This is a genomic window from Mesorhizobium sp. CO1-1-11 (assembly GCF_020164995.1).
In the GTDB taxonomy this organism is placed as follows: domain Bacteria; phylum Pseudomonadota; class Alphaproteobacteria; order Rhizobiales; family Rhizobiaceae; genus Mesorhizobium; species Mesorhizobium australicum.
In genome coordinates this window covers 1-53880 of sequence record NZ_JAIUHE010000031.1, presented here as the reverse complement: position 1 = coordinate 53880, position 53880 = coordinate 1, and the positions used below count along the sequence as shown (strand labels likewise).

General features: G+C 63.2%; 53 protein-coding genes. 30 read left to right on the top strand and 23 right to left on the bottom strand.

The genetic code is table 11. The features are described from left to right. Positions 1 to 774: DUF3734 domain-containing protein (locus tag LB554_RS27465; RefSeq protein ID WP_224587944.1), on the top strand; the 774-nt coding region annotated here is incomplete at its 5' end. 59 nt (positions 775 to 833) lie between these two features. Here LB554_RS27465 and LB554_RS27460 read toward each other — a convergent pair. From LB554_RS27460 to LB554_RS27450, 3 genes are all read right to left on the bottom strand, one after another. Beyond that, entirely contained in the window at positions 834 to 1856 is a 1023-nt protein-coding gene (locus LB554_RS27460) for a transporter (RefSeq protein ID WP_224587941.1), read from the bottom strand. Positions 1857 to 1945: 89 nt separating this feature from the next. Continuing rightward, positions 1946 to 3556 carry an inorganic phosphate transporter gene (locus LB554_RS27455; RefSeq protein ID WP_015315442.1) on the bottom strand — a complete coding sequence of 537 codons (1611 nt, stop codon included), beginning with the start codon at positions 3554 to 3556 and terminating at the stop codon, positions 1946 to 1948. A 105-nt stretch (positions 3557 to 3661) separates the two neighbouring features. Then, a complete protein-coding gene (locus LB554_RS27450) occupies positions 3662 to 4876 on the bottom strand; it encodes an ROK family transcriptional regulator (RefSeq protein ID WP_224526505.1) in 1215 nt (404 codons plus the stop codon). A gap of 216 nt (positions 4877 to 5092) precedes the next feature. Between LB554_RS27450 and LB554_RS27445 the strand changes: the two genes are divergently transcribed. The 6 genes from LB554_RS27445 to LB554_RS27420 all read left to right on the top strand — a co-directional run bounded on the left by LB554_RS27445 (position 5093) and on the right by LB554_RS27420 (position 11268). Next, positions 5093 to 6331, top strand: a complete 1239-nt coding sequence (locus tag LB554_RS27445) for an extracellular solute-binding protein (RefSeq protein ID WP_224587940.1) — start codon at positions 5093 to 5095, stop codon at positions 6329 to 6331. Positions 6332 to 6518: 187 nt separating this feature from the next. Beyond that, positions 6519 to 7403, top strand: a complete 885-nt coding sequence (locus LB554_RS27440; RefSeq protein ID WP_140662934.1) for a carbohydrate ABC transporter permease — start codon at positions 6519 to 6521, stop codon at positions 7401 to 7403. Then, positions 7403 to 8248 (top strand): carbohydrate ABC transporter permease, encoded by an 846-nt coding sequence (locus tag LB554_RS27435; RefSeq protein ID WP_224587938.1) that lies wholly within the window; start codon positions 7403 to 7405, stop codon positions 8246 to 8248. Before LB554_RS27440 ends, LB554_RS27435 begins: the two co-directional genes overlap by 1 nt. Then, positions 8245 to 9267, top strand: a complete 1023-nt coding sequence (locus LB554_RS27430; RefSeq protein WP_224587936.1) for an SIS domain-containing protein — start codon at positions 8245 to 8247, stop codon at positions 9265 to 9267. Before LB554_RS27435 ends, LB554_RS27430 begins: the two co-directional genes overlap by 4 nt. Continuing rightward, positions 9267 to 10205, top strand: a complete 939-nt coding sequence (locus tag LB554_RS27425; RefSeq protein ID WP_224587932.1) for a PfkB family carbohydrate kinase — start codon at positions 9267 to 9269, stop codon at positions 10203 to 10205. Before LB554_RS27430 ends, LB554_RS27425 begins: the two co-directional genes overlap by 1 nt. Then, complete coding sequence (locus LB554_RS27420) at positions 10192 to 11268, top strand: ABC transporter ATP-binding protein (RefSeq protein ID WP_224587930.1); 1077 nt, start codon at positions 10192 to 10194, stop codon at positions 11266 to 11268. Before LB554_RS27425 ends, LB554_RS27420 begins: the two co-directional genes overlap by 14 nt. A gap of 54 nt (positions 11269 to 11322) precedes the next feature. On the opposite strand, the gene LB554_RS27415 is transcribed toward LB554_RS27420, so the two are convergent. Further along, a complete protein-coding gene (locus LB554_RS27415) occupies positions 11323 to 11856 on the bottom strand; it encodes a TetR/AcrR family transcriptional regulator (protein ID WP_015315434.1) in 534 nt (177 codons plus the stop codon). Positions 11857 to 12002: 146 nt separating this feature from the next. Here LB554_RS27415 and LB554_RS27410 point away from each other — a divergent pair, with 146 nt between their 5' ends. Together LB554_RS27410 and LB554_RS27405 are read left to right on the top strand one after the other, a co-directional pair. Beyond that, on the top strand, positions 12003 to 13397 hold the full coding sequence (locus LB554_RS27410) for an efflux RND transporter periplasmic adaptor subunit (protein ID WP_224587926.1): 1395 nt from the start codon (positions 12003 to 12005) through the stop codon (positions 13395 to 13397). Continuing rightward, positions 13394 to 16477: an efflux RND transporter permease subunit gene (locus tag LB554_RS27405; RefSeq protein ID WP_015315432.1), complete on the top strand. Its 3084-nt coding sequence runs from the start codon at positions 13394 to 13396 to the stop codon at positions 16475 to 16477. Before LB554_RS27410 ends, LB554_RS27405 begins: the two co-directional genes overlap by 4 nt. A gap of 103 nt (positions 16478 to 16580) precedes the next feature. On the opposite strand, the gene LB554_RS27400 is transcribed toward LB554_RS27405, so the two are convergent. Next, a complete protein-coding gene (locus tag LB554_RS27400) occupies positions 16581 to 17036 on the bottom strand; it encodes a L,D-transpeptidase (RefSeq protein ID WP_224587925.1) in 456 nt (151 codons plus the stop codon). A gap of 175 nt (positions 17037 to 17211) precedes the next feature. Here LB554_RS27400 and LB554_RS27395 point away from each other — a divergent pair, with 175 nt between their 5' ends. Both LB554_RS27395 and LB554_RS27390 read left to right on the top strand, forming a co-directional pair. Continuing rightward, entirely contained in the window at positions 17212 to 17490 is a 279-nt protein-coding gene (locus LB554_RS27395; RefSeq protein WP_224587924.1) for a hypothetical protein, read from the top strand. Between the two features lie 255 nt (positions 17491 to 17745). Then, positions 17746 to 17913, top strand: coding sequence for a hypothetical protein (locus LB554_RS27390; protein ID WP_015315429.1), 168 nt, complete (start codon positions 17746 to 17748; stop codon positions 17911 to 17913). A gap of 73 nt (positions 17914 to 17986) precedes the next feature. On the opposite strand, the gene LB554_RS27385 is transcribed toward LB554_RS27390, so the two are convergent. Then, positions 17987 to 18688, bottom strand: coding sequence for a response regulator transcription factor (locus LB554_RS27385; protein ID WP_015315428.1), 702 nt, complete (start codon positions 18686 to 18688; stop codon positions 17987 to 17989). Between the two features lie 45 nt (positions 18689 to 18733). Between LB554_RS27385 and LB554_RS27380 the strand changes: the two genes are divergently transcribed. Both LB554_RS27380 and LB554_RS27375 read left to right on the top strand, forming a co-directional pair. Next, positions 18734 to 19507 (top strand): response regulator, encoded by a 774-nt coding sequence (locus LB554_RS27380; protein WP_181171160.1) that lies wholly within the window; start codon positions 18734 to 18736, stop codon positions 19505 to 19507. Positions 19508 to 19585: 78 nt separating this feature from the next. Continuing rightward, positions 19586 to 21673: an ATP-binding protein gene (locus LB554_RS27375; RefSeq protein ID WP_224587922.1), complete on the top strand. Its 2088-nt coding sequence runs from the start codon at positions 19586 to 19588 to the stop codon at positions 21671 to 21673. Between the two features lie 129 nt (positions 21674 to 21802). Here LB554_RS27375 and LB554_RS27370 read toward each other — a convergent pair whose 3' ends face one another. Then, on the bottom strand, positions 21803 to 22210 hold the full coding sequence (locus LB554_RS27370; RefSeq protein ID WP_224587918.1) for a hypothetical protein: 408 nt from the start codon (positions 22208 to 22210) through the stop codon (positions 21803 to 21805). A gap of 457 nt (positions 22211 to 22667) precedes the next feature. On the opposite strand from LB554_RS27370, the gene LB554_RS27365 reads away from it, so the two are divergent. Beyond that, on the top strand, positions 22668 to 23870 hold the full coding sequence (locus tag LB554_RS27365) for an aromatic ring-hydroxylating oxygenase subunit alpha (RefSeq protein WP_224587917.1): 1203 nt from the start codon (positions 22668 to 22670) through the stop codon (positions 23868 to 23870). Between the two features lie 114 nt (positions 23871 to 23984). Here LB554_RS27365 and LB554_RS27360 read toward each other — a convergent pair whose 3' ends face one another. Then, positions 23985 to 25403 carry an aminotransferase gene (locus tag LB554_RS27360; RefSeq protein WP_224587916.1) on the bottom strand — a complete coding sequence of 473 codons (1419 nt, stop codon included), beginning with the start codon at positions 25401 to 25403 and terminating at the stop codon, positions 23985 to 23987. A gap of 268 nt (positions 25404 to 25671) precedes the next feature. On the opposite strand from LB554_RS27360, the gene LB554_RS27355 reads away from it, so the two are divergent. Genes LB554_RS27355 through LB554_RS27345 form a run of 3 tightly spaced genes read left to right on the top strand, consistent with a single transcriptional unit; the run spans position 25672 to position 28533 of the window. Continuing rightward, positions 25672 to 26589 carry an ABC transporter permease gene (locus tag LB554_RS27355; RefSeq protein ID WP_224587915.1) on the top strand — a complete coding sequence of 306 codons (918 nt, stop codon included), beginning with the start codon at positions 25672 to 25674 and terminating at the stop codon, positions 26587 to 26589. Beyond that, positions 26586 to 27407, top strand: coding sequence for an ABC transporter permease (locus LB554_RS27350; protein WP_140616749.1), 822 nt, complete (start codon positions 26586 to 26588; stop codon positions 27405 to 27407). The genes LB554_RS27355 and LB554_RS27350 overlap by 4 nt, the downstream gene beginning before the upstream one ends. Before the next feature lie 52 nt (positions 27408 to 27459). Beyond that, positions 27460 to 28533: an ABC transporter ATP-binding protein gene (locus LB554_RS27345; protein ID WP_224587914.1), complete on the top strand. Its 1074-nt coding sequence runs from the start codon at positions 27460 to 27462 to the stop codon at positions 28531 to 28533. Here LB554_RS27345 and LB554_RS27340 read toward each other — a convergent pair. The 4 genes from LB554_RS27340 to betI all read right to left on the bottom strand — a co-directional run bounded on the left by LB554_RS27340 (position 28497) and on the right by betI (position 32838). Continuing rightward, positions 28497 to 29807, bottom strand: coding sequence for a flavin monoamine oxidase family protein (locus LB554_RS27340; RefSeq protein ID WP_224587912.1), 1311 nt, complete (start codon positions 29805 to 29807; stop codon positions 28497 to 28499). The genes LB554_RS27345 and LB554_RS27340 overlap by 37 nt on opposite strands. After that, on the bottom strand, positions 29804 to 30880 hold the full coding sequence (locus LB554_RS27335; protein ID WP_224587909.1) for an extracellular solute-binding protein: 1077 nt from the start codon (positions 30878 to 30880) through the stop codon (positions 29804 to 29806). Before LB554_RS27335 ends, LB554_RS27340 begins: the two co-directional genes overlap by 4 nt. Before the next feature lie 119 nt (positions 30881 to 30999). Further along, positions 31000 to 32082: an ABC transporter substrate-binding protein gene (locus LB554_RS27330; RefSeq protein ID WP_224587907.1), complete on the bottom strand. Its 1083-nt coding sequence runs from the start codon at positions 32080 to 32082 to the stop codon at positions 31000 to 31002. Positions 32083 to 32124: 42 nt separating this feature from the next. Continuing rightward, positions 32125 to 32838 carry a transcriptional regulator BetI gene (betI, locus tag LB554_RS27325; protein ID WP_140662953.1) on the bottom strand — a complete coding sequence of 238 codons (714 nt, stop codon included), beginning with the start codon at positions 32836 to 32838 and terminating at the stop codon, positions 32125 to 32127. A gap of 343 nt (positions 32839 to 33181) precedes the next feature. Between betI and LB554_RS27320 the strand changes: the two genes are divergently transcribed. Genes LB554_RS27320 through LB554_RS27305 form a run of 4 tightly spaced genes read left to right on the top strand, consistent with a single transcriptional unit; the run spans position 33182 to position 37892 of the window. Then, positions 33182 to 34801: a phytoene desaturase family protein gene (locus tag LB554_RS27320; RefSeq protein ID WP_224587905.1), complete on the top strand. Its 1620-nt coding sequence runs from the start codon at positions 33182 to 33184 to the stop codon at positions 34799 to 34801. Then, complete coding sequence (locus LB554_RS27315; RefSeq protein ID WP_224587903.1) at positions 34788 to 36353, top strand: phytoene desaturase family protein; 1566 nt, start codon at positions 34788 to 34790, stop codon at positions 36351 to 36353. The genes LB554_RS27320 and LB554_RS27315 overlap by 14 nt, the downstream gene beginning before the upstream one ends. 43 nt (positions 36354 to 36396) lie before the next feature. Beyond that, positions 36397 to 37629, top strand: coding sequence for an aminomethyltransferase family protein (locus tag LB554_RS27310; RefSeq protein ID WP_224587948.1), 1233 nt, complete (start codon positions 36397 to 36399; stop codon positions 37627 to 37629). A 2-nt stretch (positions 37630 to 37631) separates the two neighbouring features. Further along, positions 37632 to 37892 (top strand): hypothetical protein, encoded by a 261-nt coding sequence (locus LB554_RS27305; RefSeq protein WP_224587901.1) that lies wholly within the window; start codon positions 37632 to 37634, stop codon positions 37890 to 37892. Positions 37893 to 37898: 6 nt separating this feature from the next. On the opposite strand, the gene LB554_RS27300 is transcribed toward LB554_RS27305, so the two are convergent. From LB554_RS27300 to LB554_RS27285, 4 genes are all read right to left on the bottom strand, one after another. Continuing rightward, complete coding sequence (locus LB554_RS27300; RefSeq protein WP_224587899.1) at positions 37899 to 38957, bottom strand: dipeptidase; 1059 nt, start codon at positions 38955 to 38957, stop codon at positions 37899 to 37901. Between the two features lie 146 nt (positions 38958 to 39103). Continuing rightward, entirely contained in the window at positions 39104 to 39403 is a 300-nt protein-coding gene (locus LB554_RS27295) for a GNAT family N-acetyltransferase (RefSeq protein ID WP_015315410.1), read from the bottom strand. Between the two features lie 2 nt (positions 39404 to 39405). Next, positions 39406 to 40026, bottom strand: a complete 621-nt coding sequence (locus LB554_RS27290) for an alpha/beta hydrolase (protein ID WP_140822452.1) — start codon at positions 40024 to 40026, stop codon at positions 39406 to 39408. 4 nt (positions 40027 to 40030) lie between these two features. Next, complete coding sequence (locus LB554_RS27285) at positions 40031 to 40963, bottom strand: VOC family protein (protein ID WP_140712723.1); 933 nt, start codon at positions 40961 to 40963, stop codon at positions 40031 to 40033. Between the two features lie 226 nt (positions 40964 to 41189). On the opposite strand from LB554_RS27285, the gene LB554_RS27280 reads away from it, so the two are divergent. Then, the gene (locus LB554_RS27280; protein WP_224587897.1) at positions 41190 to 42749 is read left to right on the top strand and encodes an alkaline phosphatase family protein; all 1560 of its coding nucleotides are present in this window, start codon (positions 41190 to 41192) and stop codon (positions 42747 to 42749) included. Positions 42750 to 42809: 60 nt separating this feature from the next. Here LB554_RS27280 and LB554_RS27275 read toward each other — a convergent pair whose 3' ends face one another. Beyond that, positions 42810 to 44114, bottom strand: coding sequence for a PRC-barrel domain-containing protein (locus LB554_RS27275; RefSeq protein ID WP_224587895.1), 1305 nt, complete (start codon positions 44112 to 44114; stop codon positions 42810 to 42812). Positions 44115 to 44399: 285 nt separating this feature from the next. Between LB554_RS27275 and LB554_RS27270 the strand changes: the two genes are divergently transcribed. Further along, entirely contained in the window at positions 44400 to 45320 is a 921-nt protein-coding gene (locus LB554_RS27270; RefSeq protein ID WP_140616737.1) for a diacylglycerol/lipid kinase family protein, read from the top strand. 29 nt (positions 45321 to 45349) lie between these two features. On the opposite strand, the gene LB554_RS27265 is transcribed toward LB554_RS27270, so the two are convergent. Further along, positions 45350 to 45550 carry a hypothetical protein gene (locus tag LB554_RS27265; protein WP_023774118.1) on the bottom strand — a complete coding sequence of 67 codons (201 nt, stop codon included), beginning with the start codon at positions 45548 to 45550 and terminating at the stop codon, positions 45350 to 45352. A gap of 145 nt (positions 45551 to 45695) precedes the next feature. Between LB554_RS27265 and LB554_RS27260 the strand changes: the two genes are divergently transcribed. Next, the gene (locus LB554_RS27260; RefSeq protein ID WP_224587893.1) at positions 45696 to 47228 is read left to right on the top strand and encodes a sensor histidine kinase; all 1533 of its coding nucleotides are present in this window, start codon (positions 45696 to 45698) and stop codon (positions 47226 to 47228) included. 23 nt (positions 47229 to 47251) lie between these two features. On the opposite strand, the gene LB554_RS27255 is transcribed toward LB554_RS27260, so the two are convergent. The 3 genes from LB554_RS27255 to LB554_RS27245 form a co-directional block, all read right to left on the bottom strand. Further along, the gene (locus LB554_RS27255; RefSeq protein ID WP_140720109.1) at positions 47252 to 47740 is read right to left on the bottom strand and encodes a hypothetical protein; all 489 of its coding nucleotides are present in this window, start codon (positions 47738 to 47740) and stop codon (positions 47252 to 47254) included. A gap of 10 nt (positions 47741 to 47750) precedes the next feature. Continuing rightward, on the bottom strand, positions 47751 to 48077 hold the full coding sequence (locus LB554_RS27250) for a YqjD family protein (RefSeq protein WP_015315401.1): 327 nt from the start codon (positions 48075 to 48077) through the stop codon (positions 47751 to 47753). Between the two features lie 120 nt (positions 48078 to 48197). Next, positions 48198 to 48959, bottom strand: coding sequence for a Crp/Fnr family transcriptional regulator (locus tag LB554_RS27245; protein WP_140789810.1), 762 nt, complete (start codon positions 48957 to 48959; stop codon positions 48198 to 48200). Between the two features lie 72 nt (positions 48960 to 49031). Here LB554_RS27245 and LB554_RS27240 point away from each other — a divergent pair, with 72 nt between their 5' ends. Then, entirely contained in the window at positions 49032 to 49481 is a 450-nt protein-coding gene (locus LB554_RS27240; protein ID WP_140789866.1) for a response regulator, read from the top strand. Positions 49482 to 49526: 45 nt separating this feature from the next. Here LB554_RS27240 and LB554_RS27235 read toward each other — a convergent pair whose 3' ends face one another. Continuing rightward, positions 49527 to 50078, bottom strand: coding sequence for an RNA polymerase sigma factor (locus tag LB554_RS27235; RefSeq protein WP_010911883.1), 552 nt, complete (start codon positions 50076 to 50078; stop codon positions 49527 to 49529). A 4-nt stretch (positions 50079 to 50082) separates the two neighbouring features. Then, positions 50083 to 50286, bottom strand: coding sequence for a NepR family anti-sigma factor (locus LB554_RS27230; RefSeq protein WP_140616734.1), 204 nt, complete (start codon positions 50284 to 50286; stop codon positions 50083 to 50085). 216 nt (positions 50287 to 50502) lie between these two features. Here LB554_RS27230 and LB554_RS27225 point away from each other — a divergent pair, with 216 nt between their 5' ends. The 5 genes from LB554_RS27225 (at position 50503) to LB554_RS27205 (ending at position 53691) form a co-directional block, all read left to right on the top strand. Then, positions 50503 to 51297 (top strand): response regulator, encoded by a 795-nt coding sequence (locus LB554_RS27225; RefSeq protein WP_015315397.1) that lies wholly within the window; start codon positions 50503 to 50505, stop codon positions 51295 to 51297. A gap of 206 nt (positions 51298 to 51503) precedes the next feature. Further along, positions 51504 to 51668: a DUF1328 domain-containing protein gene (locus LB554_RS27220; protein WP_010911886.1), complete on the top strand. Its 165-nt coding sequence runs from the start codon at positions 51504 to 51506 to the stop codon at positions 51666 to 51668. A 187-nt stretch (positions 51669 to 51855) separates the two neighbouring features. Then, positions 51856 to 52890 (top strand): sensor histidine kinase, encoded by a 1035-nt coding sequence (locus LB554_RS27215; protein WP_224587892.1) that lies wholly within the window; start codon positions 51856 to 51858, stop codon positions 52888 to 52890. A 133-nt stretch (positions 52891 to 53023) separates the two neighbouring features. Continuing rightward, positions 53024 to 53200, top strand: a complete 177-nt coding sequence (locus tag LB554_RS27210) for a hypothetical protein (RefSeq protein ID WP_181171156.1) — start codon at positions 53024 to 53026, stop codon at positions 53198 to 53200. A 164-nt stretch (positions 53201 to 53364) separates the two neighbouring features. Beyond that, positions 53365 to 53691, top strand: a complete 327-nt coding sequence (locus LB554_RS27205; RefSeq protein ID WP_140874868.1) for a hypothetical protein — start codon at positions 53365 to 53367, stop codon at positions 53689 to 53691. Positions 53692 to 53880: the final 189 nt, after the last annotated feature.

The following is a 53880-nucleotide window of genomic DNA, read 5'->3' as shown; positions in this document are numbered from 1 at the left end:
CCGTGGTCCCTGGTGGGGGGCGCCTATGGCGCCACCAGCTTCTACGACACCGCCGAATTGAAGGACACGCTGGAGAGCCTGATCGACTTCGACGTGCTGAATGACGGCAAGAAGCGGCTGAGCGTCGGCGCGGTCAATGTCAGGACCGGTAACTTCGTCTATTTCGACACCGAAAAGGTGCGTATCGAGCCGGAGCATATCATGGCCAGCGGTGCGCTGCCGCCGGCCTTTCCTTCGATCCGCATCGAGGGCGAGTACTATTGGGATGGTGGCATCGTCTCCAACACGCCGCTGCAATACCTGCTCGACCAGGAAGAGGACCGTTCCTCGCTGGTCTTCCAGGTCGATCTGTTCAGCGCCCGCGGCGTGCTGCCGCGCGGCATGGCCGACGTGCTGTCGCGCCACAAGGACATCATGTATTCGAGCCGCACGCGGCAGAACACCGACAATTTCGAGCGCATCCATGCGCTGAAGATGAAGCTGCTCGATGCGCTGAAGCGCGTGCCGTCGGAGCAGCTAAGGGAAGGCGAGCAGGAGTTGATCGCCGACTATTCCAACGCCGGCGTCGTCAACATCGTCCACCTGATCTACCAGCATAAAGGCTATGAGGGCCACGCCAAGGACTATGAGTTTTCGGGCACCTCGATGCGCGAGCATTGGGAAATGGGCCTCGAGGACACGGAGCGCACGCTGCGTCACAAGAAGTGGCTGATGCTGCCGACCAATGCCGACGGCGTCACCATCCACGACCTGCATCGCGAAGATCCGACCTGAGCGACCCAAGAGCGGTTTTCCGCTTCCTCGGAACGCAGAGCCGCTCTGTCTATTTTGGCTCAGAACCTAAGATTGGCGCCGGCTCTCAGCAGGAGCCAGTAGAACAGGCCGGTCGCGCCCGCCGCGATCAACAGCGCCAGTTCGAATCCGCCCGGCGTTTGCGTAAGCGGCAGCCCGGCGGTGTTCATGCCGAACATGCCGACGATCAGCGAGCCCGGCAGAAGCAGCGCGCTCATCACAGCCAGCGCCTTAAGGCTGCGGTTGGATTCGTCCGCGAGCTCGGCGGCGACCTCCTCCTGCAACAGCCGTGCACGGTCGTTGACCATGACGACTTCGCGGTCGAGCCTTTCCAGCCGCATGGTAAGCCGGCGCAGGATCTCGTGCGCCCCCGCCGACAGCTTCCAGTCCGAGCGGTCCTCGTCCTGGAAAAGTGCCGCCAGCGCCGAGATCGGGCGGTGCAGGGAGACCGCCAGACGGCGAACATCTTTCAGCCGCCGCCTTTCGTCGGCAAGCCGCTCGGTCACTAGGTGATCTTCCACTTCGTCGAGCCGCTTGGTGGCGGCTGCGAGCCGCAGGCTGGTGCTGCTGCAGAACGCCAGCACGATCGCCTCGAAAAGTTCGAAGGCGGTGGCGGGCCGCAGCCCCGCGGCCAGTGCCTTGTGCACCTCCTCGACCGCTGCCAGCGAATGGCGGCGGCCGGTCACCAGCAGCCGCTCCGAGACCGCGAAGCGCAACCTGCCTATGGTCGTCGACTGACGCGCGATTTCGCTGTGCAGGTCGGCGGAAATGCCATGGACGACACCATCCTCATGCGCCAGCGCAGGGCTGTCCTCATGGCCTTCGAGGATTGCATGGGCAGAGGCCGGCAAGGCGCAGGCGTGGCTGACCCAGGAATGGGCGCGCTGATCGACGAGATCGACATGCAGCCAGACCCAGCCAGGCATCGCCAGTGCCGCGCCGATATCGCGGGGAGCAAGCGCCACCGGGGTTTTGCCTGGCAAGCGGTGATAAGCCCAGACCAGGCCAGGCGCCGGATGCTGGTCGTCGACGGCAAGCAGGGCCAGATGCGATGCGTCGTTCATGACTGCCGCCCGAAATCGTCGCGAAACTGTCGCCGGAAAACGAGACGGCGCCAATGTGGCGCCGTCGGTACTGTTGTCGCTTCGCTCGCTCAGAACACCTGGCGGAAGATGATGAACAGCACGAAGGCCAGCGTGATCGAGCACGGCAGGGTCAGCACCCAGGCGAGCAGCAGGTTGCGCACCGTCGACCATTGCAGGCCCGAGCCATTGGCCGCCATGGTTCCGGCGACGCCGGACGACAGCACATGGGTCGTCGACACCGGCAGACCCAGACGGTCGGCCATGCCGATGGTGACCATCGCCACGAGTTCGGCGGCAGCGCCCTGGCCATAGGTCAGGTGGCTCTTGCCGATCTTCTCGCCGACCGTGACGACGATGCGTTTCCAGCCGACCATGGTGCCCAGGCCAAGCGCCAGGGCCACCGCGACCTTCACCCAGATCGGGATGAACTTCGTCGCGTTGTCGACGGCCTTGTGATAGTCGGTCACCGCCTTGAGATCGGCGGCCTCCATCGGCAGCAACTGCTTCTTGTCGATCAGTTTCAGCGCCTCGCCGATCAGATAAATGTCGTTGCGGGCGTTGCTGACCAGATCGGTCGGCACGGTGTCGACCGAAGCGTAAGGCTGCAGCTCGGCCGTCGTGTTGTGGATGTAGCTCTGCAGAGCGACGGTCGTCTTGTCGCTCCAGCTCCGGGTGCGCACGGCATCCTGCACGGCAGCCTTGGCATCCTTCGCATCGGCGACGGTGACACCGGGCTTCACATATTTGCCCAGCGCGGTCTCCACGCTGACCGAGGCCGACTTGTAGGCTTCGAGATAGTTGATGTCGGGCGTGCGGTTGAGCGCGTAGGCCGTCGGCACCACGCCGATCAGGATCAGCATGATCAGGCCCATACCCTTCTGGCCGTCATTGGAGCCATGCGCGAAGCTGACGCCGGTGCAGGTGAAGATCAGCAGCGCGCGGATCCACCAGGGCGGCGGGGCATTGCCTTTCGGCGCCTCGTAGAGCGCCGGATTGCGGACGAGAAGCTTCATCGCGTAGAGCAGGATCGCCGCGGCGAAGAAGCCGATGATCGGAGACACCAGCAGGGTTACGCCGACATTGGTCGCCTGCGACCAGTCGACGCCGCTGGTGGCGCTGCCGGCAGGTGCCATGAACTGGTTGGCGAGGCCGACGCCTATGATCGAACCGACCATCGTGTGCGAGCTCGACGCCGGCAGGCCGAGGAACCAGGTGCCGAGGTTCCACAGGATGGCGGCTACGAGCAGTGCGAACACCATGGCAAAGCCGGAGGAAGAACCGACCTGCAGGATCAGCTCGACCGGCAGCAGCGACAGGATGCCGAAGGCGACCGCGCCGCTGGAAGTGAGAACCCCGAGGAAATTGAAGGCGCCCGACCACATGACGGCGAACTCCGCCGGCAGCGAGCGTGTGTAGATGACGGTCGCCACCGCATTGGCGGTGTCATGGAACCCGTTGACGAATTCGAAGCCGAGCGCGATCAGCAAGGCGATGCCGAGCAGGATCCACGGCACCGTCTTGGCCACCGCCAGGTCCTGGCTAAGCGCGTAGCCGACATAGACCACGCCGACCAGCACCAGCACACCGAAGACCGGCAGGAACCACTTCGCGCCACCCGAACTATCCAGCGGATGATCCGGCCTTGGAATGCCCGCCTCACTAGAAACTATGTCCACCATGTCCCACTCCTATTGCATTGCAGCAAAGAACTGGAAAAGACGCTATGTCCGGACGATGAACCCTGTGTGACGCCGGGAGAGGCTTGGCCTTACGCGCGGTCGCCTTCAGGCGGGACCGGAGCGTGTCTTCAGGATCGCCGAGAACAGCGGATCGAAGGCGCGGCTGATCGGCGCCGCTGCGGCTCCCAACGCAATCGACCAGGGATCGGTGGTGCCGAGCTGCAGGCGCGGCAAGGTCCGGCCTGGCCGGTCGGCGATCGACGAAAGCAGCGGATGCATGGCCTCGACGAGCCGGCGCGCCAGCGCTTCCGGCGCGCCGCTGGTCAGGATGACTGTCTGCGGGTCGAAGATGGTTTCGATGAGATGCACGCTCCAGCGCAGGTCATGGGCCGCGCCCTCGATCCAGCGCATGATCTTCACATCACCCGCCGCGGCCAGCGCGCCGATCTTTCCGTAGAGGTCCTCGTCGGCGGGATCGAGGCCAAGATGCTGGTAGAGCGAGGCGAGCGACGCGCGATGTTCGAGCGGTGTCGAGCCGGGACCGGCCGGCGACAGCAAGGCCATGCCGATTTCGCCGGCATTGCCATGGCCGCCGCTGTACAGTTCGCCGTTGAGGATCAGTCCGGCGCCAATGCCATAGCCGACATAAAGACACACTGCGTGGTCGACGCCGTGCGCGGCGCCGACGATGCGCTCGGCCGTCGCGCAGGCGGCGGCATCGTTCTGCAGGCCGACATTCAGTCCCGTGCCCTTGGCCAGCATGTCCAGCAGCGGAAACTTCTGCCAGGCCGGCATCATCCATTTGTCATCCGAATTTTTCAGGCCAAACGGTCCGGGCATGGCGACACCCAGGCCGACGAGGCGTTTTTCCGACTGCAACGAGATACCGGCCAGTTCGCGCCGGACGCCATCGATCAGGCCGAGGATCACCTCGACGCCCCTGGACGGCTCATCGAAAGGCAGGTTCGCCTCGGCCCGCGCCAGCACGCGGCCCATCAGGTCGACCGCGACCGCCCGCGTCAGGTGACGGTCGATCTGGAGGCCGATGGCGAAAGCGCCTTCAGGCACCAGCCTGTAGGGGGTCGACGGTTGCCCCCTGCCCTTGCGCACCGCATCGAGCGCAACGACCAGGCCGTCGCGTTCCAGGTCCTCGATGATGTTGGAAACCGCCTGCTTGGTAAGCTGCGTCGCCCGCGCCAGATCGGCCCGCGACAGCGCGCCGTTGAGACGCAGCGCCTCGACCATGACACGGCGGTTGTGCGCGCTCGTGCCTTCCTGGTTGGTGCCGCTCTTGGCACGAATCGGGCTGATGTCGTCCACCGGCGTTTCCCCTCTTGACACCATTAGAATATTGATCGACTAATTAAGTCAAGCGAGTTGACTTAATGTAACCGAGCACCGCAAAACAAGATGGCCAAGGCTTCCGCCTGCCGCCACTGGTCAGCCGGCACCATCAGGTCACGCGACATGGATCCGGGAAGACGACGCCAAACGTCTGGCAGCGCCGGCCCGTCAACGCTGCAATGGGAGAAGAAAATGCTTAAGACGATCACCAAGACACTGGTCGGCGTGGTTTTTGCCGGAGGACTATTCGTCCCCCACGCTTTCGCCGAGACGACGCTCAACGCGCTTTTCATGGCGCAGGCCGCCTACAGCGAGGCCGACGTGCGTGCGATGACGGACGCCTTCACCAAGGCCAATCCGGACGTCAAGGTCAATCTCGAATTCGTCCCCTATGAGGGCCTGCACGACAAGACCGTGCTCGCCCAAGGTTCGGGCGGAGGCTATGACGTCGTCCTGTTCGACGTCATCTGGCCGGCCGAATACGCCACCAACAAGGTTCTGGTCGATGTGTCTTCCAAGATCACCGACGACATGAAGAAGGGCGTGTTGCCCGGCGCCTGGACCACGGTGCAGTATGACGGCAAGTCCTATGGCATGCCGTGGATTCTCGACACCAAATACCTGTTTTACAACAAGGATATCCTGGAAAAGGCCGGCATCAAGGCCCCGCCGAAGACCTGGGAAGAACTCGGCGCACAGGCCAAGATCATCCAGGACAAGGGCCTGCTGAAGACGCCGATCGCGTGGAGCTGGTCGCAGGCGGAAGCGGCCATCTGCGACTATACCACGCTGGTCAGCGCCTATGGCGGCGACTTCCTCAAGGACGGCAAGCCGGACTTCCAGAATGGCGGCGGCCTGCTGGCCCTGAAATACATGGTCGACAGCTACAAGTCGGGTCTCACCAATCCCAATTCCAAGGAATTCCTCGAAGAGGACGTGCGCAAGGTTTTCGAAAACGGCGATGCCGCCTTCGCGCTGAACTGGACCTACATGTACAACATGGCCAACGACCCGAAGGACTCGAAGGTGGCCGGCAAGGTCGGCGTCGTGCCGGCGCCGGGCGTTGCCGGCACCAGCGAGGTGTCGGCCGTCAACGGTTCGATGGGTCTCGGCGTCACCGCGGTCTCGAAGCATCCCGACGAAGCCTGGAAGTACATCACCTTCATGACCTCGCAGGCGACGCAGAACCAGTACGCCAAGCTCTCGCTGCCGATCTGGGCCTCGTCCTATGACGACCCGGCGGTCACCAAGGGCCAGGAAGAACTGATCGCCGCCGCCAAGCTCGGCCTGGCCGCCATGTATCCGCGTCCGACCACGCCGAAATACCAGGAGCTGTCGACCGCGCTGCAGCAGGCAATCCAGGAATCGCTGCTCGGTACGTCTTCGCCGGAAGACGCCCTGAAGACCGCCGCGCAGAACAGCGGCCTCTGAGACAAGCCAGTCGTTCGATACGGGCGGCACTACAGCGTTGCGTCCCTTATGACGCGCAAAAGACGCTGTAGCACTTTCTATCTTGCGCATGATCCTTTCCGGAAATCGGCCTCCGATTTCCGGGGTCATGCACGAGTGCCGCCTGTGCTATGTCCAGATCACAGATGAGAGAAGAGAGGCTGCTCTGATGTCGAGCACCTGGATGACGACCCGCGCATGGTTTTTGATGCTGCCGTTGCTCGTGGTCATGGTCGCCGTCATCGGCTGGCCGCTGGTCGATACGGTCGGGCTCTCCTTCACCGATGCCAAGCTGGTCGGCACGGCTGGCGATTTTGTCGGCTTCGACAATTACTCCAGCATGCTGTCGAGCACCAACTTCTCGCGCACACTGATCACCACGACCCTGTTCGCGATTATTTCGGTTGCCGCCGAAATGGTGATCGGCGTCCTCGCCGCCCTGCTGCTCAATCAGGAGTTTCGTGGGCGCGCGCTCCTGCGCGCCCTGATGATCCTGCCCTGGGCATTGCCGACAGTGGTCAACGCCACGCTGTGGCGGCTGATCTACAATCCCGAATATGGCGCGCTGAATGCCGCCTTGACGCAGTTGCACCTCATCGACGCCTATCGGTCCTGGCTCGGTGAGCCGGGAACGGCGCTGGCTGCCCTCATCGTTGCGGACTGCTGGAAGAACTTTCCGCTGGTGGCGCTGATCGCGCTCGCCGCCCTCCAAGCGGTGCCGCGTGACATCACCGCCGCCTCGCTCGTCGATGGAGCGGGACCGTTCAACCGTTTTCGCTTCGTCATCCTGCCCTATCTTGCCGGCCCGCTGATGGTGGCGCTGGTGCTGCGCACCATCGAGGCCTTCAAGGTCTTCGATATCATTTGGGTGATGACACGCGGCGGTCCGGCAAACACCACGCGAACACTCTCGATCCTCGTCTACCAGGAAGCGTTCTCCTTCCAGCGCGCCGGCTCGGGCGCGTCGCTGGCGCTGATCGTCACCTTGCTCGTCACGCTGCTCGCCGTCGCCTACGCCGCCTTGGTGCGAAAGACCGCCGGGAGCGCCGCCTGATGGAGCGCAAGAGCCTCGCCTTCACCGTCTTCGTTTATGGCTGCGCGCTGCTGCTTGCCGCGATTATCCTGGCGCCTATCGCCTGGCTGTTCATCATGAGCATTTCGCCGGCCGCCGATCTTGCGGCCAAGCCGCTGCGCTGGTGGCCGCAGGCAGCCGACTTCTCCCGCTACCAGCAATTGCTGTCGACGGCCGAAAACAGCGCCGGCGCCGCCTTCACCTCGTCGCTGCGCAACAGTCTTGAGATCGCCGCCATGGCGACGCTCGCGGCACTCGCCTTGGCCATCCCCGCCGGCTGGGCGGTTTCGCGCACACCCGCGATCGGCTGGTCGCTGTCGATGGTCATCGCCACCTACATGCTGCCGCCGGTGGCGCTCGCCGTGCCGCTCTATATGGGTCTGTCGCATCTTGGCCTGCTCAACAATGTCTTCGGCCTGGCGCTGGTGTATCTCACCATACTGGCGCCCTTCACCACCTGGCTGATGAAATCCGGCTTCGATTCCATCCCGCGCGAGATCGAGGCGGCGGCGATGATCGACGGCGCCGGCCTCTTCCAGACATTGCGCATCATCACATTGCCGCTGGCCGCGCCCGTGATGGCGACATCGGCGCTATTCGCCGTGCTGCTGGCCTGGGACGAATTCTTCTACGCGCTGCTGTTTACCTCCGACCAGCGCGCCAAGACGCTCACCGTCGCCATCGCCGATTTGGCCGGCGGCCGTGTTTCCGACTACGGATTGATTGCCACGGCCGGCGTGCTGGCCGCCTTGCCGCCGGTGCTGATCGGCCTCGTCATGCAGCGGGCGCTGATCTCGGGCCTGACCAGCGGCGGTGTGAAAGGATGAACATGACTGCAGATAAAGAACGGCCGGCCGGACTGACCGCCATCGACCGCGAAATGGCGCGCCAGCACCCCGATGCGCGTGCTTCGTTCGAGAACAACGCTGCCACGGCGGCAGACGTCGCCGCTTCGATCAGGAAGAGCGGCCGCCTGCTTCTGCTTGGCATGGGCGGCTCGCACGCGGTCGGCCGTGCCGTCGAGCCGCTCTATCGTGCACTCGGCATCGATGCGCTGGCGCTGCCGCTGTCCGAGCAGCTCGGCCAGCCATTGCCGCTGGCGGACCGGACGGTGCTTGTGACTTCGCAATCCGGCGAGAGCGCCGAAGTCGTCAGATGGTTTGCGCAGGCCGGCGGCAGCTCGGACGTTTTCGGCCTGACGCTCGAAGGCGGTTCTTTTCTTGCCCGCACCGCGCCTTGCCTTGTCGGCGCCGGCGGCACGGAGCTGGCCTTCGCCGCGACCCGCAGCCTGACCGTGACCCTGGCCCTGCACCTGGCCATCCTCGCGGCTCTGGGCGAGGATCCGGCTCCTGCCCTTGCCATGCTCGATGCTCCGCAGGATTGCGATATCGCCCAAGCACTCGCCGCGATTGGCAAGGTGGATACGATCGTCACCTCCGGCCGCCGCCTGCAGGGCGTGGCCGAAGCCCTGGCGCTTGGCTTGACCGAACTGTCGCGGCTGCCCTGCTTTTCGCTCGAAGGCGGCCAGTTGCGGCACGGGCCGATGGAGATGCTTGGCCCGCAGATCGGTGTTGTCCTGTTTCGCGGCGCCGACCCGACTTCGGAGCTGGTGACCGCGATGGCACTTTCGGTGGTCGAAACCGGCGCGCCGCTGGTCATCTTCGACGCGTCCGGACAAGCGCCGGTCGCCGGGGCCGTCACCCTCTCGTTCAAACCAGCCTCGGGGATGGCCGCTATCCTCGCAACGCTGCCGGTGGCGCAGCGCCTGATGATCGCCTTCGCGGACGGTCGCGTCGACAATGCGGGCACGCCGGTGCGCACCACCAAGATCACCAGGAGCGAGTGATGCGCCCGCTGGCGGTGATCGGCAACGTCAATGTCGACCTGATCGTCGGCCCGGTCGCGCCATGGCCGAAGGCGGGAACCGAGACCGTCGTCGACCATGACGAATTGCGCGTCGGCGGCCAGGCCGGCAACACCGGGCTCGCCTGGCAAGCGCTGGGCGTCGACTTTGCGATTGCCGCCAATGTCGGTGACGACCAGTTCGGCCGCTGGCTTGGTGAGGCTTTTGGCGTCCGCGCCGCGAAATGGGCTATCCGGCCCGAAGGCACGACATTGTCGGTCGGGATGACCCACCCCGATGGCGAACGGACCTTCTTCACCACACGCGGGCACTTGCCACGCTTCGGCCTCGCCGATGTCTTGTCGGTTCTCGACGGCCCCGCACTCTCCGGTGGCTACGCCCTGCTCTGCGGCTCCTTCCTGACGGAAGACCTCACGCGCGACTACAATGCTTTTTTCGACTGGGCCGACAGCCACGGCGTTGCCGTGGCACTCGATACAGGCTGGCCGATCGATGGCTGGACCGCGGCCAATTGCGCCGCGACGAGGACATGGCTGTCGCGCTGCGCGCTGGCGCTGTTCAACGAGGTTGAGACGGTGACCCTGGCGGGGTTGCCAAGTCCGGCGGAAGCGGCGCGTGAAATCCGATCCAGCATGAGGCAAGGCGCGACCTTCGTCGTCAAGCGCGGGCCACGAGGCGCCATCGCCATCGGCCCGGACGGCACTCTCGTCGAAGCCGCCGCGCCCGACGTCAGGGTGGTCGACACGATCGGTGCCGGCGACGTCTTCAATGCCGCCTTCCTGGCCGCATTGGCACAGGAACGGCCGCTGTCCGCTTGCCTCCGCGCCGCTACGCACGTCGCCTCGCGCGCCATTTCCACCTTGCCCCGCAACTATGGCGGGCCGATGCAGTTTGAGGGTCCCATGCATGAGCGCGCTTGAAATCCGCGGCATCCGCAAGAGCTACGGCAGCGTCGAAACGCTGAAAGGCATCGACATCGCGCTGCAGAGCGGTGAATTCCTGGTGCTGCTCGGCTCGTCGGGCTGCGGAAAATCGACGCTTCTCAACATCATCGCCGGCCTTGCCGAGGCGACCAGCGGCGAGGTCCTGATCGGTGGCCGCTCGATCCTCGGCGTCCACCCCAAGAACCGAGATATCGCCATGGTCTTCCAGTCCTACGCGCTCTATCCGAACCTGACCGTGCGCCGCAACATCGGCTTCGGACTGGAGATGCGCGGCGTCGCGGCCGACGAGCGCGACAGGGCGGTGAACGAAGCGGCAAGGCTGCTGCAGATCGAGGCTCTGCTCGACCGCAAGCCGAGTCAGCTTTCCGGCGGCCAGCGCCAGCGCGTCGCCATCGGCCGGGCCCTGGTGCGCAAGCCGCAGGTCTTCTTGTTCGACGAGCCGCTGTCCAATCTCGACGCCAAACTGCGCCTGGAAATGCGCACGGAATTGAAGCGCCTGCACCAAATGCTGCGGACGACCGTCGTCTACGTCACCCATGATCAGATCGAGGCGATGACGCTGGCCAGCCGCATCGCCGTCATGCGCGACGGCCGGATCGAGCAGCTCGGCACTCCCGAGGAGATCTACAACGACCCGGCGACACTGTACGTCGCCGGCTTTGTCGGCGCGCCGTCGATGAACATGCTGCAGGCCACCGTCACCAACGGCAAGCTGGCCATTGCCGGATCCGATGTATGGATCCCCGTGCCGGCACGCTATGCGAATGCGGCGCGTGAGGGTGCACAAATGGTCGTCGGCATCAGGCCGGAAGCGCTGCGTGCGGCGACCGGAGCCGCCGCGGAGCTGTCACTGCCCGTCGAGATCGAGGTCGTCGAACTGACCGGCCCCGAGCTGGTCACCACGGCGCGGATCGGCACGCAACGGCTGACGGCCAGCCTGCCGCCGCGGGCCCAATTCGCCAAGGGCGAACAGCGCAACCTCGCCTTCGACGAGGCCGCGCTTCGCTTGTTCGATCCTTCGACGGGCAAGGCCCTGTAAGCGCCGTCGATTGAACGATCGCGGCAGCGTCGTCCTCTTCGCGCGCAGGCAAGCCTATTTGGCGATATCGAGAAGTGACGACACCAGCAGGTCCCGTTCGTCCTTTGACAGCACGTCGGAATCGAACAGGTTCATGCTGCGCAGTCCTTCGATGGCGAGATAGCAGACCAGAAGCGATTTGAGGTCCGGCGCCTCGCCCTTCAACCGCTCGAAAAGCTGCCGCTTGAATGTCTTGATCGGCATCATGAAATCGGGATCCTCGGCGATCGCCGAGAATATCCAGGATGCCGACGGCTGCTTCTCCTCGCAATCCTCGGCTGACAGCCTGATATAGACGGCGAGGGGATTTTTGCCCTTGTCGTTGCTGTTGGCGGATTCCAGCGCTTGCTCGAAATCGCGCAGATAGCCTTCGACCAAGCCTTGCATCAATTTCGCCTTGGTGGGGAAGTTGTAGAGCAGCCCGCCCTTCGACACGCCGGCGCGGTTGGCAACGGCATCGAGCGACAGGCTGCCGGGCCCGGATTCCCGGGCAACATCAGCCGCCGCGGCGAGAATCTTCTCGCGCGAGTTCGGTCGTTGGGCTCTCATGGCGCCTCCCATCGCAAGCTTAGGCCCAATTGACAAGACCGTCCAGACGGTACAGTAAGACCGCCACTATTTGAAATCGGGACCCGCAGTCGATATGTGTCCCGATGTCCGCGCTTCGCGCCGGATTTTCGACTGAGGGGACTTCCTTGTTCAAGCGCATACTCCGTGTCTTTATCGTTATTGTGGTCCTTGCCGTGCTCGTCATCGTGGTCGGCGGGATAGTCGGTTTCAACTTCCTGCGCGACAACGGCATCAAGCAGTATTTCGCCACCATGAAGCCGCCGGCGGCGACCGTGTCGACAACCATCGCCAAGCCGTCGAACTGGACACCGGGCGTCGAGGCGATCGGTACGGTGCGGGCCGTGCGCGGTGTCGACCTGACGGTCGAGACCGCCGGCATGGTCAAGGAAATCCCCTTCCATGCCAACCAGAAGGTGGCGGCCAACGCAGTGCTGCTGCAACTCGACGACGCCGTCGAGCGCGCTGATCTCGATGCGCAGAAGGCGCAGGCGGCACTCGATCAGACCACGCTGACCCGCGCCGTCGAACTGACAAGGCGTGGTGTTGGCTCCGACTCGACGCTGGACACGGCGCGCGCGGCGGCCTCCGCTTCGGCGTCCCAGGTGACCAGGCTGCAGGCCGTGCTCGACCAGAAGCAGCTTACCGCACCTTTCGCCGGCACGGTCGGCATTCCGAGGATCGACCTCGGCCAGTATCTGGCACCCGGCACCGCGGTGGTGACGCTGCAGGACCTCGACACGATGCGGGTCGACTTCTCGGTTCCCGAACAGCAGCTGCCGCTGCTCAAGATTGGCCAGACGGTCCGTCTGGGCCTTGGCGGCAGCGACGACATGCCCTTTGCCGGCGCCATTCGCGGCATCGACCCCAAGATCGACCCCTCCAGCCGGCTGGTGAACATCCGGGCGGAAGTTGCCAATCCCGAAGGCAAATTGACCCCAGGTCAGTTCGTGCAGGTGCGTGTCGAACTGCCCGAGGAGCAGAACGTGCTGTCACTGCCGCAGACGGCACTGACCACCAGCCTCTATGGCGACTACATATTCGTGGTGCAGCCGGCGAAGCCCGCCGGGGCGGCCCCGGCGCAGCCAGCCAAGCCGGACGAAAAGCCGGCGGCGGCCACCGACAAGCCTGCGGATGCCAAGCCTGCGGATGCCAAGCCCGCGGATGCCAAGGCGGCAGACGCCAAGCAGGCCGACGCAATGAAACCCGCCGCCGATGCCATGAAGCCGGCCGCCGACGCAGCCAAGCCAGCGGACAAGGCCGCTGCCGATGCCGCCAAGCCAGCAGCGGCCGATCCGGCCAAGCCGGCGGCGGAAGGCGACAAACCGGCGCTTGTGCTGTCACAGGTCTTCGTCAAGCCCGGCCGCCGCAATCAAGGCATGGTCGAGATCGTCGAAGGGCTGAAGGCCGGCGACGAGGTCGTCACCGCGGGCCAGAACCGCCTCTTCAACGGCATGACCGTCAACGTCGACAACACGATCGACCCGACCAAATCGGCGAACAAGCAGGCCGACCAGCAATGAGCTTTTCCGATCTCTTCATCCGCCGGCCCGTCCTTTCGACGGTTCTTGCCTGCATGATCCTGCTGCTCGGTTTCCAGGGCATATTCAACCTGTCGATCCGGCAGTATCCGAAGGTCGACGAGACCGCGATCACAATCACGACAGCCTATCCGGGCGCCAGCGCCGACCTGATCCAGGGCTTCATTTCCGCCCCGATCGCGCGCGCCGTCGCCTCGACCGAGAACATCGACTACGTCACCTCGTCCAGCCGTCCCTCCTCCAGCACCGTGACGGTGCAGATGAAGCTCGGTTCCAACCCAGACGTCGCGTTGACCGAAGTGCTGTCCAAGGTCCAGGGCGTGCGTGGCACTTTGCCGGACGCCTCCAAGGACCCGGTCATCGTCAAGGGTACGGGTCAGCAGTTCGCGATGATGTACATCTCGATGCAGAATCCGAACATGACCAAGGAGCAGCTGACCGAGTATATCGAGCGCGTCATCAGGCCCCGCATGTCGACGGTCGAAGGTGTTGCCGACGTGCAGATCTTCGGCGCCCAGGAATACTCGATGCGCGTCTGGATCGACCCGGTCAGGCTTGCCGCGCGCGGCGTGACGGCGGCCGAAGTGCTGGCGGCGATCAACAATTCCAACTTCCTGTCGGCGCCCGGCAACACCCAGAACGAATATGTCGTCTCGTCGATCACCGTGCGCTCGACGCTGCAGACACCGGAAGCCTTCGCCGCGCTGCCATTGCGCTCGACCGACGGCAATGTCGTGCGCCTGCGCGACGTGGCCCGCGTCGAACTGGCGGCCGCGAACACCGACACCAGGGTTTCCTTCAACGGTAAGCCCGGCACCTTCCTCGCCATCTTCCCGACCCCGGCAGCCAATCCGCTGACCACGGCGGCGGCACTCACCAAGCTCGTCCCGCAGATTCAGGAGACGCTGCCGAAGGGCATGACGATCGAAGTCGTCTACGACGCGACCGGACAGATCAGCGCCTCGATCGACGAAGTGTTCAAGACCATCGGCGAGGCGGTCGCCATCGTCGTTGTCGTCATCCTCCTCTTCCTCGGTTCGTTCCGCTCGGTGCTGATGCCGATCATCACCATCCCGCTGTCGCTGATCGGCGTCTGCTTCCTTTTGTTCGCGGTAGGCTATTCGATCAACCTTCTGTCGCTGCTGGCAATGGTGCTGGCGATCGGCCTTGTCGTCGACGACGCCATCGTGGTGGTGGAAAATATCCACCGCCACATGGAAGAGGATCACATGCCGCCCATGCAGGCGGCCTTCAGCGGCATGCGCGAGATCGCGTCGGCCATCGTCGCCATGACCATGACGCTGGCCGCCGTGTTCGCGCCGCTGGCCTTCACTGGCGGCCTGACCGGCGCCCTGTTCCGCGAATTCGCGGTGACGCTCGCCGGATCGGTGGTGCTGTCTGGCATCATTGCCATCACCATAACGCCGATGATGTCGGCGCGCCTCCTGAAGCCCGGCAATGCCGGCCGTTTCCAGCGCATCGTCGACGGCACTTTCGCGCGCGTCGAGCATGTCTACGAGCGCGCCGTCACTGGATCTCTTAACTATCGCCCGCTGACGCTGCTCATCGTGCTGGCGCTTGTCGGTGTGACTGGGTTCATGTTCACCAAGACCTCGACGGAACTGGCGCCGGAAGAGGATCAGGGCTTCCTGCTCTCGCTGGTGACGGGGCCGCGCTATGCGACCTCCGATTACACCGAGACTTACGTCAATCAGATCCTGGGCCTGGTGAAGGACATTCCCGAGACCCGGGCGCAGTTCTCGGCCGTCGCCTTCGGCGGCACGACCAACAGCGCCTTCGTCGGTTTTGCCTTCAAGGATTGGGCGGAGCGGAAGCGCAATTCGAAGGAGCTGCAGGCCGACATTACGGCTCGTATCGCCAAGGTGGCGGGTGTCCAGGCCTTCGTCTTCGCGCCGCCGACTCTGCCGGGCTCTGGCGGCGGCTTGCCGATTTCCATGGTGGTGCGCTCGACCGGCGATTCCGCTCAGGTCTACGAGGAAGCCGAGAAGATCAAGAACAAGGCGCAGGCCTCGGGCCGCTTCATCGTCGTGCAGAATTCGATGGCCTATGACGCACCGCAGGTGACGGTGACCATCGATCGCGACCGCGCCGCCGCGCTCAACCTGCCGATCGCCGATATCGGCCGGACGCTGACGCTGCTGGTCGGCGGTGCCGAAGTGGCGCAATTCGACCGCGACTCCAACTCCTATGACATCATCCCGCAGGTGCCGCAGGAATTCCGCGACAACCCTGAAAAGCTCGGCGAATACTTCGTGCGCAGCGTGACGGGAGAGATGGTGCCGTTGTCGGCCGTGGTGACGATTTCGAACAATGCGTCGCCGGCGGCGATCGAGCAGTTCAACCAGCTGAATTCGTCGACGATCTCGGCGCTGCCGCTGCCCGGCGTCACCACGGGCGACGGTTTGAAAGTGCTCGAGGACATCGCCAGGGAGAGCCTGCCCGACACTTTCTTCATCGATTATTCCGGTCAGTCCCGGCAGGAGAAGGAACAGGGCAACACGATCCTGATCGCTTTCGGCGCGGCCGTCATCGTCATCTACCTGGTGCTGGCGGCGCAGTTCGAAAGCTTCCGCGATCCGCTGATCATCATGATGGCGGTGCCACTGTCGATCTTCGGCGCGATCGTGCCGCTCAATCTGGGCCTCGGCACACTCAACATCTATACCCAGGTCGGACTGATCACGCTGATCGGCCTGATCACCAAGCACGGCATCCTGCTGGTCGAATTCGCCAACCAGCAGCGAGAACTGCATGGCATGCGGCGGCGTGACGCCATCATCGCCTCGGCCAAGGTGCGCCTGCGGCCGATCCTGATGACGACGGCGGCGATGGCGCTGGGCGTGGTGCCGCTGATCGTTTCCAGCGGCGCCGGTGCCGCGGCCCGCTATTCGATGGGCCTGGTCATCTTCACCGGCATCCTGGTCGGCACCATGTTCACACTCTTCGTCGTACCGATGTTCTATACCTTCATCGCCAGCAAGGACCTGCCGCATCTGGCGGAAAAGCCGGATCCCAAGCTGATGCCGGCGCTGCCGAGCTGAGGCACGGGGCGCAAGACACAAAAAGAGGCCGGGATTTCTCCGGCCTTTTTTTGGCGATCGCTCCAGCAACTCCGGCACATGGCCGAATGCGGCAACCTGCCTGCTACTTGACGATGACGATGCTGGTGTTGGCCGCTCCGAACGTCTCGACGAGCTGGTAGAAATCGGCGGCGTTGTCCGGGTGCAGCCGTACGCAGCCATGCGAGGCGGGCTGGCCGAGGCGCTTGATGGCATAGGTGGCGTGGACCGCGTAGCCGCCGCTGAAAAACACCGAATGTGGCATCGGCGCGTTGTCGTATTTCTTCGAATACCACATCTCATGCATGCGCGTCGGCTTGAACGAGCCGGTCGGCGTCACGTGCGCCCTGTCGCCAGTGGAAACCTTCCAGGCGAAAGTCGGCCGGCCGTCGACCGAGACTTCCATGACCTGCTGCGACAGCGAAACGCGGGCAACGATGCTGTTGGCGGCATGGGCGGCGTTGGCGCCGAACAGAAGTGCACTGCCCATGAGCGCGGCGGCGGTGATGTTGATGAACTTTGCGGAAATGGTGGTGTGCATGATGTCCCCTCTCTCTGCCGGTCCGGCCGGCTCCAATTCGATGAGGCGGCTTATCCCGGCGGCATGTTTCGGAAAGATTTCGCGAAATGCTCGTTTGTGTTTCGAATGTGTTTCCATTGGTTAACAGGGTAATCACCCTGTTTGAGTGCGCTCCATTCTGGACACGGGGCCAAGGATGAAGGACACAGGCATTCACCCTGAAACGAAAGTTCGAGTTGTCTCCTACATGAAAGAGTTTGTCTCAATCCGAAACCAATCTGCAACAAAGTGCGGTTTTGGGCGGCATGATCCGGATACCGACCGGATGCAAAAGTTGACGCAACGAAAGCAGACGGCAACGACCAAGGGAACGAAAACGAACATACGCTCCTGGCTCTCCAGGATCAGCATCACGGCGGCGGCTGTCGGCGGCGGCACCATTGCCGGCGGCCCTGTGCGCGGCTGGCAGCGATGAGTTCGAGCGAGATTTCGACCCTACGTCGCCCTGTCTGCGCCACGGTCTGGATCGTTTCCAGCCTGCGCATCGCCCAGTTGAAGGCCCTCTGGCGGGTTGGCCTTCGGCTGCTGGCATTGCGCGGCCCCTCCGGCAACTTGCTGCCGAGAGGACCGAAGGCCCGCGCCGCGACGGGGGGCTCCGTGGGCGGCGCGGGCACTTCGGGAGTTCCTGAAGCGACCCGCTACACAGTCATCTTTTTGGGGAATTCAGATCATGAAGACAAAATTCGCGGCTTCCGTGCTTTCCGCACTGCTCTATGCGCAGGGCCTGCTCGGCTTTGCCGCACTCGCCAGCGTGCTGCTCAAGGAACGCGCTCACGCAAGCGAGTTCGCCGTCGGCGGCGAAATGGCCTCGGGCCCGTCATTGCTGGTGGTGCGCTGAACCTCGCGGGCATCGGCGCGGGAAAATGGAAAGTCCGATGCTCATCCGACGAACCAGCAGGAAAACACAGCCGTCAGTCGGCGAATTGCCGTGGCGGATCGAACCTGTAGCCGGCGCCGCGTATGGTGGTGATGGTCTCGGTGTCGAGCTTGCGGCGCAGTCGCACGATGCGCGAGTCGATCGAGCGATCGAAGGCGTCGGCATTCTCGGCCGGCGCGGCTGCGATAATGTCGTCCCGCGTCAGTACCTTGCGCGGGCTCGCCAGGAACAGCCTGAGGAGCGCCACCTGGCCGGGCGAGAGCTGCTCCTGCGTACCGGAGCGATGCATGACCATCGCCGATCTCAGGTCGACGGTTGCGTTCTCCAGCACGATCAGCTCCTGGGTACCCCTGCCGCGCCGCGAAAGCAGGCCACCGACACGCGCGGCGAGTTCCCTGACATTGAGCGGACTTTCGACGACGTCGGCGGCGCCGAGCTCGAGCGCCAACACCTTGTCGAGGAGATCGGCCGGCCGGCATATCAGGATGAAATCCGGTCCATGCTCCCCACCCCCAGCTTGGCCGCCAAAACGCCTGAGCAGATCCCGCCCTTCCGCCTGGCTGAGACTGTCCCCGACAACGACAACGTCGATGCCGCCGCCCGACAGCAGCGATTCCGCCTCCCAGGGCTGCCGCGCCCGGCGCACGTCGTGGCCCCGCCGCTCGAGATGGTCGGCAAGCTCGCTCGCGACGACCTCGGCGACGGAAACAAGCGCAATGACGGCTCGTGCGGCCATGTTTTCCAACCGTTCCCTGGCAACCGGATATGAGTGCTGGACATCATGTTTATACCCAATCTACTTTCCACTGAAAGTGGGAGCGAGAGCATCGTGCGGGCAAGAATTGTCATCGTCGAGGATGAGCCCGACCTCAGGGACGCGGTCGCCGAATATCTCGGCGCCGCCGGCTATGATGTTTCGACCGCTGAAACCGCGGCCGCCGCGCGCGGCCTGATCGAGACGCAGTCCTTCCATCTGGCTATCCTCGACATCGCCATGCCGGGCGAGGATGGCTTGTCGCTTGGCCGCTGGCTGCGCTCGAAAATGCCGATCGGCATCATCTATGCGACCGCCGCCGGCACCGCGCTCGACCGCATCGTCGGACTGGAACTCGGCGCCGACGACTATATCGTCAAGCCGTATGAACTGCGCGAGGTGCTGGCCAGGGTGCGCAGCGTGCTGCGCCGTGTTCCCCAGCCGACGGAACCGCAGGACAGGAAGGCCAGCACGGATCGCCGCTCCGTCGCTTTCGGCCCCTTCCAGGCCGATCTCGACGGCAGGATGGTCACCGGCGCCAACGGCACGGTAATCGACATGGCCAAGAGCGAATTCGACGTGCTGGAGGTTTTCCTGACCCGCGCCAACCGGCTGCTGACCAGGGCTGCGATCTCCGAGGCGATCGGCTTCACCGAGGATCCGGAATCGTCGCGCGCCGTCGATATCCGCATCATGCGCCTGCGCAAGAAGATCGAGACGGACCCGGCCAACCCGAAATTCCTGCGCACGGTGCGTGGCGAAGGCTATATCTTCTCGCTGCCGGCCGGCGACGGCAACTGAGCGTCAGACCGAGGAGGTTTCCGCTCCGCAGCCGTTGCCAGCCGATCGATTGGCGTGACTCTGGACTAATGGCTGACAATGACGGGCGACACGGCAAGCACGGACATGCAGGGTTTCAGGCAGGGCGCGGCGATGGCCGCCGTGCGTGTCGTGCGCCGGCTGCGCGAGGCCGGCGACTGGCAGCGCGAAATGGACGGCATACTGGAGACGCTGTGCCACGCCATGGAGTGCCAGCGCGGCATCCTGTTCCGCCTGCGCGAATTGCCCGGCCAGGGTTTCGCCCAGTCGGTCGCTGCCTACTGGATCGATCCCGACTTCGGCGGCGAACTGGCCTCACCGACCGTCATCATGCAGTCGATCGTCAATTCGGATCCGCTGCTTGAGCGGCTGGCCGAGGATGAGCGGCAGGGCAAGATTTTCGCTGGCCATACGCGCGATCTCGAAGGATTCCTGAGGGCCGATTTCGAGAAGCAGAACATCAAGTCGTTCCTGTCGGTGTCGGTCTTCGCGCACGGCCATTTGTGGGGCACGCTGGCCGTCAATGACTGCGTCGAAGAGCGGGAATGGACCGACGAGGAGGAGGCGACGCTGCACATCGTCGCCCTCGCCATCGGCGACGCTATCGAACACTCGCCCTCGGACGCCCATGCCAGCGAAGTGATCCGCCGCACCATGCTGCAGGCCTCGCTCGACGCCATTATCGTCATCGATGAGGCCGGGTCGATCATCGAATTCAATCCGGCCGCCGAGAAGATGTTCGGCTTCCTGCGCAGCGATATCCTCGGCAAGGACCTGCTCGACACGGTCGTTCCTGAATATTACCGCAAGGGCTATGCCTCGGGCGCCGACTACATGTCCGGCCGCGGCGCCCCGATGGTCGGCCAGCGGCTCGAGACCGTGACGCAGAATGCCGCCGGCGAGGTGTTTCCGATCGAACTGACGGCGACCGAGATGCGGGTCGCCGACCGCCGCCTGATCTTTGGCTCGATCCGCGACCTGCGCGACAGGCTGCGCGCCGAGGAAGAGATCAACCGGCAGCGCGAGAAGCTGCACCAGAACGAGAAGATGGCGGCGATGGGCTCGCTGCTTGCCGGCGTCTCGCACGAACTCAACAATCCGCTGGCCGTCGTCGTGGCCCAGTCGACGCTGCTGCATGAATTCGCCTCGGATCCGCAGACCAAGGTCCGGGCCGAAAAGGTTCGTGCCGCCGCCGAGCGCTGCGGGCGCATCGTCAAAAGCTTCCTGTCGATGGTCCGCCTCCATCCGGCGGCGCAGGCCGAGACCGATCTCAACCAGGTGATCCGCGCCGCTCTCGAAGTGACCGCCTACGGCGCGCGGTCGAGCGGCATCGTCATCGATACCGATTTCGCGCCGGGTCCGCTGCTCGCCATGGCCGATGCCGACCACGTGACACAGGTGGTGGCCAATTTCCTCATCAACAGCCAGCATGCCCTGGCCGGCGTCGCCGGCGACCGCCTGATCAAGGTGCGGAGCTTCCGCAGCGATCGGGGCAATCCCGGCTTCTCGGTCGAGGACAACGGGCCCGGCATTCCCGAAGCCATCCGTTCGCGCATTTTCGAATCCTATTTCACCACCAAGCCGGTCGGCGTCGGCACCGGCATTGGCCTGTCGATCTCGAAATCGATCATCGAACGGCACAACGGCAATGTCTGGTTCGAGGAGGTGTTGCCGAGAGGCGCGCGTTTCGTCGTCCAGTTGCCGGCGATCTCTGCGGGCATCGCCGCCGGCGGCGAAAGCCAGCCACGATCGAGCGGCCTGCGCCATGCGCTGATCATCGATGACGAGCCTGACGTCGCCGGTTCCCTGTCCGATATTCTCGAACTGATGGGCATCAAGTCGCGGATCGCGCCGCTCTGGGAATCGGGCGCCGCCACCTTGGGTGGCCACATGCCCCCCGATATCGTCTTTTCGGATCTGCGCATGCCCGGCATATCAGGCATTTCGATCTACCGCGAACTGCTCGCCGAACGGCCCGACCTGGCGCGGCGTTTCGTGCTCGTCACCGGCGACCTGATCGGCGCGAAGGCGGAAGTCGAAGCCTTGCCGTCGCAGCAGCGGCCACAGATCCTCGAAAAACCGTTCAGCACGCTGGATGTACGCAGTGTGCTTTCGACCATCGCCGAGCAGGCCGCGTTGAAAGCATAAAAAAGGCTCCCGGCCGACATCGCGGCGGGAGCCGAAGCGAGCGCGAGAAGCGCTCGGGGAGGTAGGGCATGATCCCCAAACGGGAACCGGTTTCGGGATCATGCCCCGGCAGAAACGCAGAGGCAGAAATCAGAAGATGTTGGGCGTGCTGGTCAGCGGCGCGGCGTTGGCGATCATGCGGATCGCGCGGGTCTTGTGCGTTCCGGACTGCTCGGCAATGGCGCGCAGGCAATCCACGCTCTCGGCGCCCCAGGCCTGCCCCCTGCAGGCGAAATCGATTGCCGGCAAAGGCAGGCGGGCGGTCGTGGTCGTGGTCGGCGCGCCTTCGATGACGTTGGCGGGCGGGTTCAACGAAGCGAAGGCTGGGCCGACCGTCGGCGTGAGCGCCATGCCGGCGAAGGCGCAAGCAGCCAGCGCCATGAACATCCCCATCGGGTGGTCGCTGGCGCGCTGGCGAAGGGCCAGCTTCGGGCGGCGGTCAGCGCGCTCTGGAGCTTCAAAGCGGTTGCCGCTGGTGATCTGGACTTTCGCATGCATCGTCATCCCCTTCGTTGATTTTCTTTTTGCGATGAAACGAATTTTAATCGCGCCTTGTAACGGCGCAAAGGTGACGAGAGCCCGGCAATGTAACCGGATTGAAACATCGATACGGGCAAAAACGGGCAGGGTCGGTCATTGGCTTTGGCCCTGGGGTGGCGGGTTGCAAGACGTGCACCAGCGGTAGCCGCGTGAACGGCGAGGCATTTCCGTGCCGGCGGAAGACCTTCGCCGAAGGGCACGATTCGCAGCGCGAGCCGGCGATCGGTGGCAGTTACGGAACTCTGGCTAAGATCCGGATTTTCCGGAGTTTTCGAAGCCCGCAACGGCGCGGGATTCCCATGGAATCAGCGCCGACATTTTCGCTACGGAATCGCCCTATTTCCACAAGCCATTGCATTTCAATGCAAAATATGGTTATATTGAATGCATATTCAATAAAAAGAAGAGACGTTTTATGAACCCGCACCTCCGTGACGTGGCAATCCCGAACGATTGGGACCGGCGGGGACTGCCGGGCTGGAGCTACCATTCCGACGCCCTTCTCGAACTGGAGAAGGAGCATGTGTTCCGCAATCATTGGCAGATCGTCGGCCATGTCTGCGACATCCCGGACGCCGGCGATTACCTCACCATGGATGTCATTGGCGAGCGCGCCCTGATCGTGCGCGGCAAGGACGGCGTGGTGCGCGCTTTCAACAACATGTGCCGCCACCGCGGCAGCCGCGTCGTTGCCGACAGCCAGGGCAATTGCAAGAACGCGCTGGTCTGTCCGTTCCACGGCTGGGTCTACAATCTCGACGGCACGCTGCGCGGCGCTGCCCGCCCGCGCTCCTTCCCCGATCTCGACAAGACCGAGTTTGGCCTGATGCCGCTCGACCTCGAAATCTGGATGGGCTTCATCTTTATCCGCTTCCGCAATGGCGGGCCACAGCCCTCCGTCGCCGAGTTGCTGAGGCCAATCGAACCCGAATTCGCGCATTACAAGGCCGCCGACATGGTGCCTTCCTGGGGCATCTGGACCCAGAAGACGCCGGTCAACTGGAAGTCGGTGCGCGACGTCGACAACGAAGGCTATCATGTCGCCATGGCGCATCCGGCCTTGCAGGATCTCTATGGCGCCACCTATTTCGACGAGCCCTTCGTCAATGGCGTCTCGCGCTCCTTCGCCACCTACAACCCGCATGCCGGCCGCCGCTGGAGCGTGAAGAACTACGTCAAGATCGCGCCGGAGCCGACGCATCTGCCTGACCATCTCAGGAAGGCCTGGGTCTATTACGGTATCTTTCCCAACGCCGTTCTGTCGGTGATGCCGGAATCGGTGCAGTTTTATCAGGAGTTCCCGCTGTCGACGGGTGAGACGCTGCTGCGTGGCGCCATCTATCGCTACCGCGACGAGAGCCGAGAGCAGGCCGCCGCCCGCTACCTCTCCTTCCGCATCGATCGCGACACCATGTCGGAAGATGTGCAGCTCTCGGTCTGGTCGAACGAATCCATGCTGTCCGAGGCTTTCGAGGGCTTTTATCTCTCCGATCTCGAATATGGCGTCCGCACCCACCACGACCACCTGCGCAAGCAGGTTCCGGTGCTGGGCCTGGAAACGGCGCCGGAGGAGAAGGACATGTGGAATTTGAACGACGCGCTGCGGAGCCGGGCATGACAACCCTGCTGATTGGTGAAGCCGCCGATGACAGCGCCCCTGTCCCCGTCAGCGCTGCCCCTCATCCGCCCTTCGGGCACCTTCTCCCCGTGAAAACGGGGAGAAGGAAGAAACTCACCCCTGCCACACACCCTCTTTCCTGAGATCTTCCATCGTGCGCGAAATGCCCTCGCGCAAGATGCCGACCATGTCGTCGATCTGCTCGCGCGTGATGACGAGCGGCGGCGACATAACGCACATGTTGATCAGCGGCCGCACCAGCAGGCCAAGCTCGTGGCAGTGGGCGTCGATGCGTTTGCCGACATCCTTGTCGAGCTGCAGCGGATCCTTGCTTTCGCGATCGGCGACGCATTCGACACAGCCCATCAGCCCGACGCCGCGCACTTCGCCGACCAGCGGCAGCTCATCCAGCGTCTTCAATTGCGCCTGAAAATAGGGCGCGACCTCGAGCGTATGCGCAAGCACGCTTTCTTCCAGCAGGTCGAGATTTTTCAAGGCCACGGCACAGCCGACAGGGTGGCTGGTGTAGGTCAGGCCGTGGCCGAACATCGCGTCGGGATGGTTGGAACGGCGTAATTCCTCCAGCAGCCGCTCCGAGATGATGACGCCGCCAAGCGGGAAATAACCCGAGGTGACGCCCTTCGCAAAAGTGATCATGTCGGGGTCGATGCCGAACACGTCGCCCGAGGCAAAGACATGGCCCAGACGTCCGAAGCCCGTCACCACCTCGTCGGAGATATAAAGAATATCCTTGTCGCGGCAGATCTCGCGAATGCGCCTGAGATAGCCGTCCGGCGGAATGATGACGCCGCCGGACGCCTGTATGGGTTCGCCGACGAACGCGCCTATTCTGTCGGCGCCGACACGCGCGACCGTGTCGCGGAACTGGTCGACAAGGAAATCGGTGAAGGCGGCGATGCTCATGCCTTTCGGCCGGCGGAACGGGTCGGGGGAGGCGAGCTTGACCACCAGTTCGTCGGCGCCATCCATCCAGTCGCGGTCGCGCGGACGGCCATTGAGCGAGGCCGAGAGATAGGTCGAGCCATGATAGGCGCCGCCACGGCTCAGGATCAGCTTCTTTTCCGGCCGGCCGCGCACATTGTTGTAGAACTGCATGAAGCGCAGCGCCGTCTCGACCGCCGAGGAACCGCCCGTGGTGTAGAAGACGTGGCTGAGGTCGCCTGGAGCATAGCCGGCGATGCGCTTGGCAAGCTCCGCCGACGGCGCGTTCATCGTGTACCAGGGCGTGTTGTAGGACAGCGCCATCGCCTGGTCGTACATCACCCTGGCGAGTTCCTCGCGACGATGCCCGACATTGACGCACCACATGCCGGCCGGGCCGTCGATCAGCCGCTTGCCGGTGCTGTCGGTAATGTAGATGCCATCGCCCTCGCCGATCAGCGCGCGCGCCTCCGAACCGACGGAACCGGCGTAGGGCCAGGGCTGGATGAGATGACGCTTGGCCAGCTCGACCGCATCGTCGCCGCCAGAGCCAGCCGTTTCGCGTGCCTTCAGGTCCCTCACAGCCGCCATTATCGCCTCCACATCATCCCCGAATTTTCCGGGCATCAATCCGGTTCGCCACGGCCGAAATCGCCGCCCCGCTCGCATGGTTTTGAATGTCCGTTCAATCAATATTGCAGAATTAGCGCTTGATTTCAATCCGCGGATGCGCGCATGATGAAAGAAAGCCGGCAAGGGGAACAATAGCCGGCGCCAGCCCAATGGGATGCCGTATGGCGGGACAGTCCAGACCAGCAATCGAGATCACACCCGGAGCCCGTCCCCCCGGAGTCTGGCAATGACAGTGGCTGCGGAAGGGTCGCCCTCGTTGGGCCTGACGCGGGCCAGACGAAATGCCTTTCGGCAATCCGAGCCTGTACAAGGCTTTGCCCTGATCAGCCCGACCTTTCTCTACGCTCTCATCCTTCTGGTCCTGCCGATCCTGGTGGTCATCGCCCATTCCTTCTGGACGCAGCACTACCTGACCATCTACCGCACCTTCACGCTGGAAAACTATCGCGTCGCACTGACCGAGCCGATCTACCGCGATCTGTTGTGGCGCTCGCTCTACATCTCGCTGACGGTCAGCCTGTTCACCGTCGTCCTCGCCTACCCGATCGCCTATTTCATTTCCTTCCATGGCGGCCGTCACAAGAGCCTGTGGCTGTTCCTCATCACCATCCCGTTCTGGACCAGCTATCTCTTGCGCGTGATGTCGTGGAAGGTCATCCTGGGCTATAACGGCGTCTTGAATTCCGGCCTGATGGGTCTGGGCATCATCGACGAACCGTCGACCGCCCTGCTCTACAATTCGAGCGCCGTCATCATCACGCTCACCCATGCCTGGGCGGCCTTCGCCATCCTGCCGATTTTCGTGTCCCTGGAGAAGGTCGACCGCACGCTGGTCGAAGCGGCCACCGACCTTGGCGATGGGCCCTTCCGGTCGTTCCTGCGCGTGACCTTGCCGCTGTCTGCGCCAGGCATCATTTCCGCGGCGCTGATCGTCATGATCCCGACGGTCGGCGACTATGTCACGCCAAAGCTCGTCGGCGGCAAGGACGGGGTCATGATTGCCAATGCCATCCAAGCGCAGTTCGGCAAGGCCGCCAACTGGCCGCTCGGTGCCGCACTTTCGGTCACCACCATGCTGATCGTCTCCCTGATGGCCAGCGCCACGGTGCTGATCATCCGCGGCTTGCAAAGGATGGCGCGATGAAGGCGCGGCGCTTCCTGCCGGGCGGCTGGCTGTCGGCCTATGCGTTCCTCTATATCGTCTTCCTCTATCTGCCCGTCATCTTCCTGCCGATCTTCTCGGTCAACACGGCGGCGACGCCGAAATTCCCGCTGACCGGCTTCACCTTGCAATGGTACGAAGACCTGCCGCGCACGCCGGCGCTGCTCGACGCCGCCTGGAACAGCCTGATCGTCGGCGTCTCGGCGGCCATCCTCTCCACCGTACTCGGCATCCTCGCCGCCCGCTCGATCACCCGCTACCGCTATCCCGGCCGCCGCGCCATCAACGGTCTGATCATGGCCCCGCTTGTGCTGCCCGAAGTGATCGTCGCCATCTCGATGCTGCTGGTGATGCTGCAGTTGGGTCTCGGTCTTTCGCTGTTCACCGTCGTGCTCGGCCACGTCCTGGTCTGCATTCCCTATTCGATGACGGTGCTGACTTCCGGCTTCGAGGGTTTCGACCGCAGTCTCGAGGAAGCCTCCGCCGATCTCGGCGAAAGCGCCTTCGGCACTTTCCGGCGCGTGACGCTGCCGATGGTGGCGCCGGCGATCATTTCCAGCCTGCTGGTCTGCTTCACCATCTCGCTGGACGAATTCATCATCGCCTTCTTCCTCACCGGCACCGAGGCGACGCTGCCGATCTACATCTGGGGCCAGTTGCGTTTCGCCTCGAAACTGCCCGGCGTACTGGCGCTCGGCACGCTGCTTTTGGTTGCCTCTTTCCTGTTGATGACAATCGCCGAAATCCTGCGTCGCCGCGCGGCCAGACGCACCCAGAACGAGGGAGGCCTCTATGCCTGAGCAGCCGCGGATCGAGCGCCCTCACGCGGACGGGATCCAATCCGAAAGAGCGATGATCGAGATCCGCAATGTCACCCGCAGCTATGGGGCGTTCAAGGCGCTGGACGACGCCTCCCTGACCATCAGGGAAGGCGAGTTCTTCTCGCTGCTCGGGCCGTCGGGCTGCGGCAAGACCACGCTCTTGCGCATGATCGCCGGCTTCGACAATCCGACCAGCGGCTCGATCGCGGTTGGCGGCCAGCCCATGGAAGGCATACCGGCCAATCGCCGGCCGACAAACATGGTGTTCCAGAGCTACGCGATCTTCCCGCACCTCAATGTCGAGCAGAATGTCGCCTACGGACTGAAGCGGTTGAAGCTGCAGGGTGGCGAAGAGAAGCGCCGGGTCGAGGAGGCGCTTGCGCAGGTCTCGCTCACCGGCCTCGGCAAGCGGCTTGCCACGGAGCTTTCCGGCGGCCAGCGGCAGCGTGTGGCGCTCGCCCGCGCCCTGGTGATGCAACCTAAGGTGCTTTTGCTCGACGAGCCGCTGTCGGCGCTCGACAAGAAGCTGCGCGAGCAGATGCAGGTCGAACTGCGCCGCTTGCAGCAGGCCGTCGGCATTACCTTCGTCCTGGTCACCCACGATCAGTATGAAGCGCTCGCAATGTCCGACCGCATCGCCGTGATGTTCGGCGGCAAGATCGCGCAGGTCGCCTCCCCGAAGGAAATCTACCAGCGCCCGGTAAACCGCCAGGTCGCCGACTTCCTTGGCGGCATGAATTTCGTCAAGGCCGAGATCGTCGAGGAGGACGGCGCCTCGCTGATCGTCGACACGCTGGGTTTCGGCCGTATCAAGACCGACAAGCCGAAGGCTTTCGTGCGCAATGGCGGCGGCGCGACGCTCGGCATCCGACCGGAGCGCCTGCGCGTGCTGTGGGACAACGCGACAGCCAAGTTCGAGGTCGCCGGCAAGGTGGTGGAACGCCACTATTTCGGCGAGATCACCCATCTGATCGTCGAAATCCCTGGCCTGGAGAAGCCGCTCTCGGTGACCGAGACCAACGATTTCGGCGCCGATGACATTCCAGTCGGCACCTCGATCCGCCTCGCCTATGATCCGGAAGCGCTGGTCACGATGGCCGACTGAACTCCGGCGATGATCCTGCCTGCCGCGATACGCCCGGCCACGATCGCGCCCTCGACATAGCCCGGGAATGACGGCGACAATTCCGACGACGCGAAATGCACCGGCGGTGCGCCGGCAAGGATGGCGCGCTCGGCACCCCTCGCCGACACATCGACGATCAGGTCGCTATAGGCACCGCCGCTCCAGCGATCATGCGTCCAGTCACGGCGGTTGAAATCGAGAACATCCGCCGCCTCCGCACCGAGCGCCTCCACAAGCTTCGTCGTCACCTGTGTCCGCAGATCCGACTCGCCGAGTTCGTGCCAGCGCAGCGCCAGCGGTCCGCCAATGAAGACGACAAGTGCCGCATGATCGGGATCCCTGCTGGCGTCGCAGGCAAACAGCCCCGGCAGATCGCGCCACATCACCATCCCGCTCAAATCCCGCTCGCGCCAGAATGGCTTGGGATAGCGCACCAGGACCTTGATCACCGCGCCGCTTTCCCAGGCGCCGAGCGCCGTTTCCAGGGCTGCCGGCAAGGCGGGCGTAAAATCGAGCTTCGAGGCTGTCGCCGGCGGCACGGCGACCAGAACTTCTCGCGCTTCGATCACGCTATTGCTCGAGACAACACGAACCCATGGCGGACCGTATTCGATGCTGGTGACAGGCTCACCGAGCCTCACCCGGTCGCCGAGGTCCTCCGCCAGGTCATCGGCCAACGACTGCATGGTCTCGCGCAGGGAATATTGCAGCTCCGGCACCTCGTTGGTGATACGCCGGTCATTGTCGATCAGATACCAGAGCGGCACCTTCTCCAACGCCAGGCACCACAGGCCCTCGATCATCGACCGGAAGGCCGCCTTGGCCTCGCCCACGTCATCCTGCCGCTCCAGCCACTCGGCAACGGTCGATCCCGCAATGGCGGGATCGTTGGGCTCGATGCTGTTCATGCGTTCGCGGATCGCCATCGAGGCGTGATAGGTCCGCTCGGCCCGGCCGACCGACATTGACGGGCAAGTGATGAAATCGCCCTCGACATAGGTCTCGACGAAGGTCTTGCCGCGAGCCTGGGCCAGTTCCATCAGCTGCGGCATGTCCTCGCACAGGAACTGGCCGCCGCTGTCGATGCGCTCGCCAAGCCCGTTCCACATGGCCTCGACCCGCCCGCCGACGCGGTCGCGTGCCTCGAGCAGCAGGAAGCCGACGCCGGCCCTCTTCAACTCGAGCGCCGCCGACAGGCCGGTGAAGCCGGCGCCGACGATGACGACGTCGGTTCTTTCTGTCTTGTCGTTCAATAGCCAGCCTTGATCTTCTCGAACTCGTCGATCATGCGCTTCTTCAACTCGGGCGCGACAGGCTGCTGGAACAGGGTCTTGTCGAGGAATTTGTCGAGATTGTCGAAGCCGCGGTCGGCCAGCACCTTGTGGTCGATATCAGCCATCCCGGCGCCGTTGCCGTGGCCGTAGCCGAAGGTCTTGACCATATAGTCGGACACGCCGGGCGCATTGACGGCGCTGAGGAAATCATAGGCCTGATCGAGTTTGCCTGGCGCATCCTTTATCAGCACATAGCCGCACACCCAGGTCGAAATCCCTTCCTTGGTCTCGCGGTTCATGGCGATCGGCAGGCCTTGTCCCTTCAGTGTCACGAAGGTTTCGTTCCAGCCCCAGACGAGATCGACCTCGTTGCCGATAAAGGCCTGGTTGAGGTCGGTGTCGTCGGTCCAGTAGAAACGGATGTTCTTGTGCACGTCGCGCAGGAAAGCGGACGCCTGCTTGAACTGGTCGTCGGTCATCTTGGTCCAGTCCTTGAGACCGATGACCAGGCTCGCCAAGGCATAGGCGTCGTCGACATTGTCACCGATGGTGACGCGCCCTTTGAACCGCGGATCGGCGAAAATCTTGAGCGACTGTGCCTGATCGGCCGTCACCTTGTCGGAGCGATAGAGCAGCGAGGTGTTGCCCCAGTCGAATGGCATGAACCAGGCCTTGCCGTCGGCGGTGACGGCGAGATCCTTCATCGCCATGATACCGGGATTGAGATCCTTCCAGCCGGCGATCCTGGACGTGTCGAGCGGCTGCAGCATGCCGGCCTCGCGCCATTTCACCACGCTTTGCGAGCAGGGATGCGCGATATCGGCCTTGAAACCTGCCCGCATCTTCTCGAACGCCTCGTCCTCGTCGCCGAAGAAAGCAAAGGTCGGCTCGGCGCCATATTTGGCAGTGTAGGCTGGGTGCAGCAGCGGATCCTCATAGCCCGACCAGTCGAACACGACGAGGTCGCCGCCGCCTTCGGCGAGCGCGTAAACCGCGCCGGCACCGAGCGCACAGGCAGCGGCGATGACAAGGCGGCGAAGCACGGAATTCATGGCGCGAAAAACTCCCCCATCGCGAAAGATGTCGAGAGCGAAGTTAGGCAAATTCAAGCGCTTTGGCGAGCCCATCCGCCGATGCTGCCGGCGGACGGATGGGCACGATAGACAACGGCTCAATAGCCGGCTTTGATCTTCTCGAACTCGGCGATCATCTTGAGCTTGAGATCGGACGGGAGCGGCTGCTGGAACAGCGTCTTGTCGACGAATTTCTGCACGTCGTCATAGCCCTTTTCCTTCAGGATGGCCTGATCGACGCCGGCCATGCCCTTGGCGTTGGCCTGGCCGTAGCCCCAGTCCTTGACCAGCACCTTGGCGGTCTCCGGATCGTTGACCGCGTTGAGATAGTCATAGGCCTTGTCGGTATTGCCGGGCGCATCCTTGAACAGCACGTAGCCGCACACCCACGTCGAGATGCCTTCCGCCGCGTCCTTCTTAGACTTGATCGGCACGCCGGCAGCGACCGACTGTACGGTCGCATCGTTCCAGGCCCAGGCGAGATCGACTTCGCCGCCGCTCAGAAGCTGGACGACGTCGGTGGTATCGGTCCAGTAGGAGCGCACGTTCTTGTGCACCTGGCGCAGGAAGTCGGAGGCCTGCTTGAACTGGTCGTCGGTCATCTTGGTCCAGTCCTTCAGGCCGATGGCAAGGCTCGCCAGCGCATAGGCATCGTCGACATTGTCGCCGATCGAAACGCGGCCCTTGAACTTCGGATCGGCGAACGCCTTCAGCGACTGCACGTCCTTTTCGTCGATCTTGGAGGAGTTGTAGGTAAGCTGCGTGTTGCCCCAGTCCCAGGGCATGAACCAGGCTTTCCCGTCCTCGGTCGTGGCGAGATTTTTCATCGCCATAATGCCGGGATTGAGGTCCTTCCAGCCCGTGATCTTCGAGGTATCGAGCGGTTGCAGCAGGCCCGCCTCGCGCCACTTCGTCACGCTCTGCGAGCAGGGATGGCCAAGGTCGGCTTTGAAGCCGGAACGGACCTTTTCGAACGCCTCGTCCTCATCGCCGAAGAAGGCAAAGGTCGGCGAATCGCCGTTTTTCTCGACATATTTCGGGTGGAAGCTCGGATCCTCATAGCCTGACCAGTCGAACACGATCAGATCCTTGTCGGCCGCGATCGCCAGCGCCGCGGCCGAAGCCGCCAGTGTTCCCGCCAGCGCGAGCGTCAGCGTCAGGCGCCTTGTCAGTGTCTTCATTGCTGTTCCATCCTCTGCGGTTTCTTATGGTTTCGTCTCTTCTTATGATCTCGTTGGGCTGGCGGCCTTCAGCGGGTAGTGTTTCGGAAAAGCCGCCGACAGGAATTCATTGGCCGCCTGCAAGGAGGTCTCCCGCGTGGTGTCCTCGGTTCCCATCATCAACCGCAGCCACAAGCCTTCCAGCATGGCGCTGAGCGCCAGCGCCATGACCTGCGGCTCATAGGCGTAGCCGCCGCTCTGTTTCAGAGCCGCGCACAGGTCGATGAATATATTCTGGTAAACGGCATCCCGCGCGCTGCTCAGCGCCTGGTAGGTCGGCCGCGACTTGGCCTCTCCCCAGAAGGCGCACCATGCGGCAAGCTTGCGCTTGTTGCAGATGGAGCGGTCGAAATCGGCCGCGACGAGAACCTGGAGTTGACGCGCGGGATCGTCTCCTGCCTTTTGCAAGGCATTGCGCCAGTGCGCGGAATACTCGTCGTACATATATTGCAGCGTCGCGACGAGCAGCTTTTCCTTGCTCTCGAAATGGAAATTGACGATGCCGCGCGATAGGCCGGCGCCGTCGGCGACATCGGCCATCGTCGTTTCCGAATAGCCGCGCTTGGCGAGCGAATCGATCGTCGCCTCGATGAGCTGAAGCTGCCTGACCTCCTTCGAGGCCTTGCGCCCGCGCTTCTCGGATTCGGCTTTCCGCGCCGGTTCAAGAAGCGCGTCCCTGGCGTCTGCCGTTTTCATGCGTGTGATGGTCTCCAGCATCGCCGGCTATCCCTTTGCATCCGGCTTCCACCCGCGAAGATGAGTGGGACGGTGCTCGCACTGTCAAGCACCTTCTGCATGGCCTCCCAGCTCATGATGGCGGCCTCGTCATATTCCGGGGTGGCGTCTGCCATTCAAATCATCAGCCTCGGTTCCCAATGGACGGATTACTGGGTTCGAACGTCGGCAAAGCGTAACTCATGTCCGGAAAAACGCAATATCATTTGTTGAACATTCATTCAGTATGGCTGGACACAATGGCTGGTGCCGTGCCAAATTCCACGCATTAGGGGGCAGATCACGCAGAAATGAAGAGCGGGACGCAGATGAGCACTGGGCCACAATGAAAGCTTGGGATGCGATCATAATCGGCGGCGGACACAACGGCCTGGTCAACGCCTGTTACCTGCAGCGCGCCGGCCTCGACGTGCTGGTTGCGGAGAAGAACGACTGGGTCGGAGGCGCCGCCACAAGTAGGGAACTGACGCCGGGCTTCCTCTACTCCAACTGCTCCTACGTCTGCTCGCTGTTCCGACCCGAGATCATGCGCGATCTGGAGCTCCCCCGCTTCGGCCTGCAAGTCATCTCCTATGAGGGCGGCGCGGTGTTCACCCGGGATGGCGATTACCTCGCCAACTATCGCGACCACGACGCGCACCGGCGGGAATTCGCTCGTTTCTCCAAAAGGGACGCCGAGGCCTATGACCGCTACGCCCGCGACGTGACGCGGCAGTGCCGCTTCATCCAGCCGCTGTTGATGCGCACCGCGCCGGATCCCACCAGTCTGCGCCCGCGCGACCTCGGCGAACTGCTCTATCTCGGCAAGAAATTCGCGGGTCTCTCCGCCGAGGAAATGGCGCTGACGCTGCGCTTCTGGACCATGTCTATCTCTGAGTTCCTCGACGAATATTTCGAGACCGACGTCATCAAGGCGAACTTCGCCCTGTCTGGCATCATCGGCACGGCACTCGGGCCGATGTCGCCCGGCACCGCTTACGTGCTGCTGCACCACTATATGGGCGAGATCGACGGATCGGTCGGCGCCTGGGGCTATGCGCGCGGCGGCATGGGCGCCGTGACCAAGGCGCTGGCCGCCTCGTTCCAGGCCTCGGGTGGAACCATACGCACCGGCGCCGAGGTCGACCATGTGCTGGTGAGCCGTGGCAAGGCCAGGGGCGTCGTGCTGGCCGGCGGCGAGGAGGTTTACGGCAAGCTGGTCGTCTCCAATGCCGACGTGAAGCGCACCTTCCTGAAGCTGGTCGAGGAGAAGGAACTGCCCGACATCTTCCTGCGCCGGGTGAAGAACTTCAAGATTCGCGGATCCTCCGGAAAGGTCAACATAGCACTCGATTCGCTGCCGGAATTCCCGGCGCTGCCGAAGGATTCGCCGGTCTATCGCGGCGACATGCATTTCACCGACTCGATGGAGCGCATGGAGCGCGCCTATGACGACTGGAAGGCCGGCCGCTGGTCCGCCGATCCGTTCCTCGACATGGTCATCCCGACGACGCTCGACCCGACCATGGCGCCGCCAGGGAAGCATTTCATGAGCTGCTTCGTGCAGTACGCTCCGCCCAAGATCGCTGGTCGCGAGTGGACGGACGTCGATCGTGACGGTTTTGCTGAAAGCGTGATTGCGCAGATATCGGACTATTCACCCGGGTTCCGCGACCGCATCGTCCATATGGAGGTGCGCACGCCACGCGAGATCGAGGCCGAGGTCGGCCTCACCGAAGGCAACATCTTTCAGGGCGAGCTGACCTTCGACCAGCTGCTGTTCAACCGCCCGGTGCCCGGTTACGCGCAGTATCGGTCGCCGGTCGGCGGCCTCTATATGTGCGGCTCCTCAACCCATCCCGGCGGCGGCGTCATGGGTGCGCCCGGCCGCAACGCAGCCGCCGAAATCCTGCGCGATCTCGCAAAATCCACCTCGCATATGAGCCCCGCCCATGACGTCATTTGATGCCATCGTCATCGGCGGCGGCCACAACGGGCTTGTCGCTGGCGCCACGCTGGCGAAGGCCGGCCGCAAGGTGCTGGTGCTGGAAGCAGGAGCCGAACCCGGCGGCGCCGCGCGGACCGAGGAATTTGCGCCCGGTTTTCGCGCTTCGTCCATCGCGCATGTGTTGAACCGGCTGCATCCCGATGTGGTGAAAACGCTGGAGCTGGAAAAGCACGGGCTGCAGATCGCCCGCGCCGACTTCCTGCCGTCGGTCGCATTGTCGAAAGATGGACCGCCGCTTGTCCTGCATGGCGCTTATGGCGAGGTGCTGACCGGCGCCAGTTCGTCGGAACAGTCCGCCTGGAAGGAATTGCGCGCACAACTGCTGCGCTATGCCGGCATCCTGAAGCCCTTCCTGTCGCGCCGGCCGCCCGATCTTGGCGGCATGTCGCTGCTGGAGGCCGCTTCGCTCGGCCAGACCGCGGTGGCGCTGAAGAAACTTGGCAAGGAAGACATGCGCGACTTCCTGCGCGTGCTTTTGATGAATGTTGCCGACCTGCTTGACGAACAGCTCGCCGATATCAGGCTGAAGGGGCTGCTCGCCTTCGACGCCACGCTCGGCAGCCATCTCGGCCCGCGCTCGCCGACCTCGCTGCTCGGCCTCTATTATCGTCTGGCCGGAGAGAGCGGCGGTGCTGCCGGAGCGCAATTGCTGCCAAAGGGCGGCATGGGCGCGGTGGTCGCCGCCATCCGCGCAGCTGCCGAAAAGGCTGGCGTCACGATCCGCGCATCGGTGCCCGTCGCCAGGATCATTGTCGAGAAGGACCGCGCCGTCGGCGTTGCCCTCGACAATGGCGAGGAGCTTCGCGCCCGAACGATCGTCTCGGCCATCAATCCGACGACCACCTTCCTCGACCTCGTCGGACCGCGCGAGATCGACACCGGCTTCGTGCGCAAGGTGAAAAACATCCGCATGAGGGGCGATGCCGCCAAGCTCCATCTGGCGCTCGACCGGCCGCCGCGGTTTGCCGGTGTCGACGCCGCCGGCCATAACGGCCGACTGGTGATCGCGTCCTCTCCCGACCACGTCGAGCGTGCCTTCAATCCATCCAAATATGGCGAGTTCTCGCCCGAGCCGGTGATGGAAATTACGCTGCCCAGCCTCGCCGATCCGTCACTCGCGCCCGACGGCGCCTGCGTGCTGTCCGCCGTGGTGCAATACGCACCCTATCGGTTGAAAGAGGGCTGGGATGCCGGCAAGCCGAAATTTCTCGAGGCAATCATGGCCCAGTTGGAAGCCTACGCGCCTGGCATTGGTAAGACCGTGATTCATGCCGAACTGCTCACCCCTGCGGACATCGAGAAGCGCTACCGTATGCCGGGCGGCCATTGGCACCACGGTGAATTGCAGGCCGATCAGATGCTGATCTCGCGTCCCGTCTCCGGTTGGTCGGGCTACGACACGCCGCTCGACGGGTTGTTCCTGGCCGGCGCGGGCTCGCATCCTGGTGGCGGAGTTTCGGGTGCGCCAGGATTGAATGCCGCGCGGCGCGTCATTGCGATGAAGGGGTGACTTGATGTCTCAACTGGCCGACGCTGCACTCCATGGCGCCATCATGACCCATCAAGCCTCCATTCCGTTGACAGCCCGCATCGCAGCCCAATCCCACTTCCGCTCGCTGCGCCTCGGCACGCCGTTCCAGCCGCGCATCGATGCGCTGGCCAAGACCCAGGACTGGTACAATTGGGCCGGTTACCGCGCGCCGCATTCGCTTTGGGACGAGGAGCTCGAATACTTCGCCATCCGCAGTCAGGCAGCACTCTTCGACATCTCGCCGATGACCAAATACCGGATCGAAGGACCGGATGCCCAAGCTTTCCTCGACCGCGTCACCTTGCGCGATGTCACCAAGCTCAGGACCGGCCGCGTTCATTACACCGCTTGGTGTGACGACGAGGGTTTTGTGCTGGACGACGGCACGCTGTTCCGACTTTCGCCGACCCGCTTCCGGCTGTGTTCGCAGGAGCGGCATCTCCCGTGGCTGCTGGACAGCGCCCTTGGTTTCGACGTCATCGTCGAGGAAGAGACCGAGGCCGTCACCGGGCTCGCCTTGCAGGGGCCCACATCCTTCGCTGTGCTGCGCGACGTCGGTTTCGCCGGTGTCGAGAGGCTGAAAATATTCGACCTTGCCGAATTCCCGCATGACGGCGGCACGGCCATCATTTCACGCACCGGCTTTACCGGCGATCTCGGTTACGAACTGTTCGTTCCGGCCGAAAAGGCGCTGAGCCTGTGGGACCGGCTGATGACAGCTGGCGAACTGCGCGGCATCAGGGCGATCGGCTACACCGCCCTCAACCGTGCCCGTCTCGAGGCTGGGCTGATCGTCGCCAATGCCGACTTCACCACCGCCGAACATGCCATCCGCGCCGACCGCTTGCGCATGCCCGACGAGATCGGGCTCGGCTTCATGATTGACCTGAAGAAGGGCCATTTCAATGGCCGCCGCGCCATCCTCGAGGCCCGCGCCAAACGCAAGCTTCGGCATGTCCTCGTCGGACTGGAGATCGAAGGCAACGTCCCGGCCGAACACGCGATCGTCTATCACGGAAAGAGCCAGGAGGTCGGCCTGGTCAGCGCCGCCATGTGGTCGCCGATGGCCAAGCGCAACATCGCCATCGCCTCGCTGGCGCGGCCCTATGGTGATACTGTCGTGGAAGACCTCTGGGTCGAGATCTACGCCATGCGCGAGCTGCGGTACCAGAAGCTGATGAAACGGGCCAAGGTGGTGGCGCGACCTTTCATCAAGCTCGACCGGCGTACCGCCAATCCGCCGGCGGATTTCTGACCATGACCGAGGAAGCGGGCAAGCAGCAGGAAGAAGGTGAAGCCGCCGAACAGTGGGAGCTGGTCAACACGCCGCTCGGCGAGAAATGGTCTGGCCGCACGCGCTATGCCGCCGCCATGTTCTTCTATAAGCGTGGCGAGATGAGCGCCGAGACGCTGGAGGTCTATCGCATTTGCGCTCGGCTCGATGCGGAAAACCCGCTGCCGATCATTCGCGATCGCGGCATCGGCAAGGACTGGCTGAAGCGCATGGGCTTCGAATAAGGCGTCCTAACCTATCGTTCTTTCCAGCATGCTCAGCCAGTTGCGGTAGGCAATCTTTTCGATCAGCGCCCGGCCAAAACCGCGCGCCGCCAGCGCATCGATGAGTTTCGGCAGGCCGGCGACGTCGCCGATGACGGCCGGGATCATGGCGCCGTCGAAATCCGAACCGAGACCGACGCCATCCTCGCCCAAAGCCTGCAGCAGGGAATCGATATGGCGCACCATGATGTCGAGGCTGGTGTCGGCATTCATGCGGCCGTCCTCGCGCAGGAAGCCGGTGGCGAAGTTCAACCCGACCATGCCGCCGGAGTCGCGGATCGCGCCGAGCTGCCAGTCGGTGAGGTTGCGCGAATGGCCGCAGATCGCATGCACGTTGGAATGGGTGGCGACCAGCGGCGCATCGCTAAGCGCCGCGACGTCGCGAAAACCCTTCTCGTTGAGATGCGAGAGATCGATCATGATCCTCAGTTCATTGCAGGCCTTGACCAGCGCCTTGCCGGCATCGGTCAGGCCCGGACCGGTATCCGGCGAGGACGGAAAGCGAAACGGCACGCCGTGACCGAACGCATTGGGCCGGCTCCAGACGATGCCGAGCGAGCGCAGGCCCGCGGCATGCAGTACGTCGAGCATGGTGAGTTCGGGATCGATCGCCTCGACGCCTTCGATGTGGAACACCGCGGCGATCGTGCCTTGCGCCATGGCATTGCGCACATCGTCGGCGCTGCGGCAGATCGCCAATGCGCCGGCGCGCTCCAGCCGGAAGAGGATGGACGCCATCGCAATCGTCGAGTTGAGCGCATCGGCGCGCGGCACCTCGGGCGGCAGCGGCTCGCTGTCGCTCGGCGCCGAAGGCACGGCGCTGCGCCGCGCTTTCTCGACCGGGGGCGGGAAGATGGCGAACATGCCGCCGGCGAATCCGCCAGCCCTGGCGCGCGGCAAGTCGATATGGCCGCCCGATTTCCCTTCGATGAACAGCTTCTCGACGTCCGCGTCTTTCGCCTGGTGCAAACGCAGCAGCGTGTCGTTGTGGCCGTCAAAGACGGGGACGAGGTCTGTTTCGGTCATATGGGGGATCATTCGGTCTGTTTGTCGGCAGGGCGATATATCATATCTAGGCAAGATGTGCCGCCGGGGCAAATTACAAAGCCAACGGGACGGCAATGGCCGCCCGTTTAGCTCTGTTCCTACACATCCGCTTTGTGCTTGCGGGGCTACTGCTTCAGCACATCCGCCCATTCCGGGTGACGGCGGAACTGGGCGTTGGCGAACGGGCAGAGCGGAATGATCTTCTTGCCTGCTGCCCGCGCGTCCTCGACGGCACGGGTGACGAGCCGAAGCCCGGCGCCCTGACCGCGAAAGGCGTCCGGCACTTCGGTGTGGTCGATGATCAGCTGGTGCTCGCCGATTTTGGTGAAGGTCATCTCCGCCTCGGCGCCGCCGGCGCCGCGCAGCACGTAGCGACCCTTGGAGCCGCGATCTTCAAGTTCGATCTCTGGCAATTGATCGGGCATCTCTACACTCCTTGGGCGATGGTGGCGAAAAGCCGCCGCGCCGCTTCGATTTCGTTTGGCCGCACCTCGTGCCCGCCTTCGTGCCACTCCACTGTGACATCGGCTCCGTCGGCGCGCAAATAGGCTTCGAGCCGCGCCGTCAGGTTCGGCGGGCAGATCGGATCGCGCCTGCCGGCGGTCACCAGGATGTGACGACCTGCAAGACTGCCCTTCACCTGCGGCTCGAACGGGATCAGCGGATGCATCAGCACCGTGGCGTCGAACAGGTCAGGGGTTTCGAACACCAGCGAAGCCAGGACGTTGGCGCCATTGGAATAGCCGAGGCCCAGCACGACCGATGGCTTCGCCGCCTCGACATGGGCCTGGACGAAGCCCGCCATCTTGGCCGTGGCCCGCGCCAGGTCGTCCATGTCATAGACGCCCTCGCCGGTGCGGCGGAAGAAGCGCGCGGCACCTTGCTCCGACACATCGCCGCGCGGCGAGACGATGGTGGCCTGGGGCGCGAGATCGCGCCCCAGCGAGACAAGCTGGCTCTCGTCGCCGCCTGTGCCATGGAAGACGAAAAGCAGCTGACCACCCGGCGAACCAGGCAGCACCTTGTGGGCGTAAGCGTCCTTGCTCATCGTCTCAACCCTCCAGCTTCTGCAGATGCTGTTCGAGATACGGCCGCAGATGCTGATGCTGCGTCGGCAGCTTCAGCGCCTCGCCGAGATGGGCGGTGTCCTCGTCCTTGTCGAAACCCGGCTCATTGGTGGCGACTTCGAACAGCACGCCGCCCGGCGTGCGGAAATAGATCGCCCAGAAATAATCGCGGTCGATCACCGGCGTCACCCCATAGCCCGTATCCATCAGCGCCTTGCGCACTTCGAGCTGCTTGGCGCGATTCTCGACGGCGAAGGCGACATGATGAACGGAGCCGGCGCCGAGATCGGCGAAGGGTGCGGTCGGCAGCGTTTCGATATCGACGAAATCGGCGCCATTGCCGTTCTTGACGGCGAGCCGCCTGACATTGCCTGACTTGTCGACCTCCTCGTAACCCATGAACTTCAACAGCTCCTCGGTGGCGCCGCCATCCTTCAGCCTCAGCGAAACCGAGTGAAAGCCGCGGATCGCCTCGTCCGCGGCAATACCGCCCTTCACCCAGGGCGCTCTGCCGTCGGCCTTGTCCTCGACCAGTGCAAAGCCATCGCCGTCCGGGCCGGCAAATGCGAGCCGCTTCTCGCCAAAGCTTTCCTCGCGGGCGACATTGGTTACGCCTTCGTCGGTGAAGCGTTTTTCCCAAGAGGCGAGCGTGCCTTCCGGCACGGAATAGACCGTGGTGCCGACTTCGCCGACGCCAGGACGGCCCTTGCCGATGTTGGGAAACGGGAAATAGGTCATCACCGAACCGGGTGTGCCGGCCTCGTCGCCATAATAGAGATGGTAGACGTCGGGCGCGTCGAAATTGACCGTCTTCTTGACCCGGCGCAGGCCGAGCTTGTGGGTGAAGAAATCATTGTTCTGCCGTGCATCCCTGGCCATCGAGGTGACGTGATGCAGGCCCTTGATCTGGTCGAGCATGGTCTCTGCTCCTTCCCTTGGTGTTTGTGCGGCCCTCGCCGCTCTCCTGGCCAATATGAGGATACGAGCGAGTATGGCAAAGGCTGCAAACACAGGATGGACTGTGCCTTAAAAGTGAACAATCCCAAGATCCTTGTTCACCGTTTAGCAAACAGCCCTGGCCTTGCGCGGTGGATGGAATCGGTTCCATGTGCGCATTCGACGTGCTGGAGAGGGGTAAGCGCAAGTGACTGGAAAAGGCAGGCGGCCGAATGTCCTTCTCATCACTTGCGACCAGTGGCGCGGCGATTGCCTGTCGGCTGTCGGCCATCCCCAGGTGAAGACGCCGAATGCCGATGCGCTGGCCGCCGACGGCGTGCTGTTCAAGCGCCATTACGGCGGCGCGGCGCCTTGCTCACCGGCCCGTGCCTGCCTCTACACCGGCCTCTATCAGATGAACAATCGTGTCTGCCGCAACGGCACGCCGCTCGACGCCCGCCATGGCAATATTGCGCTCGCCGCGCGCAGCGTCGGTTACGATCCGACCTTGTTCGGCTATACCGATGTGTCGCTCGATCCGCGCCAGCTTGCACCGGCCGATCCGCGGTTGCACAGCTATGAGGGTGTTCTGCCCGGCTTCACGGCGCGCCAATTGCTGCCCGAACATCAGAAGCAGTGGCTGTCCTGGCTGAAGCAGCAAGGCATCGATGCCGGCGCTGGAAGTCCTGACATTCATCGTCCGGTGGGCGAGGTCGACGGTGCGGTGACCGAAGCGCCACCCGTCTACTCCAGGGACCAGACGCCGACGGCCTTCCTTGCCGGCGAGTTCATCCGCTGGCTGGGCGAGCAGGACGAGGCCACGCCGTGGTTTGCGCATCTTTCCTTTATCAGCCCGCATCCGCCCTTCATCGTACCGGAACCGTACAACACTCAATACGATCCCGCGGACGGCCCCGCTTTTCACCGCGCGGAAAGTTGGCGCGCCGAATCTCAGGGCCACCCCTACGTCGCCTATGATCTCGATCGCCAAAAACGAGCGAAGTTCCGCCCCGGCGCCGCGGGCAAAGTGCACGACTGGAGCGAGGATGATTTCCGCCGCATCAGGGCGATCTATTACGGCATGATCTCGGAGGTGGACGCGCAGCTCGGCCGCCTGTGGCAAGCGCTGAAGACCGAAGCCGCGTGGGACAACACCATCATCGTGCTCACCTCCGACCATGCCGAAATGATGGGCGACCACTTCATGCTGGGTAAGGGCGGCTATTTCGACGGCAGCTACCATATCCCGCTGATCATCCGCGATCCACGCCACCGCAAGGCTGCCGGCAGCGCTGTCGATCGCTTCACCGAAGCGGTGGATATTTTGCCTACGCTCATCGACCTGCTCGGCGTGGCTCCCGAACCGCACCTTGACGGATGCTCGCTGAAACCCTTCCTGAGCGGTGGAACGCCCGCCATTTGGCGCGACGCCGCGCACTGGGAGTTCGACTTTCGCTCGATCGCCGGCGGTGAAGCCGAACGGCACTTCGGCATCACCTCGCGCCAGTGCAACCTCGCTGTCATCCGCACGAAGAAATTCAAGTACGTGCATTTTGGCGGCGGCCTGCCGCCGCTGCTTTTCGATGTGGAGGACGACCCTGGCGAATTGAAGAACCTCGCCGGCAGCCCGGCACATCGTTCCACCCGGCTGGAATTCGCCGAAAGGCTGCTCGCCTGGCGGGCCGAACATCTCGACCAGTCGCTTGCCCTCTTGGAACTGACGGAAAACGGAGTGGCTGGATATTCCACGTCGCAAGCAGGGCGGTAGGGGATTACCCTACCGCCCTGTATCCTTGCCTATCGAAGTATCCTTGTCTGTCGAAGTATTCTACCGGACGATCAGACGCTGCTCGTCGCGCTTCTGGGCGTAGGAGCCCTTGTCGTAAGCCGCTTGCTTCTCGAGCTGCTCCTTGGTGAAGGTCGTATAAAGATACTTCTTACCGTTCTTGTCGGTCATGAACTTCAAATTATCCATGCCGACCGCGACCTCCTTCTCGCCAATGCCGAGGAAGCCGCCGACATCGACGATCACGGCGTCGGGTTTCTTGTCGGGGGTCAGCACCACATCGCCGATCTCACCGACCTTGGCGTCGTTGGCGCCATAGACCGTCGTACCCTTCAGGTCGTCGCCCCTGATCTCTCCAACCGGCATCTCGGTAAGCTTGGACTTGTCGATGGCCGCGGTCTGTGTCTGGTCAGGAGCCGTGGCGTCAGCCGGCGCCGCCGCAGTCTTGTCCGCCGGAGCGGCGGCGGGAGCTGTCGCGGCGGACGGCGCCGCTGCGGGCGCGGTTGGCGTCGGTTCATTGGATGCCGTCGTTGCCGGCGCCGGATCATAGGCCTTGCGGTTGAAATCCGGCTGCGCCTGCAGCTCTTCCTTGGTGGTCTGCGCCACCAGCCAGCGGTCGCCGTTCTTCTGTGCCCACTGCGCCTTGGCGAAATCATAAGCCACGTTCTTTTCGCCCATGCCCAGGAACCCGCCGACGCCAATAATCAGCGACTGCGCCTTGCCTTCCTTGGTCAGCACGATGTCGTTCACATCGCCGATCTTCTGGGCGTCATCGCCGGTGCCGTTGTAGACATTTTCGCCGATGATGTTTGTGGCGAGGTTGCCATCAGCCGGTTTGACCGGCTCGGCGTTCGTGGACTGCTGCGCGGTGTCGGTCGATGTGGCCGGCGCCTGTGCGGTCGTCGCTGCGGCCGGGGCCGGCGCGTAAGCCTTGCTGTCGAACTCCGGATGCGCCTTCAGTTCATCCTTGGTGGTCTGCGCCACCAGCCAGCGATCGCCGTTCTTCTCGGCCCATTGCAGCTTGTCGTAGTCGAAGGCGACATTCTTGGTTCCCACGCCAAGGAAACCGCCTACGCCGATGACGACGGATTTCGCCATGCCGTCCTTGTCGAAGACCACGTCAGTGACCTTGCCGATATTCTCGGCATTGTCGCCAGTGCCATTGTAGACGGTTTCGCCGATGATGTTGGTGACGATGCTGCCTTCAGCGCGCGGCACCGGCGCCGTCGCGGCCGGCTCCTGGGCGGCGGGCTGGTTCGCTGGGGCTGGGGTTGCAGCGCTCTGCGCGAAGGCGCCGGTTGCAACCATTGTCGCAAGGGCGGTCGTCGCTAAAAGGGTGCGGATCATGATGGTCTCTCCTCGTGCCTGATTTCGTACATGCCGCGCCCGGTTGAACCCCTCGCTGGGATCGGACGCGACATCTCTGCAGGTTCACAACGTCGTGACCATGCTGTTGTTCCGACAAAACCGCGATGGCCGAAGTCAAATCCAAGAAGCGTATCTGACCGCCCGCTGCCGAAAACCAGGGTCTGGCCATAGATTCCAGCCCTGCCGGAACTATTCCTGGTTTGCCGCGTTTCAGCCGTCGGCTGGGGTACCCCGGCCCGTATGAAGTGAGCAGCGGAGCGGGGCATGAAATTCGCAGCGGTGCTGAACCGGGACGGAGGCACCTTGCGCACCACCGATCTCGCCGCCTTTTCGGACCGGATGCGTCAGACGCTGGAATCGGCGGGCCACTCTCTCAGCATAGACATCGTTGCCGGCAAGGACGTCGTTGACACCCTCGACAGCGCTGCGTCGCGCCGCACCGTCGACGTCGTGCTCGCCGGAGGCGGTGACGGCACCATCTCGGCCGCGGCCGCCAGGCTGATGGGCAGGAAAAAGGCGCTCGCCATATTGCCGGCCGGCACCATGAACCTGTTCGCGCGCGGCCTTGGTATTCCGCAGTCGCTCGATGCGGCGCTGAAATCCTTTGCCGACGGCGAAATCATCGCAGTCGACATGGCAACGGCCAATGGCCAGCCTTTCGTTCATCAGTTCTCGATCGGCATGCATGCCAAGATGGTGCAACTGCGCCAGGGCATGGAATTCGGCTCACGCCTGGGCAAGATCGGCGCTTCAGCCAAGGCAGCCTGGGCGACGATCAAGAACCCGCCGGCAATGAAGGTCACGCTCGGCATCGGTGAAGCGGAGATGACTGCCCGCATATCCGGCCTCGGCGTGACCAACAATCTCTTCGGCGAAGGTCACCTGCCCTATGCCGACAATCCAGCCGGTGGCGTGCTCGGCATTTACGTCACGGTAGCGCAGCAGCGCGCCGAACTGGTCAAGTTTTTGTTCAACGTGGCGCGCGGCAAGTGGCGTGACAACGAACATGTCGAAATCCACCAGGCCGACAGGGTGACCCTCAAAATCCATTCCGGCGGCAGGAAATTCCGCGCCGTCATGGACGGCGAACTGGTCAGGCTCGATCGTGAGACGACGATCGAAATCAAACCTGGAGCGCTCAATGTGCTGGTGCCGGCCAGCGTCGCCCAGGTGAAGGCCGCCTGATGCTGTGTGAAGTCATCAAGGGACTGACTTCAGCCGGAGGGCGCCGGACTGGTGCTCGGCGGCGTGGGGACATGTTGCTCGTCGCTGTTCGGCGCCTTGATCAACACGCCGTAGATCTCGGCGACGCCCCAGGCGACGAGCACCAGGAGCAGTCCGGCGATCAGGATTCGGAACCCATGCCAGCCCCACCGCCCCTGACGCGCTTTGTTTTCGGGAATGTTCCTGGCCATGGCGGGTCCTCGTCTGGTTTCGCGTCGGCTGACGCGATCGGCAAATCACGCTCGGGTAACGGTCCCTCGCAAGGATGGTTCCGGCTGCAGGGCTGTCCCGGGCCGGCGACGGCAAGGACATCAAGACAAGTCACGGGAACTTGGTTTGAATAGCAGGGTGGAAACAGCAGCCGGTCTGCCGGCCGAGGTTGCGCGCGCCGTGCAGGACGAGCACCGGCTGGCCGTGCTGCACTGGCTTGAGATGCTGGATACGGCGGCCGACCCGGATTTCGACCGCATCGGCGGCTTTGCCGCCGCCGTGATGCGCGCGCCAATCGCCCTGGTCACACTTGTCGACCTCGATCGGCAATGGTTCAAATCCTGTTCTGGCATGGAAGAAACACAGATTACGACAGCCATTTCCTTCTGTGCGCACGCCATCGCCGCTGGCGATGAGCCGATGGTGGTGACGGACGCAGCGGCCGACCAGCGTTTCCACGCCAATCCGCTGGTGACCGGCAAGCATCATGTGCGCTTCTATGCCGGCGTCCCAATCATTGTCGCGGGAGCGCGGATCGGAACCCTGTGCGTCATGCACCGCAAGCCGTGTGCCCACCCGTCCCGGTCCAAGCTGGACCAGTTGAAAACGCTCGCCGGCCTCGCCGGCAGCCTGTTCACCCTGAAGCACGCGACCCGCACCGGCGCTGTCGCCGAAGCCGCGCTCGCGCGCGAGGAAAAGCGGCGCGCCGTCGCCCTCGATGCTGCTTCGCTGGCAAGTTGGGCCTGGGACGTCCGCACCGACGTCATCGACTGCGACGTCCGATTGCCGGAATTGTTCAACCTGCCGCGCTCGACAAGGTTGCGGGCCCGCGATGTTCTGACAGCCATCGATCCACGCGACGTCCACCAGACCGAAACCAGCTTTCGTGATGCCTTGACCGGCAGTGACGACTATTTTGGCGAATACCGGGTGAATGGCTTCCATCCACCGCGATGGGTGGCCACGCGCGGCCGTGTCATCGAGCGCGATGGCGAAGGCAAGCCGACGCTGATTTTCGGCGTCAACTACGACATTTCGGAACGCAAGCTCGGTGACGAACGGCAACGGCTCCTGCTGCGTGAACTCAACCACCGGGTCAAGAACACGCTGGCGACGGTCCAGGCGCTGGCGACGCAGACCGTGCGCCATGCCCGCCAACCGAGCGAATTCCTCAAAGCCTTCAGCGCCCGGCTTCAAGCCCTGGGTATCGCCCATGGCCTGCTGTCCGACCGCGAGTGGCGCGGTATCGGCATCCGCGAACTCGTCCAGATCGAGATCAGGCCTTTCGACAACGCCGCCCAGCCGCGGCTGGCAATCTCGGGCGCCGATCTGCTGCTGTCTCCCGATCAGGCCGTCGGCCTCGGGCTGATCTTGCACGAACTGGCCAGCAACGCGCTGCAGTATGGGTCACTGTCGGTTGCGTCAGGCAAGGTTGATCTCGACTGGAAAGCCCAAGGCAAGAATGGTGACAGGCGCCTGGTGTTCACCTGGCGCGAAAGCGGCGGTCCTGAAGTAGCGCCGCCCGAGCGGCAAGGCTTCGGCTCGATCCTCATCCGGCGCAGCCTGGCCAAGGTCATTTCGAGCGAAGTAACCCACGAATTCCGGCGCGATGGGGTCTTCGCCGAAATATCGATGCCGCTGGAAGATCTGTCGAGATGACGTGAGCATGGCCGCCGGCGCGACTACCCCTCGCCGGCATCCGGGTGGTGGTCGGTGTCGGACTTCACATTCTCGCGGTAGATGGCATAGGCCGCGAGTGCCACGGCCGGACCAAGAATAACCCCGAGCCCACCTTTTCCCTTGAGCCCACCTTTGAGCCCACCTTTGAGCAATGCCGGAAGCACAGCCAGCGCGGCCGTAATGCCGATCGCTTTCATGTCGGTCTTGCGCCGCCTAGCCTCGCGGCGCATCCGCGTGCCCGACATCAGCCGATGGGTCAAAAGAACAAGGCCTGCGATGACCAGAAAGCCGACACCGAAACCAATCGCCGCCGCCAGCGATCCATAGCGGGCCGATGCCCAGATATAGGCCGCGCCGACCAGGAAGCCGATACCGCAAAACACCGCCAGCGCGGCAAGCATATAGACGATGGCCGCCGTCCGTGCTCGACGTATGGCGGCCACGGTTTCGCCCGAGGCGAAACCCGAGAGCAACGATGCCAGCAGTCCCATCTCGGCGGAACTAGCGACGCGTGAGCAGCGCGAACAGGAAGCCGACGCCGGCGGCGATAGCCAGCGACGTCACCGGCTTTTCGCGTACGCTTGCCACCATCTGCGCCTCGATATCCCTGGCATTACCGCGCAAGCTGTCGAAGGCGGCCTCCCCTTGGGCGCGCAACTGTTCGACGCCTTCGGCCGCCGCGCGCCGCGCCGTGCCGTAGCCGTGTTCACCGGTCTTGGCCAATTGTTTGGTGAGCTTGTCGATATCGGCCTTCAGCTGCCTGATGTCGGCTTCCAGATCCGGATTCGTCCGCGCTTCGTTGGCTGTCTTCCCTGCGACGGTGGCCATTGCTTAACTCCTTGTGATTGCTCGATTTCAAACGCGCCTTGCGTCTCAAGGTTCCGATGTCGAGACAAACTACCCGAAAACCCGGTCACGCGCACCCGATCCGCCCCGGCAAGGTGTCGGTCAGATCAGCGGCCGGCGGCCCTCGGACAGCCCCTCCCAGCCGGCGAGCTGTTTCAGACCTTCAATGTCGACGACACCGCAACCGCCGTCGCGCCAGACGATCAGCTGACGGTCCATCAGCTTGCGGATTGTCTTGTTGGTGTGAACCAACGACAAGCCAAGCGTATCGGCGATGTGCTGCTGCGTGATCGGTATCTGGATGGACTGCGTGCCGTTCAGGCCCACGACCTTGGCGCGGCTGGCGATGAAGGCGACAAGATAGGCGGCGCGTTCGATTGCGCTGCGGCGGCCGACACTGAGCAGGTTCTCGTCCAGCATCCGCTCTTCACGCGAAGCGATCCAGGTGATGTCGTAGGCGAGGCCCGGATGGTTGCGGTAGATCTCGAGCAGATTGTCGCGTTCGAACACGCAAAGCAGCATTGGCGACAGCGCCTCGACGGAATGCTGCATTTCCCCCATGACGCTGCCTTGCAGACCGATGAGATCGCCGGGCATGAGGTAATTGAGGATCTGCCGGCGGCCGTCCTGCAGCAGCTTGTAGCGGAACGCCCAGCCGGACAGCACAGTGTAGAGATGCGCGCTGTGGCTTCCTTCCACGAGAACCGTGGCACCCTTGTCGACCGCGAGTTCTCCCTTCTTGAACTTGCTGATGAAGGCCAGCTCCGGCTTCTCGAACTCCCGGAACACCGGCAGGGACCGCAACGGGCATTGCTCGCAGGGGTATTGACGGCTTGAGGAAGAGCGCCCGGTCTGGCTCGGCATTTCGACCCCCTTGCGAATGCCTGCCGTGAGCAGGTCTGTTTTTGCGTGTTGCCGAGATCGGCCTGTCGGCGGATGTCTTTTTTAAATGACAACACACCAAATTGCGATCATGACTCCCGGCGTTTCAAGGAGCAATTGCCTGTGCCCCAATTACTTGATGGATTGCGCATTCTTGTCCTGGAGGATGAGTTCCTCATCGCCATGGATGTCGAGCAACTCTGCCGTGACCACGGTGCAGGCGAGGTGGTGGTTGCCCGCGATTTGGCCGAGGTCGATGGCCGGAAGGTCGCGAAGGATTTCGACGCGGCCATTGTCGACCTGATGCTGGGTGGCGCCTCGACGCTCGAATTTGCCGCAGGCCTTCGTGAGACCGGCGTCCCGTTCGTGTTTGCGTCCGGTTATTCGGATGCGGATGAGATCAAGGCGTCCTTCCCGGGGGTGAGGCTGGTCACCAAGCCCTATTCGGGCGAAGACCTCGTCGAGGCCGTGGCGCTGGCCTATGGTCGCGGCTCCCCTGGCTGAGACTGACGCGACAACGTCCGAATCGCCGTTATGCGGCCCCGCATTTCAATGCGCAGCCGTTCCCGTGACCTGAGCCGAAATCGCGTCGGGGCCATACTCGTCCTCACCTGAGATTTTCAGGATTTCCTGCAGGCGCGTGCGGGCCCTGCTGACGCGGCTTTTGATCGTTCCGACCGCGCACCCGCAGATTTCGGCGGCCTCCTCATAAGAAAAACCCGATGCGCCGATCAGGATGATGGCTTCGCGCTGGTCCTCCGGCAATTGCTCGAGTGCCCCGCGAAAATCCTTGAGGTCGAGCTGGCCGTGCTGGGCCGGGTGCACTGCAAGCCGGGCCGTCATGATGCCGTCGCTGTCCTGCACCTCGCGACCGCGCTTGCGCATTTGCGAATAGAATTCATTGCGCAGTATCGTGAAAAGCCATGCCTTGAGGTTGGTGCCGGGCTGGAAGCTTTCATGCTTGTCCCAGGCCTTGACCAACGTTTCCTGAACGAGGTCATCGGCCTTGTCGGCATTCTGCGTCAGCGACACGGCAAAGGCCCGCAAGCTCGGGATCGCCCCAAGCAGATCGGTCTTGAAGCCTTGGGAGACCGCTGCCATGTCCCTAGTCCTTCTTCTGTGCGGGTTCGGCCTGTTCCAGTTGGCTGAGCAACTGGGCGAAGCGATCCGGCACATTGTCGGAGACCAGCTCGTCGTAATATTGTTTGAGTTTGCGTCCGATTTCGGAATTCGGCCCTAACGGATCGCCGTCGCCGTTCCGGCGCCTGCCCGTGACGCCAGCCAGAATATCTTTGGTCATGTCCTTCATTTCGCCCTTTATTTCCCAGAACTCAAGCCGCTCACAACACAACACAAGGCAAGCGGCACCCTCGTCTGGTTGCCCATCCCGGCACTAAAACGCCATTGCCGGTGATTCGTTCCATATCGGCGGAACTTTTTCAGAAAAGCGGCGTTGTTCCCACGGGGCTTGCAATCGGCATAGCCTGGAATCCGTTCAACGCGTCATCTGAGGGAGACGTCTATTATGAGCTTGTCCGCCACCATCGCTCCGCATCTGCCGTTCCTGCGGCGCTTTTCGCGTGCCGTCTCGGGATCGCAGGAGAGCGGCGACGCGCTGGTCGCCGCGATGCTTGAGGCGATCATTGCCGATGTCGACATCTTCCCCGAGGCGTCGAGTGACCGGATCGCACTATACAAGGTTTTCGCCAAGCTCTTCACATCGGTTGCCATCCGCGTTCCGCAAGAGCAGACACAGGCGGGCTGGGAACAGCGCGCGGCCGCCAATCTCAATGCGATCGCGCCGCTTCCCCGCCAGGCCTTCCTGCTGGTTGCCGTCGAAGGTTTCAGCGAGGACGAGGCGGCCGAGATCCTCGATGTCGGCGACCAGCAGTTCTCCGAGCTGCTTGCCCAGGCAAGCAACGAGATTTCCCGTCAGGTGGCGACCGACGTGCTGATCATCGAGGATGAGCCGCTCATTGCCATGGATATAGAGGAGATGGTCGAGAGCCTCGGCCATCGGGTGGTGGGCACGGCGCGCACCCATGCCGAAGCGGTGACGATGTTCGGCAAGACCCGACCGAAGATGGTGCTGGCCGACATCCAGCTCGCCGACGGCAGCTCGGGCATCGAGGCGGTGAACGAAATCCTCTCGTCGACATCGGTGCCGGTAATCTTCATCACCGCTTTTCCCGAGCGTCTGCTGACCGGAGAGCGTCCGGAGCCTGCCTTCCTCGTGACCAAGCCGTTCAATCCCGACATGGTGAAGGCGCTGATCAGCCAGGCGCTCTTCTTCGATCGGCAGGCCAAGGCCGCTGCATAAATCGCGGCCTCCGCGAGCCGGACAAGGACATAAAAGGCCACTGGGTGCGATGCATTCGGTGGCCTTCTTGACAAGCCGGATCGGCCGCCAGCGAATTTCCAGCCCGCGCTGCCTGGAACGGTTTGCAAGCATCGGCTTTTTCGGCGAATGGTGGAACAAACCGCATTTACCCACGTTTTCACCGTATCATTGGAAGGAGATGAACCATGCTTTACTGGGCGCTCGTATTTCTCGTCGTGGCGATTATTGCCGGCGCGCTTGGTTTCGGCGGCATCGCCGGCACATCCGCCGGTATCGCGCAGATATTGTTCTTCATCTTCCTCGCATTCCTGGTCATTTCGCTTTTGGCCGGCCTTTTCAGACGGGCGTGAGCCTGGCGACTGAATAGAGGAACACTGGAAGCCGCACCCCTCAAACGGTTTCCAGCCACCGCCGGGCGGTGTCCTTTACTGGACGCCGTCCGGCGGACCGCTTTAGGAAGGGTGGTTATCCCGATTCATTTGGAACCGATGTGGCAGGTGAGCGGTTCAGTCAGAGTTGGGGTGGACAGGTTGACCGATGCGCTCTAGGACTTCAGATAGAGAGGAAGGCGCACGGGGCGATGAAGTGATCGCCTTGCATCCCGCGGAGAGCGGCATGCAGCTTGGCCGGGCTCTTCTCCACGCGCTCCACAATGCCGGCATTTCCGTCCTCTATCAGGATCGCGAGATGAAGACCGTATGGGCCCGCAACATGCGCGCCCCGTGGGCCTCCGACGATGTCGATGGCAACGGCATTTTGCCGACGGCGCAGACCGACCGCATCGGCGCCGCCAAGCGCGATGTGATCGCGACCGGCAATCCCCAGCGCCTTGAAATCAGTGTCCCGGTCGAGAATGGCGTTCGCTGGTTTCAGATTTGGGTCGATGCCGACCGAGGCGACGATGGCGATGTACAGGGCGTCGTCACCACCATGGTCGAGACGACCGAGCAAAAGCGGCGTGAACAGACGTTGACGACGCTGCTGCGGGAAGTCAGCCATCGCTCGAAGAACCTCCTGGCGATCATCCAGAGCATCGCGACCCAGACCGGTCGCTATTCCGACGGCATCGGCGATTTCCTGACGCGCTTCCGCGGCCGGCTGCAGTCGCTGGCCTCCTCCCAGGATCTGGTGACATCCTCCAATTGGCGAGGGGCAGCCCTTCATGAACTGGTGGCGGGCCAGGTCGGCCGCTATGGCGCGAACCCGTCGCACAGCCTCCGTTTTCGTGGCGCCAATCCTTACCTCAATCCCAACGCCGCACTGCATATCGGGCTGGCGATGCATGAACTTGCCGTCAACTCGTTGAGCTACGGCGCCCTGTCCCGGCCGGATGGCTTCGTCGAGGTTACCGCCCAACTCGACGCTGCTGCCACGGGGGAGGTTGCGCTGTCGCTGACATGGGCCGAAACGATAGAAGCCAATCGCGGTGGCGGCGGTCAACGGCGCTTCGGAAGCGTTGCGTTGGAGCGGGTGGTGCCGGCATCCCTGAACGGAACCGCGAACCTGGATATCGGCGAGGGCCACCTCGAATATCGCCTTGTCGTGCCGCACAGCAATTTCGAGACGCAGTGAGAGCCTGGCAAACAACAATCCTTAACCGGCTGTTCACCATAAGCGCGGATGCTGTTTTTCCCAGATACCGTCGGAACCTGCCCCGCCTTCGGAGATTGTTGGCAGGCTCGAAGCACGGTACGGGAGGAATGTCTTGACGATTGCCGACATGAACAGATTGGAACAAGCCGCCCGTGTTTCGATGGGCGAATTTCTGGAATCCGAACCCTCCATGGAGGCACTCCCTGAAGCAGGTAGGGGGTTGATGAAGGGGATCGTTCTTGCCGCGGCCGCGATCATGGTGCTGGCCATTTTCTGGCAGTTGACCTGACTAAATCTGCTCTCCTCTCCGTCGCGCCAATTGAAGTCGCCGGGCAGGCTAACGCCGCAGCGTGAGGAGCCGCGGTTTTCTCCGAACTATTCGCGTAACGCTGTTGGAATGACAGGAACTTTTTGACGATGCCGGCCGTTAATGCGGCCAGAGGAACATCTGTCATGGAACACATAGCCGCGTTGCTGCTGGTGATCGGTTGCTCGAACACGATGGCCGAATGTCGGGAATTGCAGGTCCCTGTCAGTGTTTTTGCGACTGCTGACGAATGCACCGCTGAGCGCCCCTTCGCGATGGGCGACGTGCAGGGGCAGGCGCAGCATGTCGTCGCCAAATGCCTCGCGGTCGATCCCGCCCTGGAGGACGACTACGATCAGATTGTCTGGAAGGTGCGGCCAGATGGTAGTCTTGACGCTTCGTTGGCCATATCCAACCTCGTCATGGCATCTAACACGAACCGCCCAGAAAAAGACGACCTTAGCCAACAATAAATTGCAGCAGCAAAGGCCGTCGTTTCGTGCTAAATGGCGGTTGGAGCTTACCAAAGTGTGGACACAAGTGAGGAGTGACTCTATGCGGAAAATACTTATTGCCATGGTTGCGGTGGTTGCCGTCAGCGGCTGCACCACGACCGAGCAGGACGTCGTCGGCGGCGGCTTGATCGGCGCGGGGGTGGGTGG

Coding starts and splice junctions, on each gene's coding strand:
- LB554_RS27425 (WP_224587932.1), top strand. CDS start 9,267: ATGCGCCCGCTGGCGGTGATCGGCAACGTCAATGTCGACCTGATCGTC.
- LB554_RS27370 (WP_224587918.1), bottom strand. CDS start 22,210: ATGCATGCGAAAGTCCAGATCACCAGCGGCAACCGCTTTGAAGCTCCA.
- LB554_RS27350 (WP_140616749.1), top strand. CDS start 26,586: ATGAAGGCGCGGCGCTTCCTGCCGGGCGGCTGGCTGTCGGCCTATGCG.
- LB554_RS27290 (WP_140822452.1), bottom strand. CDS start 40,026: ATGAGCAAGGACGCTTACGCCCACAAGGTGCTGCCTGGTTCGCCGGGT.
- LB554_RS27305 (WP_224587901.1), top strand. CDS start 37,632: ATGACCGAGGAAGCGGGCAAGCAGCAGGAAGAAGGTGAAGCCGCCGAA.
- LB554_RS27295 (WP_015315410.1), bottom strand. CDS start 39,403: ATGCCCGATCAATTGCCAGAGATCGAACTTGAAGATCGCGGCTCCAAG.
- LB554_RS27385 (WP_015315428.1), bottom strand. CDS start 18,688: ATGGCCGCACGAGCCGTCATTGCGCTTGTTTCCGTCGCCGAGGTCGTC.
- LB554_RS27215 (WP_224587892.1), top strand. CDS start 51,856: ATGCGCTCTAGGACTTCAGATAGAGAGGAAGGCGCACGGGGCGATGAA.
- LB554_RS27460 (WP_224587941.1), bottom strand. CDS start 1,856: ATGAACGACGCATCGCATCTGGCCCTGCTTGCCGTCGACGACCAGCAT.
- LB554_RS27245 (WP_140789810.1), bottom strand. CDS start 48,959: ATGCCGAGCCAGACCGGGCGCTCTTCCTCAAGCCGTCAATACCCCTGC.
- LB554_RS27395 (WP_224587924.1), top strand. CDS start 17,212: ATGAAGGACACAGGCATTCACCCTGAAACGAAAGTTCGAGTTGTCTCC.
- LB554_RS27430 (WP_224587936.1), top strand. CDS start 8,245: ATGAACATGACTGCAGATAAAGAACGGCCGGCCGGACTGACCGCCATC.
- LB554_RS27230 (WP_140616734.1), bottom strand. CDS start 50,286: ATGAAGGACATGACCAAAGATATTCTGGCTGGCGTCACGGGCAGGCGC.
- LB554_RS27455 (WP_015315442.1), bottom strand. CDS start 3,556: ATGGTGGACATAGTTTCTAGTGAGGCGGGCATTCCAAGGCCGGATCAT.
- LB554_RS27235 (WP_010911883.1), bottom strand. CDS start 50,078: ATGGCAGCGGTCTCCCAAGGCTTCAAGACCGATCTGCTTGGGGCGATC.
- LB554_RS27310 (WP_224587948.1), top strand. CDS start 36,397: ATGACCCATCAAGCCTCCATTCCGTTGACAGCCCGCATCGCAGCCCAA.
- LB554_RS27315 (WP_224587903.1), top strand. CDS start 34,788: ATGACGTCATTTGATGCCATCGTCATCGGCGGCGGCCACAACGGGCTT.
- LB554_RS27205 (WP_140874868.1), top strand. CDS start 53,365: ATGGAACACATAGCCGCGTTGCTGCTGGTGATCGGTTGCTCGAACACG.
- LB554_RS27360 (WP_224587916.1), bottom strand. CDS start 25,403: ATGGCGGCTGTGAGGGACCTGAAGGCACGCGAAACGGCTGGCTCTGGC.
- LB554_RS27445 (WP_224587940.1), top strand. CDS start 5,093: ATGCTTAAGACGATCACCAAGACACTGGTCGGCGTGGTTTTTGCCGGA.
- LB554_RS27275 (WP_224587895.1), bottom strand. CDS start 44,114: ATGATCCGCACCCTTTTAGCGACGACCGCCCTTGCGACAATGGTTGCA.
- LB554_RS27225 (WP_015315397.1), top strand. CDS start 50,503: ATGAGCTTGTCCGCCACCATCGCTCCGCATCTGCCGTTCCTGCGGCGC.
- LB554_RS27400 (WP_224587925.1), bottom strand. CDS start 17,036: ATGCACACCACCATTTCCGCAAAGTTCATCAACATCACCGCCGCCGCG.
- LB554_RS27440 (WP_140662934.1), top strand. CDS start 6,519: ATGTCGAGCACCTGGATGACGACCCGCGCATGGTTTTTGATGCTGCCG.
- LB554_RS27265 (WP_023774118.1), bottom strand. CDS start 45,550: ATGGCCAGGAACATTCCCGAAAACAAAGCGCGTCAGGGGCGGTGGGGC.
- betI (WP_140662953.1), bottom strand. CDS start 32,838: ATGCTGGAGACCATCACACGCATGAAAACGGCAGACGCCAGGGACGCG.
- LB554_RS27270 (WP_140616737.1), top strand. CDS start 44,400: ATGAAATTCGCAGCGGTGCTGAACCGGGACGGAGGCACCTTGCGCACC.
- LB554_RS27285 (WP_140712723.1), bottom strand. CDS start 40,963: ATGCTCGACCAGATCAAGGGCCTGCATCACGTCACCTCGATGGCCAGG.
- LB554_RS27250 (WP_015315401.1), bottom strand. CDS start 48,077: ATGGCCACCGTCGCAGGGAAGACAGCCAACGAAGCGCGGACGAATCCG.
- LB554_RS27320 (WP_224587905.1), top strand. CDS start 33,182: ATGAAAGCTTGGGATGCGATCATAATCGGCGGCGGACACAACGGCCTG.
- LB554_RS27415 (WP_015315434.1), bottom strand. CDS start 11,856: ATGAGAGCCCAACGACCGAACTCGCGCGAGAAGATTCTCGCCGCGGCG.
- LB554_RS27330 (WP_224587907.1), bottom strand. CDS start 32,082: ATGAAGACACTGACAAGGCGCCTGACGCTGACGCTCGCGCTGGCGGGA.
- LB554_RS27405 (WP_015315432.1), top strand. CDS start 13,394: ATGAGCTTTTCCGATCTCTTCATCCGCCGGCCCGTCCTTTCGACGGTT.
- LB554_RS27375 (WP_224587922.1), top strand. CDS start 19,586: ATGACGGGCGACACGGCAAGCACGGACATGCAGGGTTTCAGGCAGGGC.
- LB554_RS27420 (WP_224587930.1), top strand. CDS start 10,192: ATGAGCGCGCTTGAAATCCGCGGCATCCGCAAGAGCTACGGCAGCGTC.
- LB554_RS27390 (WP_015315429.1), top strand. CDS start 17,746: ATGAAGACAAAATTCGCGGCTTCCGTGCTTTCCGCACTGCTCTATGCG.
- LB554_RS27220 (WP_010911886.1), top strand. CDS start 51,504: ATGCTTTACTGGGCGCTCGTATTTCTCGTCGTGGCGATTATTGCCGGC.
- LB554_RS27240 (WP_140789866.1), top strand. CDS start 49,032: ATGTCTTTTTTAAATGACAACACACCAAATTGCGATCATGACTCCCGG.
- LB554_RS27345 (WP_224587914.1), top strand. CDS start 27,460: ATGATCGAGATCCGCAATGTCACCCGCAGCTATGGGGCGTTCAAGGCG.
- LB554_RS27365 (WP_224587917.1), top strand. CDS start 22,668: ATGAACCCGCACCTCCGTGACGTGGCAATCCCGAACGATTGGGACCGG.
- LB554_RS27435 (WP_224587938.1), top strand. CDS start 7,403: ATGGAGCGCAAGAGCCTCGCCTTCACCGTCTTCGTTTATGGCTGCGCG.
- LB554_RS27300 (WP_224587899.1), bottom strand. CDS start 38,957: ATGACCGAAACAGACCTCGTCCCCGTCTTTGACGGCCACAACGACACG.
- LB554_RS27335 (WP_224587909.1), bottom strand. CDS start 30,880: ATGAATTCCGTGCTTCGCCGCCTTGTCATCGCCGCTGCCTGTGCGCTC.
- LB554_RS27255 (WP_140720109.1), bottom strand. CDS start 47,740: ATGGGACTGCTGGCATCGTTGCTCTCGGGTTTCGCCTCGGGCGAAACC.
- LB554_RS27380 (WP_181171160.1), top strand. CDS start 18,734: ATGTTTATACCCAATCTACTTTCCACTGAAAGTGGGAGCGAGAGCATC.
- LB554_RS27355 (WP_224587915.1), top strand. CDS start 25,672: ATGACAGTGGCTGCGGAAGGGTCGCCCTCGTTGGGCCTGACGCGGGCC.